The organism is Curtobacterium pusillum (assembly GCF_013359865.1).
Classification (GTDB): Bacteria; Actinomycetota; Actinomycetes; order Actinomycetales; family Microbacteriaceae; genus Curtobacterium; species Curtobacterium pusillum.
This window is the reverse complement of the sequence record NZ_JABMCE010000052.1, coordinates 1-55,997: the sequence shown is the minus strand read 5'-3', so window position 1 is coordinate 55,997 and position 55,997 is coordinate 1. Positions and strand designations below refer to the sequence as shown.

General features: G+C 69.3%; 57 protein-coding genes, 1 tRNA gene and 1 pseudogene (1 of these 59 running past the window's edge). 18 read left to right on the top strand and 41 right to left on the bottom strand.

The window, feature by feature from the left end:
• Positions 1 to 296: the 3' portion of an amino acid ABC transporter ATP-binding protein gene (locus tag HP507_RS03500; protein ID WP_175350463.1), read on the top strand. It extends 478 nt beyond the left edge of the window; the window shows 296 of its 774 coding nt (coding positions 479–774); its start codon lies beyond the left edge, outside the window; it ends in the stop codon at positions 294 to 296.
• 38 nt (positions 297 to 334) lie between these two features.
• A complete protein-coding gene (locus HP507_RS03495) occupies positions 335 to 1,348 on the top strand; it encodes a transporter substrate-binding domain-containing protein (RefSeq protein ID WP_175350462.1) in 1,014 nt (337 codons plus the stop codon).
• A gap of 86 nt (positions 1,349 to 1,434) precedes the next feature.
• On the opposite strand, the gene HP507_RS18300 is transcribed toward HP507_RS03495, so the two are convergent.
• The 11 genes from HP507_RS18300 to HP507_RS18120 form a co-directional block, all read right to left on the bottom strand.
• On the bottom strand, positions 1,435 to 1,701 hold the full coding sequence (locus tag HP507_RS18300) for a hypothetical protein (protein ID WP_333781353.1): 267 nt from the start codon (positions 1,699 to 1,701) through the stop codon (positions 1,435 to 1,437).
• Positions 1,701 to 2,858 (bottom strand): LLM class flavin-dependent oxidoreductase, encoded by a 1,158-nt coding sequence (locus HP507_RS03485; RefSeq protein ID WP_175350461.1) that lies wholly within the window; start codon positions 2,856 to 2,858, stop codon positions 1,701 to 1,703. The genes HP507_RS18300 and HP507_RS03485 overlap by 1 nt, the downstream gene beginning before the upstream one ends.
• Positions 2,855 to 4,477, bottom strand: a complete 1,623-nt coding sequence (locus tag HP507_RS03480; protein ID WP_175350460.1) for an ABC transporter substrate-binding protein — start codon at positions 4,475 to 4,477, stop codon at positions 2,855 to 2,857. Before HP507_RS03480 ends, HP507_RS03485 begins: the two co-directional genes overlap by 4 nt.
• Positions 4,474 to 6,225, bottom strand: a complete 1,752-nt coding sequence (locus tag HP507_RS03475) for a dipeptide ABC transporter ATP-binding protein (protein WP_175350459.1) — start codon at positions 6,223 to 6,225, stop codon at positions 4,474 to 4,476. The genes HP507_RS03480 and HP507_RS03475 overlap by 4 nt, the downstream gene beginning before the upstream one ends.
• Positions 6,222 to 7,112, bottom strand: a complete 891-nt coding sequence (locus tag HP507_RS03470; RefSeq protein ID WP_175350458.1) for an ABC transporter permease — start codon at positions 7,110 to 7,112, stop codon at positions 6,222 to 6,224. Before HP507_RS03470 ends, HP507_RS03475 begins: the two co-directional genes overlap by 4 nt.
• On the bottom strand, positions 7,109 to 8,164 hold the full coding sequence (locus HP507_RS03465; RefSeq protein WP_175350457.1) for an ABC transporter permease: 1,056 nt from the start codon (positions 8,162 to 8,164) through the stop codon (positions 7,109 to 7,111). The genes HP507_RS03470 and HP507_RS03465 overlap by 4 nt, the downstream gene beginning before the upstream one ends.
• On the bottom strand, positions 8,161 to 9,192 hold the full coding sequence (locus HP507_RS03460) for an LLM class flavin-dependent oxidoreductase (protein ID WP_175350456.1): 1,032 nt from the start codon (positions 9,190 to 9,192) through the stop codon (positions 8,161 to 8,163). The genes HP507_RS03465 and HP507_RS03460 overlap by 4 nt, the downstream gene beginning before the upstream one ends.
• Positions 9,189 to 10,559, bottom strand: a complete 1,371-nt coding sequence (locus tag HP507_RS03455) for an NtaA/DmoA family FMN-dependent monooxygenase (protein ID WP_175350455.1) — start codon at positions 10,557 to 10,559, stop codon at positions 9,189 to 9,191. The genes HP507_RS03460 and HP507_RS03455 overlap by 4 nt, the downstream gene beginning before the upstream one ends.
• Positions 10,556 to 11,749 carry an LLM class flavin-dependent oxidoreductase gene (locus HP507_RS03450; protein WP_175350454.1) on the bottom strand — a complete coding sequence of 398 codons (1,194 nt, stop codon included), beginning with the start codon at positions 11,747 to 11,749 and terminating at the stop codon, positions 10,556 to 10,558. The genes HP507_RS03455 and HP507_RS03450 overlap by 4 nt, the downstream gene beginning before the upstream one ends.
• Before the next feature lie 13 nt (positions 11,750 to 11,762).
• On the bottom strand, positions 11,763 to 12,119 hold the full coding sequence (locus tag HP507_RS03445; RefSeq protein WP_175350453.1) for a carboxymuconolactone decarboxylase family protein: 357 nt from the start codon (positions 12,117 to 12,119) through the stop codon (positions 11,763 to 11,765).
• A gap of 351 nt (positions 12,120 to 12,470) precedes the next feature.
• A complete protein-coding gene (locus HP507_RS18120; protein ID WP_217508454.1) occupies positions 12,471 to 13,955 on the bottom strand; it encodes a reverse transcriptase family protein in 1,485 nt (494 codons plus the stop codon).
• Between the two features lie 91 nt (positions 13,956 to 14,046).
• Between HP507_RS18120 and HP507_RS03435 the strand changes: the two genes are divergently transcribed.
• Entirely contained in the window at positions 14,047 to 14,763 is a 717-nt protein-coding gene (locus HP507_RS03435) for an MgtC/SapB family protein (RefSeq protein WP_271207040.1), read from the top strand.
• Positions 14,760 to 15,335 carry a histidine phosphatase family protein gene (locus HP507_RS03430; protein ID WP_175350452.1) on the top strand — a complete coding sequence of 192 codons (576 nt, stop codon included), beginning with the start codon at positions 14,760 to 14,762 and terminating at the stop codon, positions 15,333 to 15,335. Before HP507_RS03435 ends, HP507_RS03430 begins: the two co-directional genes overlap by 4 nt.
• A 192-nt stretch (positions 15,336 to 15,527) precedes the next feature.
• Here HP507_RS03430 and HP507_RS03425 read toward each other — a convergent pair whose 3' ends face one another.
• The gene (locus HP507_RS03425; protein ID WP_175350451.1) at positions 15,528 to 16,337 is read right to left on the bottom strand and encodes a DUF1684 domain-containing protein; all 810 of its coding nucleotides are present in this window, start codon (positions 16,335 to 16,337) and stop codon (positions 15,528 to 15,530) included.
• 91 nt (positions 16,338 to 16,428) lie between these two features.
• Positions 16,429 to 17,457, bottom strand: a complete 1,029-nt coding sequence (locus HP507_RS03420) for an SLAC1 family transporter (protein WP_175350450.1) — start codon at positions 17,455 to 17,457, stop codon at positions 16,429 to 16,431.
• Between the two features lie 93 nt (positions 17,458 to 17,550).
• On the opposite strand from HP507_RS03420, the gene HP507_RS03415 reads away from it, so the two are divergent.
• Positions 17,551 to 18,777 carry a cobalamin-independent methionine synthase II family protein gene (locus tag HP507_RS03415; RefSeq protein WP_175350449.1) on the top strand — a complete coding sequence of 409 codons (1,227 nt, stop codon included), beginning with the start codon at positions 17,551 to 17,553 and terminating at the stop codon, positions 18,775 to 18,777.
• Positions 18,778 to 18,835: 58 nt separating this feature from the next.
• Here the strand turns inward: HP507_RS03415 and HP507_RS03410 are convergent, their stop codons facing one another.
• A complete protein-coding gene (locus HP507_RS03410) occupies positions 18,836 to 19,795 on the bottom strand; it encodes an SDR family NAD(P)-dependent oxidoreductase (protein WP_175350448.1) in 960 nt (319 codons plus the stop codon).
• A gap of 98 nt (positions 19,796 to 19,893) precedes the next feature.
• On the opposite strand from HP507_RS03410, the gene HP507_RS03405 reads away from it, so the two are divergent.
• Positions 19,894 to 20,154 (top strand): hypothetical protein, encoded by a 261-nt coding sequence (locus tag HP507_RS03405; protein WP_175350447.1) that lies wholly within the window; start codon positions 19,894 to 19,896, stop codon positions 20,152 to 20,154.
• A gap of 11 nt (positions 20,155 to 20,165) precedes the next feature.
• Here the strand turns inward: HP507_RS03405 and HP507_RS03400 are convergent, their stop codons facing one another.
• On the bottom strand, positions 20,166 to 20,384 hold the full coding sequence (locus tag HP507_RS03400; RefSeq protein ID WP_175350446.1) for a hypothetical protein: 219 nt from the start codon (positions 20,382 to 20,384) through the stop codon (positions 20,166 to 20,168).
• A 155-nt stretch (positions 20,385 to 20,539) separates the two neighbouring features.
• Here HP507_RS03400 and HP507_RS03395 point away from each other — a divergent pair, with 155 nt between their 5' ends.
• The 3 genes from HP507_RS03395 (at position 20,540) to HP507_RS03385 (ending at position 23,685) form a co-directional block, all read left to right on the top strand.
• Positions 20,540 to 21,766, top strand: coding sequence for an alcohol dehydrogenase catalytic domain-containing protein (locus HP507_RS03395; protein WP_175350445.1), 1,227 nt, complete (start codon positions 20,540 to 20,542; stop codon positions 21,764 to 21,766).
• Positions 21,763 to 22,668, top strand: a complete 906-nt coding sequence (locus HP507_RS03390) for an SDR family oxidoreductase (protein WP_175350444.1) — start codon at positions 21,763 to 21,765, stop codon at positions 22,666 to 22,668. Before HP507_RS03395 ends, HP507_RS03390 begins: the two co-directional genes overlap by 4 nt.
• A gap of 69 nt (positions 22,669 to 22,737) precedes the next feature.
• Positions 22,738 to 23,685, top strand: a complete 948-nt coding sequence (locus HP507_RS03385) for a methyltransferase family protein (RefSeq protein ID WP_175350443.1) — start codon at positions 22,738 to 22,740, stop codon at positions 23,683 to 23,685.
• Here HP507_RS03385 and HP507_RS03380 read toward each other — a convergent pair.
• Positions 23,666 to 24,085: a VOC family protein gene (locus HP507_RS03380; RefSeq protein ID WP_175350442.1), complete on the bottom strand. Its 420-nt coding sequence runs from the start codon at positions 24,083 to 24,085 to the stop codon at positions 23,666 to 23,668. The two genes, HP507_RS03385 and HP507_RS03380, sit on opposite strands and share 20 nt — an antisense overlap.
• A 108-nt stretch (positions 24,086 to 24,193) precedes the next feature.
• Between HP507_RS03380 and HP507_RS03375 the strand changes: the two genes are divergently transcribed.
• Positions 24,194 to 24,877 carry a hypothetical protein gene (locus HP507_RS03375; protein WP_175350441.1) on the top strand — a complete coding sequence of 228 codons (684 nt, stop codon included), beginning with the start codon at positions 24,194 to 24,196 and terminating at the stop codon, positions 24,875 to 24,877.
• A gap of 362 nt (positions 24,878 to 25,239) precedes the next feature.
• Here HP507_RS03375 and HP507_RS18295 read toward each other — a convergent pair whose 3' ends face one another.
• The 4 genes and pseudogenes from HP507_RS18295 to HP507_RS03360 form a co-directional block, all read right to left on the bottom strand.
• On the bottom strand, positions 25,240 to 25,467 hold the full coding sequence (locus HP507_RS18295) for a hypothetical protein (protein WP_271207122.1): 228 nt from the start codon (positions 25,465 to 25,467) through the stop codon (positions 25,240 to 25,242).
• A gap of 181 nt (positions 25,468 to 25,648) precedes the next feature.
• A pseudogene (locus tag HP507_RS18290) lies at positions 25,649 to 26,047 on the bottom strand (GrpB family protein); the annotation flags it as partial.
• 46 nt (positions 26,048 to 26,093) lie between these two features.
• A complete protein-coding gene (locus HP507_RS03365) occupies positions 26,094 to 27,101 on the bottom strand; it encodes a hypothetical protein (RefSeq protein ID WP_175350439.1) in 1,008 nt (335 codons plus the stop codon).
• Positions 27,102 to 27,259: 158 nt separating this feature from the next.
• On the bottom strand, positions 27,260 to 27,610 hold the full coding sequence (locus HP507_RS03360; protein WP_175350438.1) for a hypothetical protein: 351 nt from the start codon (positions 27,608 to 27,610) through the stop codon (positions 27,260 to 27,262).
• 381 nt (positions 27,611 to 27,991) lie between these two features.
• Here HP507_RS03360 and HP507_RS03355 point away from each other — a divergent pair, with 381 nt between their 5' ends.
• The gene (locus HP507_RS03355; protein ID WP_175350437.1) at positions 27,992 to 28,558 is read left to right on the top strand and encodes a DNA N-6-adenine-methyltransferase; all 567 of its coding nucleotides are present in this window, start codon (positions 27,992 to 27,994) and stop codon (positions 28,556 to 28,558) included.
• Positions 28,559 to 28,616: 58 nt separating this feature from the next.
• On the opposite strand, the gene HP507_RS03350 is transcribed toward HP507_RS03355, so the two are convergent.
• A complete protein-coding gene (locus tag HP507_RS03350) occupies positions 28,617 to 29,033 on the bottom strand; it encodes a hypothetical protein (RefSeq protein WP_175350436.1) in 417 nt (138 codons plus the stop codon).
• Entirely contained in the window at positions 29,030 to 29,542 is a 513-nt protein-coding gene (locus HP507_RS03345) for a hypothetical protein (protein ID WP_175350435.1), read from the bottom strand. Before HP507_RS03345 ends, HP507_RS03350 begins: the two co-directional genes overlap by 4 nt.
• 806 nt (positions 29,543 to 30,348) lie before the next feature.
• Here HP507_RS03345 and HP507_RS03340 point away from each other — a divergent pair.
• From HP507_RS03340 to HP507_RS03325, 4 genes are all read left to right on the top strand, one after another.
• On the top strand, positions 30,349 to 31,035 hold the full coding sequence (locus tag HP507_RS03340) for a hypothetical protein (protein ID WP_175350434.1): 687 nt from the start codon (positions 30,349 to 30,351) through the stop codon (positions 31,033 to 31,035).
• Between the two features lie 359 nt (positions 31,036 to 31,394).
• The gene (locus HP507_RS03335; protein ID WP_175350433.1) at positions 31,395 to 32,552 is read left to right on the top strand and encodes a hypothetical protein; all 1,158 of its coding nucleotides are present in this window, start codon (positions 31,395 to 31,397) and stop codon (positions 32,550 to 32,552) included.
• Between the two features lie 11 nt (positions 32,553 to 32,563).
• A complete protein-coding gene (locus tag HP507_RS03330) occupies positions 32,564 to 33,148 on the top strand; it encodes a hypothetical protein (protein WP_175350432.1) in 585 nt (194 codons plus the stop codon).
• On the top strand, positions 33,148 to 33,726 hold the full coding sequence (locus HP507_RS03325) for a hypothetical protein (protein WP_175350431.1): 579 nt from the start codon (positions 33,148 to 33,150) through the stop codon (positions 33,724 to 33,726). Before HP507_RS03330 ends, HP507_RS03325 begins: the two co-directional genes overlap by 1 nt.
• Before the next feature lie 992 nt (positions 33,727 to 34,718).
• Here HP507_RS03325 and HP507_RS03320 read toward each other — a convergent pair.
• From HP507_RS03320 to HP507_RS03275, 10 genes are all read right to left on the bottom strand, one after another.
• Positions 34,719 to 35,339, bottom strand: a complete 621-nt coding sequence (locus HP507_RS03320) for an SDR family oxidoreductase (RefSeq protein WP_175350430.1) — start codon at positions 35,337 to 35,339, stop codon at positions 34,719 to 34,721.
• A 240-nt stretch (positions 35,340 to 35,579) separates the two neighbouring features.
• Positions 35,580 to 35,789 carry a helix-turn-helix domain-containing protein gene (locus HP507_RS03315; protein WP_175350480.1) on the bottom strand — a complete coding sequence of 70 codons (210 nt, stop codon included), beginning with the start codon at positions 35,787 to 35,789 and terminating at the stop codon, positions 35,580 to 35,582.
• Between the two features lie 2 nt (positions 35,790 to 35,791).
• Positions 35,792 to 38,905, bottom strand: coding sequence for a type I restriction endonuclease subunit R (locus tag HP507_RS03310; RefSeq protein ID WP_175350429.1), 3,114 nt, complete (start codon positions 38,903 to 38,905; stop codon positions 35,792 to 35,794).
• Positions 38,902 to 40,122 carry a hypothetical protein gene (locus HP507_RS03305; RefSeq protein ID WP_217508452.1) on the bottom strand — a complete coding sequence of 407 codons (1,221 nt, stop codon included), beginning with the start codon at positions 40,120 to 40,122 and terminating at the stop codon, positions 38,902 to 38,904. Before HP507_RS03305 ends, HP507_RS03310 begins: the two co-directional genes overlap by 4 nt.
• A complete protein-coding gene (locus HP507_RS03300) occupies positions 40,119 to 42,065 on the bottom strand; it encodes a type I restriction-modification system subunit M (protein ID WP_175350428.1) in 1,947 nt (648 codons plus the stop codon). Before HP507_RS03300 ends, HP507_RS03305 begins: the two co-directional genes overlap by 4 nt.
• Before the next feature lie 468 nt (positions 42,066 to 42,533).
• Entirely contained in the window at positions 42,534 to 42,800 is a 267-nt protein-coding gene (locus HP507_RS03295; protein WP_175350427.1) for a hypothetical protein, read from the bottom strand.
• Between the two features lie 39 nt (positions 42,801 to 42,839).
• The gene (locus tag HP507_RS03290) at positions 42,840 to 43,061 is read right to left on the bottom strand and encodes a hypothetical protein (RefSeq protein WP_175350426.1); all 222 of its coding nucleotides are present in this window, start codon (positions 43,059 to 43,061) and stop codon (positions 42,840 to 42,842) included.
• Between the two features lie 42 nt (positions 43,062 to 43,103).
• Entirely contained in the window at positions 43,104 to 43,940 is an 837-nt protein-coding gene (locus tag HP507_RS03285; RefSeq protein WP_175350425.1) for a hypothetical protein, read from the bottom strand.
• Positions 43,941 to 44,082: 142 nt separating this feature from the next.
• A complete protein-coding gene (locus HP507_RS03280) occupies positions 44,083 to 44,790 on the bottom strand; it encodes a DUF4839 domain-containing protein (RefSeq protein ID WP_217508451.1) in 708 nt (235 codons plus the stop codon).
• 1,167 nt (positions 44,791 to 45,957) lie between these two features.
• Positions 45,958 to 46,200 carry a hypothetical protein gene (locus HP507_RS03275; protein WP_175350423.1) on the bottom strand — a complete coding sequence of 81 codons (243 nt, stop codon included), beginning with the start codon at positions 46,198 to 46,200 and terminating at the stop codon, positions 45,958 to 45,960.
• A gap of 285 nt (positions 46,201 to 46,485) precedes the next feature.
• Here HP507_RS03275 and HP507_RS03270 point away from each other — a divergent pair, with 285 nt between their 5' ends.
• Entirely contained in the window at positions 46,486 to 46,785 is a 300-nt protein-coding gene (locus HP507_RS03270; protein ID WP_175350422.1) for a hypothetical protein, read from the top strand.
• Between the two features lie 17 nt (positions 46,786 to 46,802).
• On the opposite strand, the gene HP507_RS03265 is transcribed toward HP507_RS03270, so the two are convergent.
• Positions 46,803 to 47,528, bottom strand: a complete 726-nt coding sequence (locus tag HP507_RS03265) for a hypothetical protein (RefSeq protein ID WP_175350421.1) — start codon at positions 47,526 to 47,528, stop codon at positions 46,803 to 46,805.
• A gap of 225 nt (positions 47,529 to 47,753) precedes the next feature.
• Between HP507_RS03265 and HP507_RS03260 the strand changes: the two genes are divergently transcribed.
• Together HP507_RS03260 and HP507_RS03255 are read left to right on the top strand one after the other, a co-directional pair.
• Positions 47,754 to 47,966 carry a helix-turn-helix transcriptional regulator gene (locus HP507_RS03260; protein WP_217508450.1) on the top strand — a complete coding sequence of 71 codons (213 nt, stop codon included), beginning with the start codon at positions 47,754 to 47,756 and terminating at the stop codon, positions 47,964 to 47,966.
• 68 nt (positions 47,967 to 48,034) lie between these two features.
• Complete coding sequence (locus tag HP507_RS03255) at positions 48,035 to 49,051, top strand: tyrosine-type recombinase/integrase (RefSeq protein ID WP_175350420.1); 1,017 nt, start codon at positions 48,035 to 48,037, stop codon at positions 49,049 to 49,051.
• A 45-nt stretch (positions 49,052 to 49,096) separates the two neighbouring features.
• Here the strand turns inward: HP507_RS03255 and HP507_RS03250 are convergent, their stop codons facing one another.
• The 8 genes from HP507_RS03250 to HP507_RS03215 form a co-directional block, all read right to left on the bottom strand.
• Entirely contained in the window at positions 49,097 to 49,537 is a 441-nt protein-coding gene (locus HP507_RS03250) for a hypothetical protein (RefSeq protein ID WP_175350419.1), read from the bottom strand.
• Positions 49,534 to 50,724, bottom strand: coding sequence for a hypothetical protein (locus HP507_RS03245; RefSeq protein WP_175350418.1), 1,191 nt, complete (start codon positions 50,722 to 50,724; stop codon positions 49,534 to 49,536). Before HP507_RS03245 ends, HP507_RS03250 begins: the two co-directional genes overlap by 4 nt.
• 782 nt (positions 50,725 to 51,506) lie before the next feature.
• Positions 51,507 to 51,579, bottom strand: a tRNA-Val gene (locus HP507_RS03240).
• Positions 51,580 to 51,644: 65 nt separating this feature from the next.
• A complete protein-coding gene (locus tag HP507_RS18285; protein WP_175350417.1) occupies positions 51,645 to 52,565 on the bottom strand; it encodes a DUF2690 domain-containing protein in 921 nt (306 codons plus the stop codon).
• 118 nt (positions 52,566 to 52,683) lie between these two features.
• Positions 52,684 to 52,971, bottom strand: a complete 288-nt coding sequence (locus HP507_RS03230) for a hypothetical protein (protein ID WP_175350416.1) — start codon at positions 52,969 to 52,971, stop codon at positions 52,684 to 52,686.
• Complete coding sequence (locus tag HP507_RS03225) at positions 52,968 to 53,831, bottom strand: toxin glutamine deamidase domain-containing protein (protein WP_175350415.1); 864 nt, start codon at positions 53,829 to 53,831, stop codon at positions 52,968 to 52,970. Before HP507_RS03225 ends, HP507_RS03230 begins: the two co-directional genes overlap by 4 nt.
• Position 53,832: 1 nt before the next feature.
• Positions 53,833 to 55,536: a DnaJ domain-containing protein gene (locus HP507_RS03220; RefSeq protein WP_175350414.1), complete on the bottom strand. Its 1,704-nt coding sequence runs from the start codon at positions 55,534 to 55,536 to the stop codon at positions 53,833 to 53,835.
• A 32-nt stretch (positions 55,537 to 55,568) separates the two neighbouring features.
• A complete protein-coding gene (locus HP507_RS03215; protein WP_175350413.1) occupies positions 55,569 to 55,829 on the bottom strand; it encodes a hypothetical protein in 261 nt (86 codons plus the stop codon).
• Positions 55,830 to 55,997 lie beyond the last annotated feature (168 nt).

Below are 55,997 nucleotides of genomic sequence, written 5' to 3'. Positions count from 1 at the left end.
AGCGTGTCGCGATCGCCCGGGCGCTGGCGCTCGAACCGTCGGTGGTCCTGCTCGACGAACCGACCTCCGCCCTCGACCCGGAGCTCGTCGGCGAGGTGCTCGGTGTGATCCGGGACCTCGCCGAGTCCGGCACGACCCTCGTGATCGTCACGCACGAGGTCGCCTTCGCCCGCGAGGTCGCCGACCACGTCGTCTTCCTCGACTACGGCCGCATCGTCGAGCAGGGGCCGCCCGCGCAGCTCATCGACGACCCGCAGCACCCCCGCACGCGCGACTTCCTGTCCCGCGTCCGCTGACCTCCCCGTTTCCCGCAGCACCCGACCCCAGGAGAACCATGTCCACGAACAGCCCAGCACGCTGGCGGCACGCCGCCGGCGCCCTCGTCCTCGCCACCGGCGTCGTCCTCGCCCTCGCCGGCTGCGCGACCGGAGCGGCCGCCGGCACCGGCTCGTCGGACGGCAGCGTCACGATCGGAGCAGCGTCGAACGGTGCCGCGACGGAGACGAAACTCACCGTCACGGAGGACACGAAGCTCCACGAGGAGCTCCCCGCCGACGTCAAGCAGTCCGGCAAGCTCGTCATCGGCGTCGGCGCACTCCCGTCGGGCTACCCGCCGCTGGCGTTCACCGGCGACGACCAGAAGACCCTCACCGGCTCCGAGCCCGACATCGGCAGGCTCGTCGCCGCCAAGCTCGGCCTCGAGCCGCAGGTGAAGAACGCCACCTGGGACAACCTGTTCGTCGGCATCGACGGCGGCTCGGTCGACGTCGGCCTGTCGAACATCACCGTGACCGAGCAGCGCAAGGAGAAGTACGACTTCGCCTCGTACCGTCAGGACAACCTCGCGCTGCAGGTGAAGAAGGGCAGCTCCCTGAAGTTCGACGGCGACCCGTCGGTGCTCGCGGGCAAGACCATCGCGACCGACTCCGGCACCAACCAGGAGAAGATCCTCCTCGGCTGGAAGTCCGACCTCGAGAAGCAGGGGAAGACGATCACCGTGAAGTACTACCCCGACGCGAACGCGAAGCTCCTCGCGGTGCAGTCCGGCAAGGTCGACGGCTACCTCGGGCCGAACCCGACCATCGCGTACCAGAACAAACAGGACGCCGGCACCGCGAAGGCGACGACCACCGCGGGGACCTACTCCGGCGCGGGCGCCGACCTGCAGGGCCTCATCGCGGCGACGACGAAGAAGGGGAACGGGCTCGCGAAACCGATCCAGGAAGCGATCGACGAGCTCATCGACGACGGCACGTACGCGAAGTGGCTCAAGGCGTACAACCTGTCGAACGAGGCCGTGCAGCAGTCCGAGCTCAACCCGGAGGGCCTCCCGCTCGACGCCGGCTGACGCTGCGCTTCTGCGCGCGGCACCCCCGTGGCTGGCCTGGCCACGGGGGTGTCGTCGCGTGCGGGCAATAGATGCGTGCGCACCCGTCAACACGGCACACGTCGATCAACTGGTGGAGCGTCGCGATACGCGCGCACAGGACGAACGGGAGGCGAATCGCCCGCCCAGTCCGCCTGCGCGGCCCGAGAACGCCTGGGATCGAGGATCGACAGCACGGTGACGCCGGTCTGCAGGCGGATGCGCGAGGTCGAGGCCGCGAGCGCCCCGAGCAGCACGGACGGTGCGGCGGAGAGGAACGGGCCGGCGTCCGGGTCCTCCTGGTACGGGACGATGTCGAGCAGCTGGAACCGCATCAGCGCACCGCGCCGGCCGGCACGGAGCCCGCTCCCACCCCGACGTCGGCCCGCGCAGACCACTCCACAGCGAGCAGCTCGTAGGAGCGCACGCGGGCATCGTGGTCGTGCGTGATCGTGGTGACGAGGAGTTCGTCCGCTCCTGTCACGCGGCGCAACGTCTCGAGTCCGTCCGCGACCTGTGCAGCGTCGCCAACGAACCGGGTGGCGATGCGGTCGGCGACGGCGGCCGTGTCATCGTCCGACAGCGGCGTCGCCCGTGCCTCGTCGGGAGTCGGGTACTCGATCGCCCCGACGCCGGAGCGGATCGAGTGCACCCACTGGCCGTACCCGAGCGCGAGTTCCTCGGCCTCGTCCGCGGTACGGCCCACCACGACGTCCGCCGACACGATGACGTGCGGGGCGTCGAGCACGCCGGGCTGGAACGCGTCGCGGTACGCCTGCACCGATGCCAGGACCGTGCCCGGCGACGTGTGGTAATTCGCACCGTACGGCAGGCCGAGCGCGCCGGCGGCCCGGGCGCTCGCGCCGCCCGTCGAGCCGTGGATCCAGAGCTCGACGGGAGCGGCAGCCGCCGGCGGGGCCTCGACGACCGCGCCGTCGCGCGACCAGTTCCCGGCGAACAGTGCCCGGATCAGGTCGAGTTCGCCCTCGAACCGGTCGACGTCGCCCGGCACCCGGCCGAGCAGCTCGCCCTGCAGGGCGAACCGGCTGCGCGGGGCGACCCGGAAGTCGAACGGGGCCGGGATGAGCAGACCGTCGACCACCTCGTCCGCGCGGAGAGCGAGCGACGGCGGCTTCGGGGTCCCGGGCGCGGGGGCACCCGATCGTCCGAGCCCGAGGTCGATCCGCGGTCCGTACAGCGCGGCGAGTGTGCCGAAAGTCTCGGCGATCTGCAGCCCGCGGACGTTGCCGACCAGGGTCGCCGCGCTGCCGACCCGGATCGTCGAGGTCGCCGCGGCCACCGCCCCGATCACGATGTTCGGCGCGCTGCCGGCGACGCCCGGGTTGAGGTGGTGCTCGGCCAGCCAGTACCGGGCGTACCCGGCGCGTTCCGCCGCGACCGCGAGGTCCACGGTCCGGTGCAGGGCCGCTGCCGCCGATGAACCGGCGCTGACCGGCACGAGGTCGAGGATCGACAGGGGGACGGCGGTCATGCTGCGTCCTTCCACGCGCCGGTGAGCTGGTCGAGGCGGGTGTCCGCACCGAACGCGACGCCGTGCACGTCCTTCGCGGTGGCGATGATGCTGGTGAGCTCGTGCACGGGGACGAAGTCGACCTGCGCGGCGATGCGCTGCTGGATCGACGAGAACGTGGCGGTGCGGTCGGTCGCCGACGACTGCGAGAGCTCCTTCGTGAAGAGGGCGTCGAGCGTGCTGTCCCCGGCGCCGATCGACTGGGCGCCGTCGCTGGAGAACTTCGAGCGGAGGACGTCACCGTCGGCGCGGGAGTTGTTGTCCCACGCGAGGTCCCAGTCGCCGCTCGTGGTGTTGGCGAGGTACTGCGGGACGGTGCCGCTCTCGAGCGTGAGGCCGACGCCGACCTTCTTCAGCTCCTGCTGGATGAGTTCGAGCGAGGTCTGGTTCGGCCCGAAGTTGGTGATCCAGATGAGCTTGAGCTGGAGCGTCTGACCATCCTTCGCGCGGATGCCGTCCGAGCCCTTCTCCCACCCGGCGTCCTGCAGCGCCGAGGCCGCCGCCGTCGGGTCGTACGAGATCGCCGAGGACGTGTTCTTGTATCCGGGCGTGGTCGAACCGAGCACCGAGGTCGCGACCTTGAACAGGTCGTTCAGCGACGTGTCCCGCACGGTCTTCGGGTCGACGGCCTGCGCGATCGCCTTGCGGACGACGAGGTCGGACACGAGCGGGCGCTTCTGGTTGAACGTCAGGCCGAACACCTGCCCGGGGTTGGCACGGCTGACGAGGTCGTACTGCGACTTGAGCGTGTCGACGTCGCTCGGCTGCACGCTGCTGATCGCGTCGAGCTGGCCGGACTGCAGACTGCCCGTTCGGACGCTCGCCTCCGGAACGACCTGGAACGTCACCTTCGACAGGTGCGCCGCCCCGGCGTTCGACCGCGCGGCGGGACCCCAGTCGTAGTCCTTGCGCTTCGTCAGAACGGTGGAGGTGTTCTTCGTGTACGACGACAGCGTGAACGGCCCGGTCCCGATGACCGCCTTGCCGTCGGCCCGGTCGTCGAACGGCGTCTCGGTGGTCTTCGGCGCGACGATGCCGAGCGCGACCGATGCGGTGGCGTTCGGGAACGCGGCGTTCGGGGTCGTGAAGTCGACCTCGACGCTGTCGTCGTCGACGACCTTCGTCTCCTTGTACCCGGAGAAGTACGCCGCGGCCGTGCTCGACGCCCCGGCCTTCGCGATGTCGTCGAAAGTGTCCTTGACAGCGGTGGCATCGAAGGACGATCCGTCGGAGAACGTCACACCGGACCGGAGGTCGAACGTGAACGCTGTCGCGTCGCTGTTCGCCGCGTACTTCGTCGCGAGCCACGGCTTGAGGGATCCGTCCGACGGGTCCTGCCAGAGCAGCGAGTCGACGAGCTGCCGGGTGATGGCGAGCGTGTCGTTGCCGGCACCGGTCCCGCTCGGGTTGAGCGTGATCGGGTCGTTCGCGACGGCGTAGGTCAGCGAGCCGCCGTCGACGGGCTTCGACGAGGACGACGACGCGGTGCTGTCCGACGAGCAGCCGGCCATCACCAGGGCCGCCGCGGTGCCGACCGCGATCGCGGTCACCAGACGGATCGGGGTGCGGTGGATGGTCATGAGGCTCCTTCGGGTGCGGGATCAGAGGCGGGTGCGGGATCGGAGGCGGGAGCGGCCAGGACGGGACCGCGCCGAGATCGCCCGGGGATCGCGTCGAGCAGCGCGCAGGTGTACTCGTGCTGCGGGTCGTGGAGGACGTCGGCGACGCCGCCGTGCTCGACCACGCGGCCGCCTCGGAGGACGGACACCTCGTGCGCGATGCGGCGGACGACGGCGAGGTCGTGCGAGATGAAGAGGTACGAGACGCCGAGCGTCGACTGGAGCGACGCGAGCAAGTCGAGGATCTGCGCTTGCACGGACACGTCGAGCGCCGAGACGGGTTCGTCGAGGACCACGAACGACGGGTCGAGCACGAGCGCCCGGGCGATCGCGACGCGCTGCCGCTGCCCGCCCGACAGTTCCGACGGTCGACGCTCCGCCGCGGAGGCAGGCAGGGCGACGAGGTCGAGCAACTCCGCAACGCGGGCCGCACGCGAACGCCGGGTGCCGATGCCGAACGCCGCGAGCGGGTCGGCGATGATCGAACCGACCGACAGGCGCGGGTGCAGGGCCGCGTACGGGTTCTGCTGTACGACCTGCGCGCGGCGCCGGTAGGCCCGCAACCCAGCACCGCGGGCAGCGGTCACGTCGTCGCCGTCGAAGCGGACCGTGCCGGCGTCGGCGCGTTCGAGACCGAGCACGAGCCGCGCGGTGGTCGACTTCCCGGACCCGGACTCCCCCACAAGGGCGAGGGTGCGACCGCGCGGGACGGTCAGGTCGACGCCGTCGACGGCGGCCACGCGGGCGAAGGACTTCCGCAGCCCCGTCGCGACGACCAGGGGGTCGCTGTCCTCGGACTGGAGGTGGGCCCCCTCGGGCCGGTTCCGGACGGACGCGGAGCCTGCGGAGCGGCCGGCCGGCCGAGCCCGCGGGGACGGCGCGGATCCGACGGACACGGTCACGTCATCGAGACTGGGCGCCGCGGCGATGAGCGCACGGGTGTACGGCTCGCGCGATGCACCGAGCACCTCGGCGGGGGTGCCCTCCTCGACGATCCGTCCCTCGGACATCACGACGATGCGGTCGGCCCGGTCCGCGGCGACCCCGAGGTCGTGCGTGATGAAGAGGACGCTCGTGCCCCGCTCGGCGACGAGCCGGTCCAGGTGGTCGAGGATCGTCCGCTGCATCGTGACGTCGAGGGCGCTCGTCGGTTCGTCCGCGACCAGGAGCTCCGGGTCGCCGATGAGCGCGATGGCGATGAGGACGCGCTGCCGCATCCCGCCGGAGAGCTCGTGCGGGTACTGCTTCGCGCGCAGCTCCGGGCGGTCGATGCCGGCGCGGCGCAACTCCTCCACGGCGCGTTCGTGCGCCTCGGCGCCGGTCGCGATGCCGTGGATCTCGAGCACCTCGGCGACCTGCTTGCCGATCCTCGTGACGGGGTTGAGCGAGACGGTGGGGTCCTGCGGGACGAAGCCGATCCGGACGCCGCGCACCGAGCGCACCTCGGCGTCGGAGGCGGTCACCAGGTCGAGGTCCGCGGAACCGGCGACGGTCCCGGAGAGCCGCACCGTGCCTCCCGTCAGGTCGGCCGCTGCGGGCAGGAGCCGGAGGACCGCGTGCGCCGCCGTCGACTTGCCCGAACCGGACTCGCCGACGATCGCGACGCGTTCGCCGCGACCGACGTCGAGGGAGACGCCGTGCAGTGCCGTGCGCGCGTGCCGGCCGTGGCCGTACGCGACCGTGAGGTCGCGGATGCTGAGGAGGCTCATCGGACGGCCCGCCGTTCGGTGTCGAGGGCCCGGGCGACGCGGTTGCCGGCGAGGACCGTGACCGCGATGACGAGACCCGGGATGGTGGTGAGCCACCACGAGGTCGCGATGAAGTCGCGACCGGTGGCGACCAGGGAGCCCCACTCGGGCTGTGGCGGCTGGGCGCCGTAGCCGAGGAAGCTCAGGCTCGAGACGGCGAGGATCGCGGTGCCGAACTCGAGTGCGGCGAGCACGAGCACCGGACCGGCGGCGTTCGGCAGCACGTGCACGAGCAGGACGCGCCACCAACGGTTGCCGTTCGCGGAGGCGGCTTCGACGTAGGCCGCCGTGCGGACCCGAACGACCTCGGAGCGCATGATCCGAGCGATGGTGGCGATGCTCGCGACGCCGACCGCCACCGCGACGTTCACGGTGCCGAAGCCCAGGACGGTGACGATCGTCAGCGACAGCAACAGGCTCGGGATCGCGAGCAGGACGTCCGCGACACGCATGAGCACGGTGTCGACCGCCCCGCCGACGAACCCGGCGAGGAGCCCGACCACCGAGCCGCCGACGAGGCCGATGAGGATCGCGAGGATCGCGGCCTGCAGGGTCAGCGCGGTGCCGTGGATGACGCGTGCGTAGAGGTCGCGACCGAGCTGGTCGGTGCCGAACCAGTGCGCGGCGTCCGGCGCGGTGAGCTTCACGGCCGGCTCCGCGGCGAGCGGGTCGTGGTGTGTCAGGGCTCCGGGGAGCAGCGCGGCGAGGACGACGAGGGCGAGCCAGAGGACCGCGACCGTGAGTGTCGGCCGGGCGACGAGACCCCGCAGCGCGGTCGCTCCCCCGGGGAGCCGGTCGGTGACGAGCGGCGCGGAACGGCCGATCGCGAGCTGCGTGGTCTCGGTCATGCGGGGGCTCCCTGGGGTGCGGTCGTGGTGCCGGTTCCGCCGCCCGGCGTCGCGCCGCGCGGCCCGTCCGGCGTGCCGTCGCCCGGGGCCGTACCGTCCTGCTCCCGGAGCTTCCGGCGACTCCCCGCCAGGACCACACGCGGGTCGAGGAGCGGGTACACGAGGTCGACGACGAGGTTCGCGACGACGAAGATCGCCGCGGCGACGAGCACGATGCCCTGGACGACGGGGATGTCCTGCCCCTGCACCGCCGTCGCGGTGACGCGGCCGAGGCCCGGGCGGGAGAACACCGTCTCGGTGACGACGGTGCCGGAGAACAGCTGCCCGACGATGAGTCCGGTGACGGTGAGGGCCGGCAACGCGGCGTTCTTCAGCGCGTGCCGGAGCTGCACCCGCCAGCGCCCGGCGCCCTTGGCGTACGCGGTGTCGACGTACGGCTCGCGGAGCGTCGCCACGAGGGACTTCGACAGCAGCTGGGCGATCGTCGCACCGGTGGGCAGCGCCAGGGTGATCGCGGGCAGCACGACCGACGGAGGTCCCTCGCCGCCGAACGCCGGGAACACGTGCAGGCCGAACGAGAACCACTGCACGAGCAGCAGGGCGAACCAGAAGCCCGGGACGGCGACGCCGATCGGGGGCAGCTGCAGGAGGAACTGTCCGAGGGAACGGTTCCGGGTCCAGGTCGCGAGGACCGCGAGTCCCCCGCCGAACACGATGGCCAGCAGCAGGCCGACGACCGCGATCTGCACGGTCGGGCCGACGGCCTCGCCGATCACCTGGGAGACCGGCCGTCCGACGCCGATCGAGTGGCCGAGGTCACCCGTCAGCAGCGAGCCGAGGTGCTGGACGTACTGCACGAGGACGGGCTGGTCGAGGCCGTACTGGTGGCGGAGCGCGTCGAGCTGCGCCTGCGACACGTCGGTGGCGTCCGGGCCGAGCATGATCCGGGCGGGGTCGCTCGGCAGGACGTAGAGGACGAAGAAGGAGATCGTCCACGCAGCCCAGAGCACGAGCACCGCCTGCCCGATGCGCGAGAACACGTACCGGGTCACGCCGTCACCACCTGGCGGGGCGCCGGGCGCGCCGTCCAGCCGAGCGCCGGTGCGACCTTCGACACGACGTCGGCGACGATCTGCTCGTACTCGTCGCCGGCGAACTCGTACGGCAGCTCGATGCGGAACTCGTCGACCTCAGCGAGTGTGGCGTCCTGCACGAGCTGTTCGACGATGTGCTCGGCCGGACCCACGAGGTCCGCCGAGAAGAGGGTGCGACGAGGACCCTGCGGCGCGGTCTGGCGAGCGAGGCGCGACTCGTACCACGACCGGTAGCGGTCGCGCGAGGTGCGGTCGGCCGAGTCCGTCGGGACGACACACCGTCCCCAGGCCACGCGGGGTGCGCGGCCCGACGGCAGCGCCGCACGGTACGCGGCGAGCTGGTTCCGCTGCGCGGTGCCGTAGTCGTCGGTGCCCTCACCCGAGGTGAGGTTGCCGATGAGCAGGTTGAGGCCGGCGCTCCCGGCGAAGGCCGCCGAGCGGAGCGATCCCCCGCCGTACCACACCCGGTCGACGAGGCCCGGGGCGTACGGCTGCAGACGCGGTCGCTGCACGTTGCCCGGGCTCTGGATGAGCGTGTCCTCCTCGCCGAGGAACGACCCGCGCAGGTTGTCCACGAACCGGGTCACGCGGCCGTACCCACGGTCGAACGAGCGCCAGTCGCCGTCGAACACCAGGTCGCCGAGGATGTCCTCGTGCGGCGCGCTCGTCGACAGCCCGACCTGGAGCCGTCCGTGCGACAACACGTCCGCGAGCGAGAAGTCCTCGGCGAGACGGAACGGGCTCTCCCACCCGATCGGCACCACCGCGACGCCGAGCTCGATCGCGGTCGTACGCTGCGACGCCGCGGCCAGGAACACCGCCGCGGAGCCGATCCCGTGCTCGAGGTGGCGGTGCCGGACCCAGGCGCCGTCGACACCGAGACGCTCCGCCGTGGCGAAGAGGTCGAGCGTGGCCTCGAGCCCCTCGACGGGCGCGTCGTCCTCGAAGTTCCCGGGGACCAGGATCGCGAGACTCGAGACCGTCATGCGAGTGCCCCGGTCCGCTGGCGCGAACGGATGGTCCCCGGTAGGCCGAGCGTGTCGCGGAGCGTCGCGCCCTCGGTGTACGACTCCCGGTACACGCCGCGCTCCTGGAGCAGCGGGACGACCGTGTCGACGAACTCGTCGAGACCGTACGGGTTGGTGTGCGGCACGACCACGAAGCCGTCCGTGGCCCGCTCCTGCACGTACCGGTCGATCTCCGAGGCGATGTACGACGGCGTGCCGACGAAGCCGCCGCGCGTGGACACCTCGATGACGAGGTCGCGGATCGAGAGGTGTTCGGCGGCGGCCCGGTCGCGCCACGACTGCACGAGCGCGCGCGGGTCCAGCACGTGCCGGACCCGACCGCGGGTGATGGTGTCCGCGTCGAGGTCGGGCTCGACGTCCGGCAGGGGCCCGTCGACGTCGTACCCGGAAAGGTCGCGGTTCCAGACCTGCTCGAGGAACGCGATCGCCGTGGCGGGGCTGACCTGGGCGCGTTGGATGGCTCGGGCCTTCTCGGCGGCGTCCTCCGGTGTGTCGCCGAGCACGAAGGTCGACGCCGGCAGGATGTGCAGCTCGTCCTTCGACCGGCCGAAGCGCTCGAGTCGTGCCGTGATGTCGTCGTAGTAGGACTTCGCGTCGTGGAACTCGGTGTGCAGAGAGAAGATCACCTCGGCGTGGGCTGCGGCGAGTTCGCGGCCCTCGTCGGAGTCGCCGGCCTGGACGACCACGGGGTGCTCCTGCGGGCTCCGCGGCACTGGGAACGTGCCGGTGACGTCGAACTGCGGGCCGTGGTGGTCGACGTCGCGAATCCGGGAGCGGTCGGCGAAGACCCCGGTCGGGAGGTTCGCCACGACGGCGTCCTGCTCCCACGAGTCCCAGAGCTCGCGGGAGAGCTCGATGAACTCCGCGGCGCGCGTGTACCGCTCCGCGTGGTCGAGGTACCCGCCACGGCGGAAGTTCGCGCCGTGGAACGCGTCCGAACTCGTCACGACGTTCCAGCCCGCGCGGCCGTCGGTGAGGTGGTCGAGCGTGGCGAGCTGCTTCGCGAGCTCGACCGGTTCGTTGAAGGTCGTCTGCAGGGTCCCGACCAGCCCGATGTGCGACGTCACGCCGGCCAGAGCGGCGAGGATCGCGAGCGTGTTCGGACGGCCGACGACGTCGAGGTCGTGGATCCGGCCCTTCTGCTCGCGGAGTCGCAGCCCTTCGGCGAGGAAGAGGTAGTCGAAGAACCCGCGCTCGGCGTTCTTCGCGAAGTGCTCGAACGACGAGAACGCGATCTGGCTCTCGGCGCGGTCGTCGCTCCAGACGGTCGTGTTGTTGACGCCCGGGAAGTGCGCGGCGAGGTGGACCTGACGCTTGCTGCTCATGCTGAGACCCCCAACGAGGACGAGGACGCGTACCGGCTGACCGCCGGGGCGATGCCGAGCCGCGTGCGCAGGTCGGCGGTGGGACGGGAGGCCACGTCGGCACGGAGACCGGCCGTGACGAGCCCGGGGACGAGCTGCCGCGCGATCGCGGTGCTGTCGATCGGGATGCGCAGCGGCCGCAGCCGGACGCCGGCGTAGCCGAGAGCCCGAAGGTCCCCGATCAGCGCCACCAGCTCCGGAACCGTGGTCGCGAGGACGGACGTATCCGATCCGGAACCGACCGAGTACGGCGCTCCGGCAGCGGCGTCGAGCGCGGCGAGCTCGTCGGCGGCCTCGGCCGCCGAGGACCCGATGAGCACCGCGAGGTCCGCGAGGACCGGACGACGGACGTCGGAACCAGCCACCTGCTCGAGATGACGGATTTCATCCAACAGGTCCCGCGCCTCCCGTCCGCCGTAGCCGGGCGTGACCAGCACGACGTCCGCAGCGTCCACGGCGAACGCGGCCGCGTCGGCACGGTGCGCGAGCGAGAAGACCGGCGGGCGCCCCTGCGGCGACCGTGGCACGATCGACGCGCCGTGCGCGGAGACGAACGAGCCCTCGTACTCGGCGTTGTGGATGCGGTCGCGGTCGATGAAGCGGCCGGTCGCGACGTCGCGGATGATCGCGTCGTCGTCCCAGCTGTCCCAGAGGCGGCGCACGACCTCGGCGACCTCGCGGGCCTCGTCGAAGAGGACGGCAGCATCGTCACCGCCGGGGCGACGGCCGAAGAGCGCCGCCTCGCGGACCGTCGGACTCACCTGGGCCCGCCATCCGGCTCGCCCGAGCGAGACGTGGTCGAGGGTCTGGAGGCCCGTGGCGACGTGGAAGGGTTCGGTGTGCGTCACGGAGACGGTCGGCACCAGACCGACGGCGCGCGTCGCGGGGGCGACCGCGTTCGCGACGAGGAGCGCGTCGAGCCGGCCGACGACCGTGCGGGTGTCGAGGTCGCCCGCGGCGTCGACGGGGCCGGCGGTGAAGGAGTCCTCGATGGTGACGGCGTCGACGCCCAGGCGGTCCTGCTCGACGACGACGTCGCGCCAGTGCCGGAGGCTCGTGAGTCGCTGCGCCGCCGGGCCGGCGACGCGCCAGGCGGCGGGGTGCCAGCCGGCGCCCTGCAGGGCGGTGACGAGGGTGATGCGGTCGGGCATGGTGCGCACGCTCCTAGTGGGTGTGTTCCGGGTCGACGGCGCTTGCGCCGAACTTGAAGCCGAGCCGGCCGTGGGCGAACCCGCCGCCGGCGCGGATGGCCGTCGCGACCCAGGCGGCCTCGGCGAGCTCGGCGTCGTTCGCACCGGCCTTCACCGCGCGCTGGCTGTGCCCGTCGATGCAGTAGACGCACTGCGTCGTGATGCCGACGGCGAGGGCGATGAGCTCCCGGTACTTCAGCGGGATCGCTCGTCCCTCGGTCTGGAACACCGACTCGTCGAACTGGACGAAGGCCTTGAGGATGTCCGGGGTCTGCTGCTTGTAGACCTTCGTGAAGGTCTTGTCGTGCTCGCGGTCCAGGTAGTCGGTCATGGCGGCGACGCTAGGGCCGTCCCGGTCCTCGGGCGACGGGTGTTGCGGACCGTGAACCGCGGTTTCGCCGTGTGACGCAGTGCTCCGCGGCTGGTGTCACACGACGTCACGCGAGGGGTGGTTCAGAGGCCGCGGCGCTGCAGGATCGGCACGAGCTCGTCGACGACGGTCTCGAGTCCCCGAGGGAACTCGTCGATCATGAGTTTGAAGCCGTCGGCCGCACGGGAGCGGTACCACTCCTCGATCGTGTCGGCCGCCTGCTCCGGCGTGCCGACGACGATCCGGGCGCCGTACCCGCCGAACCCGCGCAGGACCTCCCGGAGGCTCGTGTTGTGAGCGGACCCACCTCGCTCACCAGACGATCCGGGTGAACTCCTCGCGCAGGCGTCGGGCCCGCCCGGGGTGCACCTGCTCGACCCATCCGATCCGGCCGAGCAGGTGCGCCCGGAAGTCCGGGTGACCGGCGCGGTTCTGCGACGCAGGTCCGTGCTCGGCGGCGTTGTGCAGCAGCGCGTGCAGCCGGTCGACCTCGCGCCGACCGGGCGACGTCCGCTCGTTGACGACCACGCCAGTGACCGTCTGTCGGACCCCGCGGCGCCGCACCCGGGTCTTCCGGGGGTTCAGCCGGTGCCCCTGCTCCGTGACGATCCGGTCGACGCCGCGCAGGAACGCGTCCGTTCGCCGGGCGAGCCGGTGGCCACCGCTGAAGGTGAGGTCGTCGGCGTACCGCGTGTACACCGCGTCGACGGCAGCGGCCCAGCCGGCAAGGCGGGCGTCGAGGTGTCGGAGCGCCGTGTTCGCGAGAGCCGGTGAGGTCGGCGCGCCCTGGGGCAGGTGCGCTGCCGCGAGCATCTGACGGAGGGCAGTACGCTCCTCGGGCGTCCCCCCGTCGGGCATCGCGGTGAGCACGTGCGGCGGGACTCGGTGCGTGCAGATCCCGGTGAGCACGTGCGCGAGCGGCTCCGCGAACCCCGCCGACCGGAAGACGCCGTAGACCGTCGGAGCGGACACGCTCGCGAAGAACGACGTCAGGTCGGCCGAAACGACGACCTGCTGCCCGGTGTGGGCGGCGGCTCCGGTGACGACGCTCCGGCCGGCGACGAACCCGTGGGCCGCGTCGTGCACCGGCAGCGCGGTGAGGAGTTCGTCGAGGATCGTCCGCTGCGTGCGCCGCAGCACGTCCATCGGCTTCTCGAGCAGGCGCGGGGTGCGTCCGGGGCGCCGGACCCACTCGTGCCGGTGGTGATGCAGTGGGCTCGACGGACCCGGCCGGCGGTTCCAGCCTCGGGTGTCCGCGAGCCACAGCAGCCTGCCGACGGTGAGGTCGAGCTCCCGAGCGAGCTCGGGCAGCGTGTCGACAAGCAGCCGGCTCACGGTCTCCGGGCGGGAGCGCACGGCCGTCGCCCGACGCGCGAGGACCCGCACCGGACGTCGCGGTTCCCTCGACCGGTGCAGCTCGGCCAAGCGCGGAGACGAGGTGAGCACCGCCGCGAGCTGTCGCGGTGCGTCGACGGGCGGGCGCGGATGCGCCTCGAGCGCGGCGGCGACGGCCAGCCCGACGTACGCATGCTCGACCCCGACGACGGCGTAGCCCGCGGCGGTCAGCTCGTCGTGCGCCCACTGCTCGGCGGTCAGGAAGGAGTCGGCGAGGGCAACGGCGACGACGTCGAGAGGCGTGGGGTTCCCGGAGGACCTGTCGGTGCTTCCGTGCGGCGTCGCGCGCGGAGCGCGCCTGCCCGCTCGGGGCGTGTCGTCCTGCTGGTACCGCGTGCCCCGGGGTGACCCCGGGGAGGTCGGCGCGTCACGCGCGCCGGCCGCCTCCCCCGGGAACTCCACGCGATCACCATACGGCGATCCGCCGACGGACGGGAGGCGCGGGACGGCCGGCATCGCGCCTCCCGTCCGTCACGGCGTAACGTCGTTCCGCGTGACGATCGAACAACTCACCCAACCGCTCGCCGGGCAGGGGTGGGTGCAGATCGGCGAGGTCCTGCTCGCGTTCGCGCTCGCGTCCCTCATCGGCTTGGAACGGCAGCTCCGGTCGAAGAGCGCGGGCATCCGCACGCAGGCGATCGTCGGCACCGCCTCCGCGCTGATGCTCCTCGTCAGCAAGTACGGTTTCGGCGACGTCCTCGTGCCCGACCACGTGGTGCTCGACCCCTCCCGTGTCGCGGCGCAGATCGTCTCCGGGGTCGGGTTCCTCGGCGCGGGGCTCATCCTCACCCGGCGCGGCGCGGTCCGCGGCCTGACCACCGCCGCCGCGGTCTGGGAGACGGCGGCGATCGGCATGGCCGCGGGCGCCGGACTCTGGCTCCTCGCGCTCGTCGTGACCGCGCTGCACTTCGTCGTCGTGTTCGGGTACACGGCGATCGTGCGCGCACTGTCGGCCTCCGCCGAGCAGACGATGACGCTCGACGTGGTGTACGACGCCGGACGTGGCGTGCTCCCCGACGTGCTCGCGCTCGTCACCGCCGGGGGCTGGCGGGTCGCCCGGCTCGTCCGGCAGGACACCGACCGCACGGACGCGACCGCGGTGCGGATCGACATCGCCGGGCGGGCCGAGGGCGCCGCACTCCTCGCCCGGATCGGCGAGGTCGAGGGCGTGCGGATCGTCGACCCCTCGGCGGCGGACGAACTGGAGTGACCGTGGTCTCGTTCTTCCTGACCCACGCCGAGGTCGTCGTGGAGCCCGCCCGTCCGATCGAGTCGTGGGGTCTCTCCGACGCCGGCCGGTCCCGCGCCGCCCGAGCGGTCGACGTCGCCCGGCACCCGGAAGTCCGGCGGATCGTGTCGAGCGAGGAGCGGAAGGCCGTCGAGACCGCTGCGGTCCTGGGCACGGCGACGGGCATCGTCCCGACGACGCATGGGGCACTCGGGGAGATCGACCGGAGCGCCACCGGCTACCTGCCGTTCGAGGAGTTCGAGGGCGTCGTCGACGCGTTCTTCTCCGCGCCGGAGGAGTCCGTGCGCGGATGGGAGCGGGCCGTGGACGCCCAGGCACGGATCGTCGAGGCGGTCCGGCGGCTCACGGCGGACGACGATGCCGGCGACGTGACGATCGTGTCGCACGGCGCCGTCGGGGCGCTCCTGCTCGCGGACCTGCGCGGCGTGCCGATCTCCCGCGCGCTCGACCAGCCCGGGATGGGCAGCGTGTTCGCGTTCGATCCGCGCACCTGGCGTGCGACGAGCGACTGGAGGCGGGTCCCGGCGCGTTGACCCCGGGCGATGTCGTCCGCCGGAGCTCGGTGCGTGGGCACCGTCCGACACAGCACGCGTCGATCGACTCGTGTTTCGTCCCACGATGCCCACGCATCCGATGCGGGCGCATGCGTCGACACAGCACCCGTCGATCGTCACGTGTGGTGTCGACGGATGCGCAGGCATGCGCCGCCCGCGCCCGCGCCCGCGTCAGGCCGGCAGCTGCTCCCCCGCCTCGACCGCGACGTCGAGCCGGTTCTCCGCCGGCGGCAACGGGCACGTCGCGTGCGCGGTGTACGCGCACGGCAGGTTCGTCGCCCGGTTGAAGTCGATCGTCGTCACCCCGGAGGCGTCCGGCGCCGGGACGTCCAGACTCCGGTTGGCCGCGGAGGTCGTCACCCCGCTCGTCCGGTCGGTGAACAGCACGTGCAGCCCGTCGCCGTGCCCGTTGAACGCGAGGAGCGACCGCGGCCCGTCGAGGTCGAACGTCAGCACGCCCGGCGCCTCGTACACGTGCTGCAAGCCGTCGACCACCGAGCCGACCGTGACCTCGCGCGGCGTCTCGAACGGCTCGAAGTGCGCCTCGACCACGAACGCCGGGTCGGGGGCGTACGACGGCGTCCCCGCGTAGGAAACCCGGGTCGGGCTCGAGGGGCGCCGCGGCCGGATGACGTCGCTGCCACCACGTCGGGCGACCTCGACCACGACGGTCTCGTCACCGTCCCGCCACACGACCGCGGTGCTCGAGCGCTCGGGCAGCGGACCGAACCGGTGGGTCGCGGTGACCCGCACGCCGTCGACCTCGACCGCCTCGGCGCCGTCGAGCACCACCACGGGTCCGTCTTCCGACGTCGACCACGCTCCGGGCGCGTCGTCGAACCGCTCCGATGTCGCGGTCAACCAACGGATGCTCGTGATGGCGAGGAAGCCGTGCTCGTCGGCCCGGGCACGCTCGTGGGCGTCGTGCCAGGCCGCCCATCCGGCCTGGAAGTCGGGCGCGGTGGACGTCGTCGTGCTCATGGGACGACGGTACGTCGTCCGGCGGCGGAGTCGCGACGCGAGCCGTCTCGGGGCGTCACGCGGCGCTCGCAGGCACGCGCCGGAGCGCCGGTCAGACCACGCGCGTCGCCCCGGTGACCGGGCCGGGCTCCGCGTCCTCGTCGTCCGCAGCGTGCAGGACGTCCTCCGCCTGCCGGAGCAGATGGTGCGCCGCGAGCCCGATCGACCTCGCCCCGACGACCCCGACGAGCGCCGAGAGCAGCGCGAGGACGGCCGCTGTCGGGATCCACGCCGACGGCACGTCGAGGACCCGCAGCCACTCGATCGCCGCCGTCGCGACCGCGGCCGCCGGGAACGTGAACGACCAGAACCCGAGCGAGAACGACAGCCGGACGTACCGCGGCAGCAGCGCGACCTGCACGAGGAACAGCAGCGCTCCGAGGCCCGCGATCGCCTGCACGGGCAGGGTGACCGCGCCGTCGGTGAGCGCGAACAGCGACACCGTGGCGACCGCCGGCGGAGCGACGAGGATCGCCATCGTCGGCACCAGCGGCCCCGGCAGGGTCGGCCGGAAGCACAGCCGGATGAGCAGCAGGCCGGTCATCACGCCCCAGAAGAACACCCCGACGCCGAAGCACGCCCACGAGAGCCAGGTCGCGCCGACCTCGTGCGTCGCGACCGAACCGACCAGTGCCGCGGCGACCGTGGGCAGCAGGTAGCCGCCGTGCACGGACTCGAGCACGAGTCGGCCCTCGAACCACGTGGTGAGGAGCCAGGCGGCGAAACCGGCGGCCACCGCCACCGCCAGCAGCACCAGCACCTCGCCACCGACCGGCCAGGAGCGGGCCAGGTCGACCCCGAGCAGCATGGCCGTCGCCGGCACCAGCGCGGCGAGCGGCCCCTGCGCGGGGTGCCGGAGCTGGTCGACGAGCCGTTCCCGCGCCCGCACGCGGACACCCCGGACGGTGTGCGCGCCCAGCAGCCACACCCAGGCGATCGCCGCGATCGCCCAGAAGACCTGCGGGAGGAAGGCCGGCAGGTGCAGCGCGGGGGCCGCGTACGACCAGGTCTCGGCGAACCCGGCGAGCCCGAACGGCACGGCGAGGGTGTTGAGCGGGATGCGTGAAGTGGGTCGTGGCATGGCCTCTCCATTCTCCCGGTCGGGGCGGGGGCAGCGCGTCGTGCGACGTAACCGGCACCGGGTCCCGCGTCCGCAGGTGACAGATTGGGCACCATGTCCTTCGAGAACACCGACCACGTCCAGGCCACGACGGCCGGTTCGCTCCCCCGCACCCCCGAGCTCATCGCCGCGAACGCCGCCCGCCCGGTGGCCGCGGACGGTTTCACGCTCGAGACCACCGACGAGGTCCGGGCACTCACGAGCAAGGCCGTCGACGACGTCGTCGCACGCCAGGTCGCGCTCGGCATCACGCAGCCGGGCGACGGCGAGTTCGGCAAGGCCATGTCGAACGCGGTCGACTACGGCGCCTGGTGGGGCTACTCGTTCCAGCGCGTCAGCGGCCTCAGCCTGACCGAGGAGAACATCTTCACGCAGGAGCCGGTCCGCTCGACCCCGGGCGACGTCAAGCTGACGAGCTTCCCGGACCGCCGGGACTGGACGATCTTCCGCGACGCCTACACCGACCCGGAGTCGGGCATCGGCACGGGCAAGAACGCCACGGCCTTCCCGACCACGACCGGTCCGATCGTCTACACCGGGCAGGAGGCCGCCGCGACCGATGCCGCGAACCTGAAGCACGCGGTCGAGGCCTCCGGTGCCGAGAACGGCTTCATCACGGCGCTCTCCCCCGGCTCCGCCGCCCGCATCGCGAACGAGTACTACGCGACCGACGAGGAGCACATCTGGGCGTGGGCGGACGCGCTCCGCGAGGAGTACCGGACCATCCTCGACGCGGGTCTCGTGCTGCAGATCGACGACCCGTCGATCGCCGAGAACTGGGACCAGATCAACCCCGAGCCGAGCGTCGAGGACTACCGCGCCTTCACCCGGATCCGCGTCGAGGCGCTCAACCACGCGCTGAAGGGCCTCGACACGAGCCGCGTGCGCTTCCACCTCTGCTGGGGCTCCTGGCACGGTCCGCACACGACCGACATCGAGCTGCGTCACATCGTCGACCTCATGCTCGACATCGACGCCGGCGCGTACTCGTTCGAGGCCGCGAACGCCCGCCACGAGCACGAGTGGACGGTCTGGCAGGACGTCGCGCTGCCCGACGGCAAGGTCATCGTCCCGGGCGTCGTCGGCCACGCCACGAACGTCGTCGAGCACCCCGACCTCGTCGCGCAGCGCATCGAGCGGTTCGCCTCGGTCGTCGGCCGTGAGCGCGTGATCGCCGGCACCGACTGCGGCCTCGGCGGGCGCATCCACCCGCACATCGCGGCCGCGAAGCTCGAGTCCCTCGGCGAGGGCGCTCGCCGCGCGAGCGCGAAGCTGTTCTAGGAGTCTCCGACGGACGGACTGGAGGCGCGGGTCGGGCCCGCCCCGTGCCTCCAGTCCGTCAGCGGCGTGCGCGCAGGGCGACCCCGGCGACGGCGGTGACCGCCCCGATCACGAGGAGGGGGCGCGTGACGCGCCGTCGCGTCGCGACCCAGCCGCCGTCCGTCGCGTAGCCGGCGTCGGCCGGAGCGTAGAGGTTCCCGTCGGTCGGAGCACCCTTGCCCCGCAGCGCGAACGTCTGGACCATCGGCTTCGTGATCGCGTGGAACAGGCCGGGGAACACGTACTGCAGCGGCACGAGCGACGCCTGGACGCGGCCGACGAACCGGTAGCGCTTCGGGTGCACGGCCGCCCGCACGACCGCGCGGCCCGCGCGCTGGACCGACACCGTCGGCGGGAGCGGGTGCGAGTTCTTGCCGGTGTAGTTGGCACCGTTCCGGTAGATCGGCGTGTCGATCGTCGAGGGCAGCAGGGCGGTGAACCGGATGCCGGTGCCCGCGAACTCGTCGCCGAGGACGTCGATCAGACCGAGCGCCGCGTGCTTGCTCGTCACGTACGCGGACTGGTACGGCGCCGAGAGCAGCGACTGGATGCTCCCGACGAGCACGTAGGTGCCCTCCCCTCGCTGCTTCCAGTGCGGGAGCAGGGCGGTGATGGCGTGCAGGTGTCCGTAGAGGTTCGTGTCGACGATGCGCTTGAAGGCCTTCGTCGGGGTCTGCTCGAACAGGCCGTAGGCGAACAGCCCGGCGTTGCCGACGAAGACGTCGATCCGGCCGAACCGGGTCGTGGTGGTGGCGACGAGGTCCCGGACGGCGTGCTCGTCGGCGACGTCCGTCGGGATCGCGATCGCCTCGGCGCCGAGCTCTCGACACTCGGCGGCGGCTGCCTCGAGGCCGTCGTGGCTCCTGGCGGCCAGGACGAGCGTCGCGCCGCGCCGGGCGAACTCGTGCGCAGCGGCCCTCCCGATGCCGCTCGATGCTCCCGTGACGACGACGATCTTCCCGCGGAACCGATGTGCCATGGAGTCGGTGCTACCCGACGACGGCTCGGCCCCCGCTCAGACCGCCGTACCCCGGGCGCCCCTGTCGCGCCGTGCACCGCCCGTGGCAGCATGGGCGCATGCGCAAGGACGACCTGACCGTCGACGAAGCGACCGTCATCGCCCAGCACGCCCGCGACGGCGTGCTCGAACTCGACGACCCCGAGGTCCGGAAGGTCGTCGAGCAGGCGAACCGTGTGCTCGTCCGCGCGCAGATGTGGGGCGAGGAGCGCAGTCCGAGGCTCCGTCGGCGCCGCCGGTTCATCGCGATCGGCGCGCTCCTCCTGGTGCTCGTCTGGGTCGCGGGACTGCTCGTGCCGCTCGCCGTCCGGTTCGGCTGACGCGCCGGAGGTCAGGGGCGGCCGCGGCCGGTCCGCGCGACGAGCCACAGGTAGGTGCTGTGCCCGATGAGCGCGAGACCGAAGAACACCGCGGCGACGGCGTAGACCCGGTCGAGCTTGCCCTGTCCGATCGCGAGCATCACGATGCAGAACACGACGGCCACGGCCAGCACGCCGACCTGCACCGTCGACCAGATCCGTCGGAAGCGCGGCATGCCCGTCTCGTTCACGCCTCCATTGTGCCGGATGCGGTCGGTGGTTCCGGAGCTCCTCGATGTGTTCGGACTTCCGCTCCGGCTCCTCGGGGCTGCTCGCATCTGGGCGACGACCCAGTCGAACCGGCGTTGCGTGGTCGCCGAACCGACAGCGACGGAACGAGGAGCACATGCGCGCAGTGGTGTGGCACGGGATCGGTGACATCCGGCTCGACGACGTACCGGAACCGGCGATCCAGGACCCGGAGGACGCCATCGTGCGGATCACGCGGAGCGCGATCTGCGGGACGGACCTGCACTTCGTCCGCGGCACGATGGCCCCGATGGAGGAGGGCACGATCCTCGGGCACGAAGCCGTGGGGGTCGTCACCGAGATCGGTGATGCCGTGCGCGGGTTCAGCCCCGGCGACCGGGTCCTCATCAACTCGACGGTGTCCTGCGGCGCCTGCCGGTACTGCCGGATGGGCAAGACCGCACAGTGCGACCGCGCGAACACCAACGGGCCGCAGGCCGGCACGGCGTTCTTCGGCGGTCCCGCGTCCACCGGGCCGATCGACGGGCTGCAGGCCGAGTACGCCCGAGTGCCGTGGGCGCGGAACACGATGCACCCGCTGCCCGACAACGTCTCCGACGAGCAGGCGATCCTGCTCTCCGACATCTTCCCGACCGGCTGGTTCGGCGCCGAGCTCGCCGGGGTCACCCGCGGTGACGTCGTGGTCGTCTTCGGCGCGGGCATCGTCGGCCAGTTCGCCGCGGCCTCCGCGTACAAGCAGGGCGCCGGCCGGGTGATCGTCGTCGACGGCGACGAGACCCGGCTCGCCGCCGCACTCGCGCAGCACTGCGAGGTCGTCGACTACAACGCGGAGGACCCGGTCGAGGCGATCATGTCCCTGACGGACGGCATCGGCGCGGACTGCGTCATCGACGCCGTGGGCGTCGACGCCGAGCGACCGAAGCGCGGCCCCGCGGCGGTCGACGCCGAGCAGGCCGCGGCGTTCGACGATGAGGTCGCCACGGTCGCCCCCGACGCCTCGGCCGACGGGTTCGGCGACGCCCACCAGTGGAAGCCCGGCGACGGCCCCTCGCAGGTGTCGCAGTGGGCGGTCGCCGCCGTCGCGAAGTACGGCCGCATCGGCATCATCGGCGTGTACGGGCCGACCGCCGAGCGGTACCCCATCGGCGCGGCCATGCTCAAGAACCTGACGATACGGATGGGGAACTGCGACCACCACTCCGTCACCCCGCCCCTCATCGACATGGTCGCCGCCGGGCAGTTCGACCCGACGGCGCTCATCACGGAACACGAACCCATCGGATCGGCGATCGACGCCTACGAGGCGTTCGACCGTCGCGAACCCGGCTGGGTGAAGGTCGAACTGGAGCCGAGCACCCGATGAACGCGCCCCGCGACCAGTACGAGCCCGGCGACCCGCGCACCCGCTACCCCGACGTCGAGCCGGAGCCGCAGACGCAGGCCGAGCCGGGCCTCCAGTCCGACATGCGGCCCGTGCCCGATCTCGGCGAGTCGACCTACCGGGGCACCGGCCGGCTCGCCGGCCGGAAGGCGCTCATCACCGGTGCCGACTCCGGCATCGGCGGGGCCGTCGCGATCGCGTTCGCGCGCGAGGGCGCCGACATCGCACTCGCTTACCTGCCGGAGGAGCAGCCGGACGCCGACCACGTCATCGAGCAGATCCGCGCCGCCGGCCGGACGGCCGTGCCGATCCCCGGCGACCTCCGTGACCGCGCCCACGCCCACACACTCGTCGAGCAGGCCGTCGACGGGCTCGGAGGAATCGACGCCCTCGTCAGCGGCGCCGGGAAGCAGCGCTGGCAACCCGAGGTCACCGACCTCAGCGACGAGCAGTTCGAGGCGACGTTCGACGTCAACGTGTTCGCGCTGTTCCGGCTCGTGAAGGCCGCACTCCCCCACCTGCAGCCGGGCTCGACGATCACCACCACGGCATCGATGGAGGCGTACCAGCCCGCACCCGACCGGCTCGACTACGCGGCGTCGAAGGGCGCGGTCAACAACCTCTCCAAGGGGCTCGCGCAGGCACTCGTCGAACGCGGCATCCGCGTGAACGTCGTCGCGCCGGGACCGACGTGGACCGTCCTGCAGCCCAGCGGCGGCGTCGACCCGGAGTCCCTTCCGGAGTTCGGGTCGAGCGAGTCCCCGATGGGCCGCGCGGCGCAACCCGCGGAACTCGCGCCGGCGTACGTGTTCCTGGCGTCGCACGAGTCGAGCTACGTCGCGGGCGAGACGCTCAACGTGAACGGTGGCATGGTCACGCCCTGACGGTCTGGTTTGGTCTGGTCCCGTCTGGTCCGGTCCGTGGTGGCGCCGCGGCGCTGCTAGCGTGCACCCATGTCCTGGGGCCGGTGGTACTTCGCGGTCCAGGCCGTCGCCGGGGCCGCCTGGTGGGCCGCGGTGTTCACCGTCCCCGCGGTCCGGACGGCCACCCTCGGATCCGTCCAGCCCATCCTCGTCGCGCTGGCCGACGTCCCCCTCTTCGTCGTCGCGTCGGCGCTCGCCGCCGCCGGCGTGCGCGCGGCCGCGGTCGTCGCCACCGTCTGGACGGCCGTCGTGATGGCCGCTCTCGCGGTCTGGGCGACCGTCACGACCGAGGCCGGCGTCGGCGTCCTCGTCATGATCGGCGCGACCGTCGGGTCCGTGCTCGCGCTCGCCCTGGTGCTGCTCGGGCGGATCCCGACCGAGTGGGTGACGTCCGGGCCGCTCCGCTTCCGCACGGCCGACCCCGACGCCGGACGACGACGGCACGTGCTCGGCACCACCCTGCAGATCGTCGTGTTCTGGGGACTGTTCCTCGGGGTGTTCCCGCTGGCGATCGCGTTCGCCGAACACCGCTGGCAGCTGCACCCGCCGCTCCCGGGGCCGGTCACCGTCGTGTCCGTCGTCACCGGAGTGGTCGTCCTCGTCGCCGCGAGCGTGCTCGGCATCCTCTCCGCCGCCGCGATGTCGACCCAGGGCGCCGGCACGCCCCTGCCGTCGGCGATGCCGAACCGGCTCGTCGTCGCCGGCCCGTACCGCTCGGTGCGCAACCCGATGGCCCTCGCCGGGATCGCGCAGGGCGTCGCCGTCGGCCTCCTGCTGACGTCCTGGACGGTCGTCGTCTACGCGCTCGCCGGCTCGATCGTGTGGAACTGCATCGTGCGTCCGCTCGAGGAGGACGACCTCGAGCACCGCTTCGGCGACGACTTCCGCCGCTACGCCGCGCAGGTCCGCTGCTGGGTGCCACGGTGGCCGATCCCGGCGAGCGCCCCGGCGGACGCGATCAGCCCGCCGCGCCGCTGATGTTGACGAGCCAGGTCACACCGAAGCGGTCGGTGAGCATGCCGAAGGTGTCGCCCCACGGTGCCTTCGTGAGCGGCTCGATGACCGTCTTCGCACCCTCGGACAGACCGTTCCAGTAGCGGGTGAGGGCTTCCTCGTCGTCCCCGCTGAGCGACACCGAGATGTTGCTGACGTCCGGACCCTCCGTGCCGGTCGGGGCGTCCGAGGCCATGAGCAGGAGGCCGTTCTCGCCCTCGAGCTGCCCGTGCATGACCTTGTCGGCGTCCGCGGGGTCCTGCGCCATGCCGGCCTCACCGAACGTGCTGATGGTGAGCTCGCCGCGGAACACGTCGTGGTAGAAGCCGAGCGCGTCACGGGCCTGGTCGCGGAGGCCGATGTACGGGTTGAGTCGGACGGTCATGATGGACTCCTCGCGGTGGTGCACGGGCGTCGTCGTCCGTGTCGCGCCCATCGTCTCAGAGCACGGGGCTCCGTGGAAGAGCACGACGCGTCCGTGCAGGATGGGCTGATGGGACCCGATGACGCGTTCGACGAGCACCTCACCGCCCGGATGCCGTGGACCGAGGTCGTGGGCGTGCTCGAGCGGCTCGGCTGGACGCCGTGCGGAACCGGTGACTGGGCGTACGCGCTCCGATCGCCCTCGGGCGCGCTGGCGGCGCGGATCAGTCCGTTCGACCCCGCCGGCGCGTACTCGGCGGCGCTCTACCGCGAGGCCGCTCACACCAGGCAGGTGCCCGCGCTCGTCGACCGCCGTGTGCTCGACGGCGGTGCCGACCTCACCGTGATGGAGTACCTCGCCCCGGTGCCCGAGGACGAGGGCATCGCCTTCCAGCGGTCCATCACCCGCCGGGAGCCGGAGGTCGCGACGCTCGCCGCGCACATCGCCGACGTGCACGCCCGCGGGGCCCATGAGCAGCCGTGGTGGGGGCCGCTCGACGACAACCCGGCGAACGTCATGCGGGGTGCGGACGGCCGGCTCGTCGTCGCCGACCTGTTCTACGCCGACGGGCCCGCCCTGTTCCGGGCTGTGCGCGACGACCCGTACCGGATCGTCCGCGACTACCCGGAGCACCTCCGCCGACACATGACGGAGCTGCCGCTGGCGAGCTCGGGCGGGTGGGCGGACGGGGACGCGGAGCGGATGCGAGCGGGGCTCGCGGCGGCGGACGCCCGGCTGCGCGGCCGGGGGTGAGGGGCGGTGCTCGCGATGTGGCTTCGGAGCGTCCGCGACGGAACTCCTCGGTCGTGCCGCTCGTACCATCGACGCGTACCACAACCATTCGCGAAAGCGTGTGGTTGTGGTACGACGAGTCCGGCTGGACCACCATCGCCGCACCCTTCGCCCAGGGAGCCCTGCCTCCGGCCGACGCGATACGCGTCGAGCCCACGTTCGCTCGCGGCGCGGCCATCACCTTTTCATCCTGTCGGCGGATGTGCCGCAGAACGGAGGGGGCGATGGTAGGGGTGTGCGGGGAATCCGGTCGTCCGCGACCGCGGCCGTGGGGGCCGTGGTCGCGACGACCCGGCGCTTGAGCCAGCCACGTCGCCGACCCGTCAGCGACGGGTGCGCAGGCCTTCGGCGCGGACGAAGTCCCGGATGCGACGTGCCCCGACGAGCAGCACCTTCGGGAGCACGGCCTCGTCGAACACGTGGCGACGCCGGCGGCGGTTCGACGCGCCGTTCCGCAGGTTGTACCGGACGAATCGCCACGAGAGCCGCTCGTCGACGCCGAGCCCTCCGGCCCGGTCGCCGCGGCGGAGCATGCGCCGGACGTACCGCACCAGCGTTCGTGCCGTGGAGATCTCGAGGACGATGATCCCGGTCGCCCGTTCGAGTCACGCGGGCAGCAGTGTCGAGTAGTTCCCGTCCAGCACCCAACGGTCGCCGTCCACGGCCGCCGAGCGCAGTCGTTCGAACTCGGCGTCCGGGCGCAGCACCGTCGGCGATCTCCCCGATCCGTTCCTTCAGCGCCGCGTAGCGGGCTCGTGCGTCCGCGTGGTGGAGCAACCGGTCGCGGACGAGCCGCTGGTTGCAGGTGTTCCACGCATCATGCGCGAACACGTGCACGATGTGCGTCCGCACCCCGTCCCGGCTGCGCACGTATACGCCGTGGTTCTTCGGTCCGGACCGGTGCTGCCGGTAGCCGAGCGCTTCGAGGGCAGGGCCGAGGGTGAACGGGTCCACTCCGGGAGCAGCCCGTGCGGCGACGTCGATGATCGGCTTCGCAACGAGTCCCGGGACGGCGGTGCTGCCGATGTGCTCGACCTCGGTGACCCTGCCCTCGCACGCAGCGACGAGCCGAGCGGCTTCGCGCCCGTACGCGCTCGGCCAGGCAGCGTCGGGGTCCTCGAGGTGCACCATCACGAGCACGATAACCCCAGCAGCGGCGGGACTCCGTAGGGCGACCTCAGACCGCGGACGCGTCGGGACCCGATCCTCGGTCCCCCGCATGCACGTGCCGGTCGACGTACCTGCGGGCGCGGCGGATCCTGCGCAGCGTCAACGGGAACACGAGTGCCAGCACGACGACGATCGCGGCCAGGAAGACCTCCGGCAGCAGACCCAGGTCACCCCGTACCACGTAGGACAGGCACTGGAAGACGATCGCGACGTAGAGCAGACCGGTGAAGCCGAGCTGGAACTGCAGGACGAGCGGCAGGATCTGGGCGTACCGCACCGCACCCCGCGCATCGGTGCCGTCCAACGGCAGGTCCTTGCCCCGGAGCACGACCTTCGCGAACCGGCGCAGGCGCCCGATGTCCCGTCCGCCGGCATCCCGGAGCGCACGGCTGAACGGGAGCGCGACGAACAGGGTGGCCATCGCGGTCGCGGTGAACGTCAGCTGCCCCGCGAGGAGCACCGTTTGGGTGAGCGCTTCGACGCGGCCTCCGCCCAGCGCCGTGAGCAGAGCCGCGCCGATCGTCGCGACGGCGGCCGCGATCACGAAGGTGACGCCGATCACGACCAGCTTCCGCCGGACGACGCTGCCGTCCGGGACCGACGGGCCGAGGTCCTCCGGGATCGGGCGCTCCGTGCGGCGGAACAACGCGCCGAGGGGCCGCGCGACGGCGAGGAGCACCGCGGCGCCGAGCACGAGCACCACCGGCACCCACAGGGGTGCTCGGGCGGACAGCGTCGCGAGGACGATGAAGACCGCCGCCACGACCTCGACCGCGATCACCGCCGCGAACCACCACCCCAGGTACCGACGACTCTCGGGCGATGACCGGTGGTCCCAGTACCCCGCGAAGGCGCCGATCACGGCCGGGCCCATGACGATGAACGGCGTGGTGGCGGCGGTCGCGACGAGCAACCAGCGCGACGCGTCCTGGAGCTCGAAGCCCACCACGAGCCCGACGCCCAACGACAGTGCCGTCGCCGTGATGATCATCAGCAGGTAGATCAGTACTCGCACGGGGCCCCCTCGGATGCGTCGTCGCGCCCCATGGTGGCCCGCACCCCGTCGTGCCCGTCCGATCCGTGCGGTTCCCCGCAACGCCGACGGCGACGGCGACGGCGATGCCGACGGCGACGGCCACGGCCACGGCCACGGCCACGGCCACGTTAGGAGGGTCAGCGCCCGATCGCGCGCAACTCCAGCGCGACGTCGTTCACCGCCGCCACCAACCGGTCCCCGTCGTCCACGTCCCGTGGACCGGGCGCCCCGGCATCCCGCGCCTTGCCGTCGGGCCACGGAGCCCGGAACGGCCGGCCGACCGCGCGGAGGTCGTCTCGGGTCCACCCGTTCCGCACCAGCTGCGCTGCCGTGTCGGCTCGCTCGCGAACCTGCTCGGCCGACGGTTCGCCGACCAGGTCGAGGAAGCGGCTCAGCTCCGTGCACGCGGCGATGTAGCGCTCGAGCTGGTCGCGTCGGTCGTCGTCGTCGTACCGCCCGCCCCGCATGACCCGCCGCAACCATCGCACCGGACCATGGTGACACCGAGCGAGTCCGGCGTCTGCGAGTCCGGTATCCGGTGGGCCCTGCCGGGATCGAACCGACGACATCCACGGTGTAAATGTCCTTGTCCCTGGGCGCAGCCGGACCGGTAGGCAAGTAACCGCAAGCATCGCAGCTGTTTGAAGTCCGGTTCTTTGCGGTTGGTTGCCACCGCGTCCGCGTCTTCACCAACACCACACCGACACGCAGAAGCACCACCGCACACACCAGGACTCGCGGCGCCGGCGCCGAAGGCGGCGAAGGCCCGCGCGACGAATTGGCCGCGCCAGGAGCTCGACGATACCCGATTTGATCTGGGCTTTCCTTCATTGGAGCTCCCGCGGCGTCGGCTCATGCATAGGGCGTGCATGACCAACGCAAACACCTACATCATCAAGGCCAGCAGCGCTCAGACGTCGAACGGCCAGACCACACCTTCTCGTCAAGGCCGCGGTTTCACGCACGAGTCGGGCCCGCACAACCCGAACATCGAGTGGTACACCCCGGCCGCCGTCTTCAACGCTCTGGGCGTCGAGTTCGACCTCGACCCCTGCTCCCCCGGTTCCGCGCTCTCGAACGTCCCGGCCGTGAGCTGCTTCACCATCGACGATGACGGGCTGACCTCCCCGTGGCACGGCATGTGCTGGGTGAACCCGCCGTACGACGACACGGACACATGGCTCGAAAAGCTGGCCGCACACGGCGATGGCATCGCACTCGTCTTCGCACGCACGGACACCAAGTGGGCGCACAAGGCGATGGCGTCGGCCGACATCGTCTGCTTCACCGCTGGCCGCATCAAGTTCATCAACGGCCAGACGGGCCGGCCGCAGGGGTCGCCTGGCGCAGGGTCGATGTTCCTGGCATGGGGAGAGCGAGCCGCGAGAGTGCTCCGCCAGGCTGACCTCGGGCTCTGCTTCTCCGTTCTGAGCTGACCACCGGCTGACCCAGAGGCCCTCGATGCTGCTTCGCATCGAGGGCCTCTTCGCGCGCTCACATCACGTCGAGGATGCCAGCGCGCTCCAGGATCAGGAGCATCTGCACGACGTTCGGCCCCACCCGCTCCACCGAACCCGTCGGTAACGGCGCACCCTGCAGCTGCCGGACGGTGAGGTAGAGCGCCGGCTTGCCGACCCACCGCTCCGGGAGGTCGGATTCGAACCGCTCGCCCTTCGGCGCTGTGCAGATGGCCAACTCCTCTCCCGTCATCGACGCGGTGCCACGACGTCGATGCACGCGCTCCCAGTGTTGCAGTTCGGCGTGCTGTGCCCTCTGGGCTACGGCAACCATCAGCTCGACGCTATTCGAGGCACCCGGCAGCAGGTGAACCAGCGCAGCTCGCGGATCATCGAACAGCAACCAGTCTCCGCTGATATGGACGAGGGAGTGGGCTGACGGCTCGGCGGTCACGACGGCGGCCGACGCCGTCCCGCACGAATGTCGGCAAGGTAGTCGAGCGGTTGTTGCAGCGACCACAGCGCATCGAGCAGGTGGCCATCTTCCGGCATTGCCCAGCCGAGGAGAGCGGTGGCCTCAGCGGGTGAGAAGATCTCGCCTGCCCGGACCACCGCGGTCCAATCAGCGCGGATGTAAACGCGGCCGACCTCGTCGGGCGCATCCCGCTTGGCAACTCGCGCGTACTCGCTAGCCCCTTCCGGCGGGGTGACGAGCTCGACTACCAGCCCGACGCCGGGACCCAGCGTGAGGACCTGCGCGCGAACGCGGACCTCCGCGTCTTCGTCAGGCCCGCTGCGGTACTCGATGAGCATCGGCTCGCCGGCGGTCGGCGACGAAGAATGCGCATCGACGGTCGAACGCAGGCGCTCCCAGGAAATGGCTCGCCACGTATCGCTGCCCGTTTGCAGCACGGAGAGAGACCCTGCTGCGAGGTGCTGCTTGGCCTCGGGGTAGCGGCTCATGCGAGGTCCACGGCTGTCGCAGTGATCGTGCGTCGCGCCCCAGTCGGTCCCGATCTGTTCACGAGAGATATATTCGCGGACTGCACGACATGCGTGCGTACGGACGTTCCGACGACGGCATCGGGACTGGTGCTGATCATCCGCACACGGTGTGTTCGCAGGCCGGAGGTCCGAATGCGCGGCGGGGGCTGAGTTCATCACGCCTGCGTCTATGCGGCGAACTGCGGCGTCGACGCGACTCTCTCGAGGGTCGGCGCGAGCTGGCCAGCATCGAGCAAGCGGTGGCTTGCCAGTGCTCGACGAATGAACGGGAGCGTCAAGTCACCGCAGATCGCCGGTAGCACGGCGATCGGGAGAGGTAGAAGGCCCCTTGACTTGAAGACTTATGTATAGAGGATACATAGAAGAAGAAGAAGAAGTAGATCGGCCCTAGATCCCCACACCTATATATCCCCCAAAAGGTCTATAGCTGTACCTCCCCGCAACGGGCATGCACGGAAGCCACGCGAGGTATCCCCAGGTCAGACCAACTTTTCGCCTACTTTCAGGGCTCATTACGGGCAAGCAGCATCCGCTGGGAACGACGGTCCGGGCACCCTGGATGCCCGTCAGAAGCCCCCGCTGACATGGTCTACCAGCCCCCTTCCTCGCTGACGACTGCGACTGGGACGCACCGGCCTCGCCGTCGTTGGATCAGACCGAAAACACAGGTCGGCTCAGTCCGTCTTGGTCACTCCGAGATTTTCGCCGCATAGGAGTGTGTGGACAGCAAACAGCCTGTCCGTCCACCGCGAGGAAGCGAACACATGTCCCCCACCAACCAGAGCGCCACCAACGGCGCCATGTCACTCCGAGAGCTCGCTGCGGCGGCTGACGTCACCATCGGCACCGTGTACGCATGGAGCGCCAAGGGCATGCTTCCCGAGTCCGCGTTCAAGGTCGATGGAAAGTATTGGATCCCTCGCGCCGACGCGGACGTGCTCATCGCAGAGCGGCGTGCGGACAAGCAGCGGTTCTTCGGTCAGAACACGGAACCGTTCCCGCCGGACGTTGAAACGGTCGGGCTCGAGTGGCTCGCTGCCCAGCTCAACGTCTCAACACGCCGGGTGTGGGCACTCAGTGCAGAGGGCGCGTTGCCTGCATCCGCGCGTCGGATCGGGCGATCCATGCAGATCCCCATCGAGGATGCGCGCGCGTTCGTCGAAGAGCGGCGCAGCCGCAGGCGGCGCCCCTTCCCACGGCACCGGCAGGCGTCTCGGGCGACCGTGGGCCTTGGCTGGCTCGCCGACGAGATCGGCTGCCCTCGACAGTCGCTGTACTACATCATCAACGTCGTCCCGCTTCCGGACTCGACGTACTACGTCGGGAACGAGATGCGAATTCCGCGCCCGGACGGCGAGAACTGGGTCGCCGACTTCTCCGCGTCGCTCGAAGCCGACAACGCGAACGGGCGACGCCTCGGTGCAGCGCTGAATCGATCGCGAGCCGTGTGACGGTGGTGGGTCGGCCGACCAGCATCAGCCGACCCACCACCTGGTGGGATCGCTTGGGTCAGATCACCTCGTCGCGATACGCGGGCTGCGAATAGGCGAGTCCCTCCCAGCGGACTTGGAGTGGCCAGCCTCCGCCACTCGTGACGATTCCATGGCACCCGCCAGGCACGAACGTCCGACTCGTCCCACCATGGTCCTTGCTCGCAGCCACAACGGTTCCGGCAGTGATCTTCATAGCTGTACCTATCCTCACGGCGGCCGAACATCGGCAGCATGACGCCTATGCGCGGACAGCCGAGGCTTTCAGCGGTCCGTGGCAGGAACCTCGTCGGGCGTGATCGCCAGGATCGCATAACGGGGTGTGGTTCTTCGTTGGTGCTGGCGGCGGCATTCAAGGCCCCATCTTCCTCCGCGCATATCAGGGGCGGAACACGGCGACCCGCCCCGATTTCGAACAGGACCTGATGAGCAACACGAACGATGACTGGTGGAGTGGAGCTCGGCAGCGGATGGACATCCTTGACCTGGGCCAATGGTCCACTTGGCCCGTTGACGTCACCCCCGCACTCGTCGCCCTCGAACACGCCGGGCTCCCGGCCACCGTCGAGACATTCGACACGGTCCGTCTCGCCGACGGTCGCCGCGCCCGCGTGGCACCGGCAGCATCCCTCCGCCGTCAACCCGGAGTCGATCCCAACGAGCCGGAACTGCTGCTCGTACCCATGTCCTCATACGTCGCCCCACGAACGATGGTCGAAATCGCCCGCGCCTCGCCGAACGTGCTGCTCGTCAACGGCTCACAGGTGTGGGAGGACGGCCGACAGATCGCCGGGGCGTGCCCGTTTCAGATGCGCGGCGTCGACCGGTACGCGGTGTTCGCTGTCGCGCGCACCCTTCCCGTGGCGAGCGGCCGCATCGACCAACTCGCGGCCCGCACCGGGATGAGCGTCGGACGGGTCGGTGACGCGCTCACCATCCTCGGCGACGCAGTCCGGCACGTCGACATCGGATGGGAAGCGGTGGACATGTTCGCCCTCGCCGACTGGGCGATGACCTACAACGGACCCGGCGGCATCGCCACAAGCTGGCACCACCCCGGCACCGTCGAAGAGCAAGCACGCCTCCTCATCGACGCCGGAGCACTCGTCTCCGGCGCATGGGCAGCAATGACCCCGTTCCCGGGATTGCCGTATCTCGGACGGGACGGCGACGTCGAGTCAGGACGAACCCGGGTCGCGTTCACTCGCACCATGCCCGACATGGCTGCGCTCGGGTTCACACCCGCCGTCCCACCGAAAGACGGACCGGCGCGGCCGAAGTTCACCGTCGCCGTCCCCGAAGACAACACCATCTTCGCCACCGCGAACTTCCCCGCCGGCGGCATCACTGACGAGACCATCACCGCCGCCACCCTCCTGCACGGCTACCACGAAGCCGACCTCGCCAACCAAGTCCGCGGCCGTATCCACTTTCAGGCCGACGTCTACTACGACCTAATTCACCAGCTCCCGGACTGAAGGGACTCGACATGACTTCAACGCAGGAACGCAAGCTTCGGCAACGCCGACTCGACGCCCTCCGTGGCATTGCCACCGTCCCCCTCGGCGAGTTCCCAATCACGCAACCCGACCAAACGCCGGAACTCGCCGAAGTCGCCGACCGCATACGGCAGATCCGGTCGCAGTCCACCCCGATCCAGCGCCCCTTCAATGGCATCCGCACCGGCTTCCGCATACTCCCAGTCGCACGATTGACCGGCAGCCCCGCCACTGGCTGGACGATGGACGACTACAACCTCGAACGGCGCAACGGCCACCCGTTAGGTGCGCTCTTCTTCCGCGCCGACGACGGCCGCACCGGCCGCGTCGCCGTGCGGTGGAACCACGACGACGAACAACTCGAAGCGGCGGCGCTCCATGACACCGAATCGTGCCTCGCCGACACCTTCACCGACACCGAACGTGGCGACCTTCAACACGACACTCGCGGCCGCGTCGGTGCGCTCCTCGCTGCCAACCCCGAAGTCGGGTCCTTAGACGCCACCACGGAAGCAGAACACGGCTTCCTCGACGCCGCCGGCCTCAGTGGCGACACGTCGAGGGCTGATCGCTGATGACACTCGAGCTGCTCAGCACTGGCCTTGCGCCCGTCGGCGCGCTCGAACTCCTCACGGACGTCGAGCCGGATCGGCCGGAGCAGCTCTGGTACCGCGACCACGAAACCGGTCTTGGAGGCTCCGAGCTTCTCCGCTCGTACAGGGAGGCGGAAGACGTCATCCGGAGCCGCACGGACCGGAACCCGTGGGCGACCATCACCCGCGACGTCGGCCTCGACGACGACCCCGACTGGCTCCGCTTCAACATCGAGGTCCTCGGCACCGACGACCGCATGTACATCTGCGGGGACGTGCAAGTCTCCGGCTCCACCTGGAGGTGGACCAGCTGGCCACAACCCGTCCGGCTCGGACCGCACACACCAGCCGCGGTCGGCCCAGCATGGTTTCAAGCCGAGGTGTGGGAGCAGCAGGTGCAGACCGTGAGCGACGCCATTGCACAGCTCCGCCCCGCGCTCAACGCGGCCCGGTACATCCACGACCAGGCGCCTGGTTACAGGTGGCTGCCGAGGATCCGTGACCGGTCACGACTGGAGCACCTGCGGACGCCAATAACGCCGCATGCAATGTACGACTGATGGGTCCCCGGTACGAGACGACATCGCTCCTACGGCGTGGGCGCGGCGGATCCGGCACGAACAGACCGTCCTCTCCAGCCTGCCCCGCTCCGACCGCCCGACCGACATCACCGCCGCACTCGCCGCACTCACCAAGGCGGGGCCCGAGCCGGTCATCTAGTCGTGGAACAAGGTCCGCTTCGGGGAGGACGGCCGACGCGCCTGCATCCCTCCGGCGTGGCGGGGGAAGATGCCGATCCCCTCCGCCGATACTCCGGAGATGCTGCTTGTCGCCCCGTCGTTGCGGAGTCCGTCACGCTCGAGTAGATGCGACAGGTCCTCCGGACGACCCCGAACGTGGTCACCCTCGACGGGACCCAAGGCCGGATAGGGATGGACGCCGCATTACCGGCCCCGGCCTTGACCCGGAACTGCACGGAAACCGGAATGGACTCCTCGCCGTCGTACGGCACGTCGCCATCTACGGCAGTACACCGTGAGTATCACCGACAGCACCGGGCTCACCGTCGGGCAGGTTGGCGACGCCCTCCGAATACTCCACGGTCACGTGCACCACGGCATGCTCGGGTAAGAAGCGAGCGATCGGGTTTAGATGGTCGATTTTGCTATCGCCATGTAGCCGGAGCCCGGTAGCATCACCGTCGGATGAACCCGCGGCGACTGCCTCGACGACCAAGCCGCGACCTTCATCGCCAACGCCCTCGCCACCGTCCCGGGCCAATCCGCCGTCGCTGGAACTAGAACCGGGGCGCGACGGAGAGCGAGGTTCTTGCGGTTTGACAGTTGCATGACCGTTCCGAGTTCAAATTGTTCGAGTACCCCCTGGCCAGACGCCCAGGCGCCCCAGGTGGCGCCTTGACCTCGACCAGCCCGGCCGGGAGACGCCGCTCCGGAGGCTGGCGCAGCCGCCCTTCGGATTTTACAACAGTAAATTATACATTACGGATAGCCGGCGCCCCTGACGCCGACTCACTTGAGTGAGCTGTCCCAAGTCAGCCCGCGGTCGGGATCCCTCGGATCGGGTACGGCTTGGCCCCGATTTGGTGCCGGCCACGCGGGACCACCAGGTCGATTGGTCCGCTGCACGCCACAGTCACGACTTCACGCTCGTCGCCTGCTGCGGCGAGCGTTCCGCGAAGTAGGTCGTCGAAGAAGTAGCGCTCGGGGCCGGCCAGGTCGATTTCATGATCAGACGGTTCCGTTTCAAGCGCAACGGTCTCGAGGAGGCTCACAACCTCGGCGAGGTCGACCGGCTGGATGAGTGAGCGCTCCGCGATCACGCGTCCGTCGACGGTGTGCTGGTCTGCCAGCACCGAGACCCAGGAGTGGAACTGGGTCGTGCGGACGATCGTCGCGGGTACCGTTGCTGACTTCAGCACCCGCTCCTGGGCGACCTTGCCGCGCCAGTACCCGTTGTCCGGTCCGTCCTCCTCGCCGACCCCCACGATCGACAGCAGGACATGATGCCGGACCCCTGCCCGATCTCCGGCTTGCACCAGGTTCCGGGTCGTGGTCTCGAAGAAGTGGGTCGCCTCGTCGTCGAAGCGCGCGATGTTGAGCGTGTTCACGATCGTGTCGACGCCGACCAGCGCGGCGTCCAGCCCGTCGCCCATCGCATTCGAGAGCACATGCCGTCAAGTGAGTGGCCGTTAGCTCAGATCGGTGCTCGGTTCGACAACCCCGTGGGAACGGTGCTCAATCACTTGACGTCGTCAACCCGATGCCCCTGGTCGTCGGCGGCTGCCTCAAGACGCGGCAAGACCTGGCTTTCCCATCCCCTCCGAGCTGTCAGGGATGCCGTCCCAATCAACACTACGAATGCCCACAGCGTCGCGCTCGAAGCGGCGCCACGGTCAACCATCGTTCCGGAGTTCGAGTTTCAAACCGAGCGCCTGCGCCACCTTGGCGATGGTCGCAGTTGTCACGTCGTTGTTCGCCTCGATGCGCGCGACTGTCGGGCGCGACACCCCAGACTTCTCACCTAGCTCCGCCTGCGACCAGCCCTGCTTCTTCCGTGCTTCGCGGATGACGTCGCCGAACCCGTGCTGCTCCGCTTCGCCCATGCTCACGCGCCTTCCATGCCGGAACCCGCGCTCCCGCCGGGCAGGTGTTGGGCATGTAGCGCGTCCGCCGCGATATCGGCGATCTGCCCGACGAATGCCGGATCCGTCATGTACGACTGGATCTCCTTCGACTCGTTCACCGTCTTGAGCACCGCGAGCCCGACGGCACCACTGAAGCCCTCGGACGCCTTGAGTTGGGCGACGGTGTTGTTCTTCGCCATCGCCACGGCCTCCTCATTGGCGTCTAGGAAACCCCAGAAGGTCGTTATGAAACCCGAGACGCTTTCGGGACTGACGTCCACCCCCTTGGCCTTGAACATCTCGTTGACTTTGTCGATGGCCTCGTCGAGAGGACCGCGCTTCGGCGCGGCGCTGCCGCCGTATTCTCCGTCGAAGATGGGCAGTTTGATGCCGTCCCCGCTGCCTTCAATGATCGAGTGGTCTTCCCCGATCGCGGACGGGACGAGCTTGACGCCCGATAGCTGCACGCCCTCGAGGAAGCTGTCATCGCAGTCATCGCCGTCGGCGTGAAGATTCCGGCCCAGCAGGGTCGCGAGAATGGCTCGGCGGTGCAGCTCCGGATCCTGATAGTCGACGATCTGGCTGAGGAACTGCCATGCGTTGCGGTACCCGAGCACGTTGACGCGGAAGGTCTCGAGTTCTTCCCTCCGCTTCTTGTCCTTCGATAACACGGCCTGCCGCCACTGGCCGTTCCACCGGCTCTTGATCGGCGACAGCGCCTTGGCGATAGCCTCGCCACCGGCGTCGTGGAGGAAAGCATCGGCGACCGCGTCCATCTCCTCGTGCGTGTAGAGCCCGGCCGTATCGAGCCGTTCGCCGACCGTGATCAGTGCATTCGGGTCGACGTCACCGTCGACGTGCGCGTCCGAGTAGTACAGCTTGAAGTCCGCCTGGACGCTCGCGGGCGTATTGCGGAAGTCGACGACCATCGGTGCGGTCTTGCCCGGGTAGATGCGATTCAGCCGGGAAAGTGTCTGCACGGTGGCGACGCCGGAGAGCTTCTTGTCGACGTACATTGCCATCAAGCGCGGCTCGTCGAAGCCCGTCTGGAACTTGTTCGCGACGATGAGGACGCGGTAGACGCCCTCTTCCCGGAAGACCCTGCCCACGTCGCTGACGCCGTTGACCGAGACCTCGGTGACGCTCTCGCCGTCCTCGTCGGTGAGCGAGCCCGAGAACGCCGCGAGCGTGCGGAGGTCATAGCCCTTCTCGGCAATGTAGGCGTTCATCTTCCGCGACCAGCTCAGCGCCTCCATGCGCGAGCTGGTCACGACCATGGCGCGCGCTTGGCCGCCGAGAAGCGGCTGCACATTGCGCCGGAAATGCTCGACCACGACTCGCACCTTCTGAGCAATGGCAGTCGGGTGGAGCCTCGCGTAGCGAACGATGCTCGAGACCGCCTCGCCGGTGTTGACCTGGATCTCACTCTCCGACTCCTCGCCGTCCAGGGTGCTCTTCACCCGGAGAAACATGTCATAGGTCGAGTAGTTGGTGAGCACGTCGAGGATGAAGCCCTCTTCGATCGCCTGCGCCATCGTGTACGTGTCGAAGGCTTCCCAGCGCTCTCCGACCTGGGTGCCGAACAGGCGTAGCGTCTTCCCCTTCGGCGTAGCGGTCAGCGCGACGAAGGTGATGTTGGCCGACGCCGCGATGGCGGAGTCCTTGGCGGCTAGTAGGTCATCAGCGCTGATCTCCTCGGCGGGGTCGACCTCGACGTCGACGAGGAGCTCCTTGAGCTGCTTCGCAGCGGACCCCGACTGCGAGGAATGCGCCTCGTCGGCGATGACGGCCCAGCGCCTGCCGCGCAGCTCCTCGGTGTCCTCGATGAGCTTCATGACCTCGGGGAAGGTCTGCAGGGTGCAGGTGATGATGTGGTCGCCCTCGACGAGCGCCTTCCTCAGCTGCGGGGACTTCGCCCCGGACTTCTCGCCCACGGCCACAACGAGCCCCTTGCTCGACTGCACCAGGTTCATATCGTCGCGGATGTTCTCGTCCAGCACGGTGCGGTCAGTGACGACGATGACCGAGTCGAACGTCGACTTCGAATCGGGGCTCATGTGCCGGATCAGGCGATGGCTGAGCCACGCGATGGTCTTGGTCTTGCCGGAGCCGGCCGAGTGCCAAATCAGGTAGCGCTTGCCCGGCCCGATCGCCTCGATGTCGGCGACGACGCGTTCGACGGCCCGCAGCTGGTGGAAGCGCGGAAAGACCAGGCGACCTTCGTCCTTTTTCCCGGACTTGCCCGGCTCGAAGAGCGCGAAGTCCTTGAGGATGCGCATGAAGGTCGGGCGCGCGAGTATCTCGCGCCAGAGATAGTTCGTCGACGACCCGGTCGCCGACGGCGGGTTGCCCTCGTGGCCGTCGTCGCCCTGGTTGAAAGGCAAGAAGACGGTGTCCCCGCCCTGCAGCTTGGTCGTCATATAGACGAGGTCGTTGGACACCGCGAAGTGGACAAGCGCCCGGCCCGGGGCAAGAAGGGGCCGGCTACTGCTGGGCTTGCGGTCCTCCTTGTACTGCCGGATCGCGTGGTTGACGGTCTGCGTGTTGTCGGTCTTGAGCTCGAGGGTGACGACAGGCAGGCCGTTTGCGAGGAGCACGACGTCGATGCTCTCGTTCGTCCTTGTGTCGAAGCGCACCTGGCGCAGGATCCGCAGCCGGACCGTGTCCGCCGCCTCCACGACCTCGGTCAGGTTCGGATTTGCCGGCGGGAAGGTCATCATCGGGCCGAACTTCGCTGTCGGGCGGCCGATTTGGGCATAGGAGAAGCCCTTGCGCAGCACGCCGAGGAGGCCGCCGACCGGGTGCCCGGTCGTCGGGTCCATCCGCGTAGCTTTGGCGAGCTCCTTGGTGATGTGCTCGAGGAGCTTCCGCTCGGCCTTCGTTCTTCCCTCGCCGACCAGGTCGCCGGGCACTGCCTTCTCGTATTCGTCTGGGTATTGAGCAGCCAGCCAGTACAGCGCGTCGGCAGGCACCATCGCCAGTCCGACGTCCCAACCGGTCGGCTTCCCGTCGTGCTCATACAGCCAACCGCGCTCGGCAAGCTCTGCGCAGAGGTTCTCCTCGAACTCGAGCTCCATCAGCTGCGCATGGCTCATGCGACTTCCTTCCGTCCGGTCACGACATCGAGCAGGAGCGTAGATGAGTGCTCCACGAGCAGTTTGCGGAGGCTGGCGATCTTCGCCAGCATCCCATCGATGCGGACGGTGACCTGGTCAAGATCGTCCGCAATGCGCTTCTGCTCATCCATGGGAGGCAGCGGCAAGGGCATCATGTCGAGAGCGATCTTCGTGACGCGCTGAGCGTTCGGGCGGACCCCTGTGCCGATTGCCCCGAAGTAGTCGACATATCGGGGGCTACGGAGCAGGTGGTGCACATAGCGCGGGTGGAACCGCGGCGAAATCCAGAACGCCTTGTAGTCGGGGCTGATGTAGCCAGTCAGCGATGACACCCCGAGGCCCCCGTGATTCAGCCACATCATGTTGGCGGCGAGCTGCTCAGGCCTTACGACCCGGTACTTCGACACGTCCAAAGACGCCTGCTGGCCGTCCGTCCGCGTGTTCACCTCGACGCCTCGGTATTCCGAGATCGAGAGGAGCGGACCCGGCGGCGGGTCATCGCCGTTCCGCTCGATGCTCTCCGTGAAGTCGTAACCGAACTTTGTGCGCTCCCAGTGCTCGGGTATCCCAGACAACGGAGACTGTGCGTCCGCGCCTCGGCGCGGGTCGTCTTCGGAGAGGCCGAAGAGGGCAGCAGTGTCGATCGCTCGCGCTCGCAGCGCATCGGTCAGCTGATCGAGCTTCGCGACCATGGCATCGACCTCGTCGAGCAAGGCAGCGAGCCGTCGCTGGACGTCCAGCGGCGGAAGAGGGACCCGGATGCGCGACATCCGAGTGAAGTTCGTCGACCACAGGTCGTCGACAATGCCTGTGCCCCAGCGGAAGAACTCGTCTTGGAACGCGATGCTGCGGAACAGGTGGTGGCCGTACTCCGGGAGCAGGAGCTCTGGCCTCGGAGTCATGACGGAATAGACGACCGAGACGCTTCCATCCTGCCGCGCCAGCCCGGACGCGCCACGCCTGTCTGATCTGGAGTTGATGACCAGGTCCCCAGCCCGGACGAGCTTCCGATCGCCTTCGGTCTGGGACTTGGCAACGCCGGCGAGTTGGGGTGTCACGCCCAACTTCCCGACTGACAGAGGCGGATAGTCGGTCTCGCCCACCTTCTCGTTCCGCTCGACGACGACGGAGCCGACCGGAGCCATGACGGAGGCAGGGCTCTCGAGCAGCGACTGGTGGACCGTCTGAACAGTCACTGATCGCTCACCAGCTTGAACATGTCGGCGAGCTCACCCATGAGACCCTGCACTTCGGAGTCGATTTCCTCAAGGGGCCGCGGTGCCCGCGGCGTGTAGAAAATCCTCGTGAACGGTATCTCGTTGCCGTGCTTCGCCTTGCTCTCGTCCCACTGGGCGTCCGGGGAGAACGGCAGGACCTCGCGCGCCATGTGCTCGGTCAAGTCCTCGCTGAGCGGCACGCGCTCCGTGATCTTCCACCCGCTCGAGGTGACTGCGGTGCCCTTCCGGTCGACGGCAGGCGGTGCTGAGTCGTCGGGCACCGCTAGCGCCCTCATCGCGGCGTCTACCAGACCAAGCGGCGCCTTCAGCCCAGCCGCCTTTGCCGCCTGTGGGAAGGCCTTGGCCAGCCCGTTCCAGCTCGTGCCGTCGAGCGATTTGAGCACGTCCACGTGCCCTTCCATGAAGTCCTTCCGCTCACGCAGAGTCTCGACGACCTCGTTGCTGAATCGCACGGCCAGGCGGGCTTGCTTGTAGACGGGGACGTCCCGGAACCTGAAGTCGTCCGGCGTCATCACTCGGGATATCTCCGGGTCCGCGCGCTCGAAGGCCTTGTACGCCTCAAGAACCGGATCCCGGTCCGTCGTGCTCATCTCCCGGCGCTTCTCGCCCATGGGCCTGCGCAGCAGAGTCCACTGGCCCGATCCGTCGAGCAACTGAATCTTGCCCACGCGCTCCGGGTCCTTATTCGTGTCGAGGATCCACACGTAGGTCGGGATTCCGGTCCCGTAGAACATGCTGGGCGGCAGAGCGATGATCGCGTCGATGAGGTCCTCGTCGAGGAGCCACTCGCGGATGGCCGTCGGTCCCTTGTCCCCGTTGAACAGCGGAGCCGCGTTCGAGACGACGGCTGCGCGACCGCCCTGGCCGTTCTTTCCGGCTGGGCTGAGCTTCGAGGCGCAATGAGCCAGGAACAGCATCTGCCCGTCGCTAATGCTCGGGAGGCCATGGCTGAACCGTGAGCCGGGCGTCCTCGCCTGCTCCCGTACCGACTTCTCCTCGACCTCCCAGTCGATGCCGAACGGAGGGTTCGAGAGCACGTAGTCGAATGATTGCCCCTCGTAGAGATCCTCGACGAGGGTGTTTCCCTGCCTAATCGCGTCGGGGCGGCCGCCCTGAATCAGCAGGTCCGCCTTGCCCAGCGCGAACGCGGACGGCATGAGCTCCTGACCGTAGAGCGTCACGTCAATCGTCTCGTTCATCCGCCGCAGCGCATTCTGCGCGATCAGCAGCATGCCCCCGGAGCCGGCCGTCGGGTCGTAGATCGAGCGCGCCGTGCTCTCCCCGGCGAGGGTGTCATCGTCGTTCGCGATCAGGACGTCGACCATAAGCTTGATGGCGTCGCGCGGGGTGTAGAAGTTGCCCGCCGCTTTGCCCTTCTTGTTGAAGGCTCGGTACATAACGTCCTCGAAGACGTCGCCCATGCCCGTGTCGCTGAGGTCCTTCGGTCCCAGCGGCAGCGTTGAGAAGTGCTTGACGACGGCATGCAGACGGTTGGCGTCGGCGAGGACCTTCGCGCGTCGGTTGAAGTCGAACGACACCCAGATGTCGGCGATGTTGTTCGAGAACCCGTCGACGTAGCTCTTGAGGGACTTGTCCACGTTGTCGTCTACCGACGCGATCGTGGCCAGGTTGAGCGGCGACACGTTGTAGAAGCCCAGGCCGAACCGGTCCTTGACCGCTATGTCGATGAGGTGCTGGGGCATGCCGGCGAAGCTGTCGACGTACTTGACGACGTCGTCCTTGCTGTCGGCCAGCATGCACTCGAGTCGACGAAGTACCGTAAACGGCAGGATGTAATCGCCGTAGTCCTCCTCGTCGACAATGTTGCGCAGGTACTTGTCGGCCGTCTCCCAGACGATCCGCGCCGTGGTCTTCCTGGATGCCTCTGCCGACTCGGCCATGCGTTCTCGTTCCCGCTCGTCGCGCTGATCGCGCTCGTCCCCTGTATCAAGGACTTTACACGACCGTTGTATCAGCAACGTGACATCTTGGCCCGTGTCCGGGGCCGGCGGGTTCCTTGCAAGCAGCGGCCTTCCGTGCTGCCGAGACCGAGCACCGGCGCTGAGCGAGCGAGCAGGAAGGCCTCCTCCTCCGCTAACAGGTGGGCGCCGCGGGGTAGGCCGGTCCCCGCGGCGCCCCGCGCCGGCGCCCGGGCCACGGTGGACTGCGGCGGCCAGCAGCGATATCGGCCCAGAAGTCCTCCGCGACGTGAGCTTCATGAAGCGAGCTGTGAAGGGAGCCCTCCGCGCACACCCATGCGACCGCATCGAGCGCCTGCTCCGGGGTGAGGACAGCGCCCGCTTGGATGCGGGCCACCCAGCCCTGACGGATCAGGATCTGGCGCAGACTGTCGGATGCCCCGGCCGGCTTCACCCGCTGGTACCGACTCCCGCGCGCACCACACTCGACATACGTGACGCTAAGAGTCGCAGGCGGCCCTGGCGTCGGATGGCGGCGAGGACGGTCGCTCCGGCAACACAGCCGACGGCGACGAAGAACAGCGCTGCCCATGCCACGTCGGAGACAGTGAACCGGACGATGAGCGACGCGACGAGCGCAACCGGTGCAGCCATCATCAGGATGACGACGGTGCCGGCGAGCGGGTCCGCACGGACCTTCGACACGAACCTGCGCATGCCGCCCCTATGCGCGGACCGGTCGCGTCGGCGCATCGGTCAGCGACCCCGGGTGAACCGCTTGCAGCTCTCGACGGTGAGCGAAGCGACCAGCAGCGCGGCGGAGACAGCGAAGGTACCGGAAGCGACCGGCCATCCGGCGGTGAGCAGTAGCGCGAATCCGGCGACGAGCTCAACCAAGTAGCCGAGGGCGAGGACGGTCGCGGTGACACCGGCCGGGGACGGGGTGCCGGTGATGCGGGCGACGGTGTTGCTGCTCATGTCGGAGGGTATGCGCGGATGCGACTGCAAGTTCGTGTGCGCTCATCGTGTCGGTGCGGTCGCGGCGTCCATGTCCTTCAGCCACTTGTCGGTGGGAGCCCACCCGCCGGTGCGGCTCATCACGAACCGCAGGAGCACGTCGCGGCGGGCGGACGGATTCCACTTCGACCGTTGCCACTCGGGCAGTTCCCGGAGGTCGGAGATGAACACCTTCGCGCTGTTGTCGAGAAGCGCGTAGGCGGACCGCCACTCTTCAGCCACTCGCTGGGGCGCCCAACGGAGCGCGTACTCCGCGCCGACGTCGTTCTTCGACTCCATGCGGCTACGAATGAACGCTTCGACGACAGGCTTCCTCGACATCGGCTTCGCAGCGCGGACCCCGGCGTCGTCGATGGCAGCTTGAATGAGCTGCTGCGCCCGCGCTAACCGTTCACGCCGTTCTCGGTCATGTTTCTCGTCGGAGTCTTCCTTCCATCCCTCGAGTTCGGCTGTCAGCTCTTGGGACCAGTCCACCGCTGCCCACCACGCGTAGGAGACTCCCGCGCCGATGAACCGGAGGTCCATCCCCTCGAGATCGCCGTCGTGACTGGCGGCGTTGTTCCGTATGCCGACGGGTACCCCTTCGGCGTCGCCGAGGAACTCCGCCAGGTCGAACGTCCGCTCCCCAAGGGTGACGAACGCCGCGCCGACGTGCGCTGCGATGTCGAGCGCATCGTCGAGGGTGACCTCGGGAGCTGCGAATAGGACGTCGGTGTCCTTCACGACCATCGCCAGTAGCAGCCGAAGGTTCCGTCCCGCCGCTTCTAACGGAGCGCGCTCGAGCATCGCGCGGAGCTCAGCGGGGGTGACGGTCGAGGAATCGTCGTCATCGTCGGTCATGGGTCGACCGTAGCGGGTGTAGCGGCTTACCCGTCACGCGCGGTGCGACCACCCTCTTCAGCCGCGTCGGTGAGGTGCGGCGCTCGGTCGTCACACTCGCAACGCGCCGGCCCGGATCGTCCGGCTAGGGCGCGCATGACATCTACCGGAACACGGTCTCAACCGGCTTCAGATGGAAGAGACATTGGTCGGGGTTGTAGTCCTGGACCTCGGCGGTGATTGCGAGGTTTGTTCCAACGCCGATGCTGCCGGGCGTCTCACCCTTGTAGTGCATGTCGTAGGTCGTGTTCACGTCGTTGAACTGGAACGCCGGGCCCTGAGCGGACGTCTCGCTGAAGTCGCCCGCGCCGAGCAGGATGTCGAACCGGGTCGTCGCCCCGTCGTGCGGAGCGATCGCGCCGACAGAACCGTCGAACTGGATGGCTCGCCCTCGGTTCTCGCCAGCGAAGGCGGCGATTGACGCGTCGCAGGTGTTCGTGAGTTGCAGCAACGCCGCGAACTGGGGCGAGTTCTCGGCCGTGATGACCGCCGTGGGGTTTGTGGTCGGGTTGGGCGTTGCGATATCTGACGGGCTCGCGGCGGCGGTTACGGGCTTCGAGCTCGGCGCTGCAGAGTTGGCCGGCGCCTTCGCCTCCGCCGGTGCGTCCTCGTCACTGCCGAAGACCCCGGTGGCGCCGAGCACGATCACGGCGATGAGCACTGCGGCCCCCGCTCCGGCGGCGATAAGCGCGCGACGACCGATCTGCTTTTTCGGCCGCCGGAACTCCAGCTGCGACTGCAGCCGCCCCTGAGTCATCGAGACCAGTTCCCACCCGTCTTGCTCCCACCTCGTCCGGGTCCTGGTCTCCATCCCGCGAACGGACTTCACGGTCCGTGTCTCGTACGTCGGCTGTTCCTCGGTCATCTCGGCCCTCCCTATCCCCGCCGACAGTCCGCCGAGCTTCCCTCAGCGTAAAGCCGGATGCGTGGTTCACCGGCCTCCACCATGCCGGCGTTAGTGTTGGCCGCGACGCCGCGGCCCTCCTACTGCGCGAGGGGGCACCCTCAACACCGTTGGGCGTGCAGTACAAGAAGGGCGTCCTCTCGCCAGCACGAGCATGGGATCTTGCCCGCTTGTGGATTGACTCAGACGGCCGACTTCTCGTGTAGAAGACCGAGCACCACTGGGTCAACCGGTGGACACCGTTCCCATCGCAGCGCACGCGGGGGTGGCTGGAGCCTGTAGTCGGCGTGTGGGCCATCGGTTACAGCGTCTCGAGCTTCGGCGATCCGATGCCGGTTCGGGAAGACGGCTGGGACGGCGAGGGACCGCACGCCCTTGAGGAGGACGTCGCGAAGAACCTCCGACTCATCCTTAAGGGAAAGCGCGCCAGCTCCTCGCCGGAATGACGCCTAGGTCGGCCGCTGTCTCATCCACCCGTGAGTCGATGCTTGCCACGACCTCCGGGCGTTGGTGGTCGCCGTGTCCCCCGGCCCCGCGGTCGCGGTGTCCCGTCCGTGAACTTCCCGGGACGCGAAGCGGCCCGCGGTCCGGCGGTAGCCGCGAGCGGCGCGGCGAGATTCCGGGCGGCGGATTCCCGGGACAGGAGGAAAGGGATCAAGGAGGGAAGGACGGGTGAGACGTGGGACATCTGGAAAGTGAGAACAACCACCTGAACTGACCTTCCACGACGACACCGTGACCTGACCTTCGAAGCAGGGTGAAGCGGGACAAGCCAACGTCCGCCCGCGACTTTGTCACGGGCGAGCGGACGCGACGTTCACGGACCGGCAGCCGGGCGGGTCAGCGGGTCGGACTCTGTCCGGGTCCGCTGGCGCGTCCCCGGCGTTGCCGGTGCGTGTTCGAAGTGGCCGCGTGGCATTGGCTTGTCCCGCTGTCCGCTTCGCTCCCAGCGGGCGTTCCCTGTGTGGGGGTCGGGTCGAGTGCGTGGTGTCCGCTCGACCGTGATGGTTGCAGAAGGCTCATCGCCTTCTACGCTGACCCTGGTGAAGCCGTCGCTGTGCTTTCGTGATGTGGTCAAGGCAAACGTCCCGCCAGGTTCGTAGCCTCGTTAAGGAACGAGGACGGGCGGAGCTTCCCGACTGAGTTCGAGCAGAACGGCGTCCGCTTCACCGACCGGGTCGCCTGCCTGCCGAGCGTGTCGATCTTCGCGCGGTCTTCGCTCCCGTTCGACCGTTTTACCGGACCGTTCGACGGCGACTCCCGCCACGCGAACTGATCGCACACAGCATCGACGGTGGCGTTGACGATGGTGAACATCGTCTTCGTCTCCTTCGCGGCCTGCCCGTCGGAGTACGCCGTCGGAGTCGAGCTACGGGGCCTCGCAGAATCGCATCACCGCGAGCCACGAAGTTAGGTTTCTTCAACTGACCTCGCCAGGCGCAGTGGTTCCGCTGTCTCCGACATGGGTGACGCGTCGAGCGGCAGTTCGCTGCTGTTCTGGGCGAAATTGGCGAGCTCGCGCTGGCTCGGGCACGGCGTTTCGGAGCCCAATTCGCGCGGCTCGGAGGAGCAGGTCGAGGAACTCCGCGCATAGGGACGAGGATGGATATCGCATCTCGACTTCGCGCACGTTGGGTGCTGCTCCAGACCTCACGTGAACTCGAACGACTCGTTCTTCTCGCCGCACAGGATCCGGAGTCAGACGAGACCGCGTTCGAGGTCATCCGACGCACCCGACGGCGGGTGCGCACGGCCGAAGTTTGTGACAGCGCGGAGGCCGCGAACATCACGCGGGAGGAGCTCATCAAAGCACTCAAAGCCCTGCACGCCGGAACGCATATCGGCGTGCTCTCCCACGAGCTCATCCGACGCACCCTAACGGAGCTGCCCAATGAGCCCTGACGCCGGGATTGGCGGCACTACGCCTGCCCGAGTGCCCTCAGCGACGTGTCGACCTCTCGGCGACCAACGTTCACCACTTCTGCCAGCTTCTCGGCCGCAGATCTGACCGGAAGCCAACGAGCGATCCGACCCGCCGGAACACGGCCGAAGGGCACCGCGACCTTCGCCTGATCGAGAGCAGCAGCGAGCAGCCTCCGCGCCTCCTCTACCCGCCCGCGAAGGTCCATGACGTCCAACCATTCTGTTGACGTGAGGGCCTCGCGCTGTTGGGCGACGCGAACTCGCATCGCCAGGTCGAGAAGCTGCTCCGCCGCAGCCTGGAGCCGGTGCGCGGTCGCCGCCATGTCGTCGACAACGCTGAGCGCACTCGCCTCGTCCAGCAGCGTCCCCGAGGCAGCCGAGATCTCTGCCAACACGTTGTCCGCTGTGACCACACCGGTCGGCCCGATACTGAATCGCTCGACGCCCACAGCGTCGAGGACCACAGTTGCATCCTCGTTCCAGGCAGACACCACGTACACCCGAACCGCTCGCATCCCAGCTCGCTCGATGACCGGCAGGACCTGGTCGGCGGTCGCTCCGCGCGGCCGAAGCAACGCTGCAGAAACAACGAGGTCGTCTTCGAGGATGACGAGCTGAGCGGTGTTCGTGACCGTCTCGAGCTTCGTCGCATCGACGCCGCTCTGGGCGAGATGGCTCCGGATGGTCGCGGCTGCCTTCGTCTTCGTCATGATCGTTGCCACGCTGAAAGGGTGCCAGATGTGCAAGGGGCGGGCGTTCCAACCTCGATCTCGCGTGCAATCGTGACGGACCGGGATGTCGACGACCATCCCGACTTCCCGCCTGACCGGGGGGAACCTGCGTTCCGGGTGCCGATCGCACGAGTCACGCATAGGCCTCCCATGACCGAAACCCAGACCCGCTGCATGACGTGCGGCGCTCCGATTGTGTCCGCGCATATCGAACCCATGACCGACGCCGGTGTGAACCACCACCTCGAGCCCATGCTCACGATGGACGAACTCAGCCGTTACACGCAGACCTCGAAGAGCACGCTCTACTCGCTGCGAAGCCAGGGACGCGGACCCAAGGGTGTTCGCATCGGTCGGGCGCTCCGATTCCGGAAGTCTGACGTCGACGCATGGCTCCACATGCTGAGCGACGAGTCGCGGGCAGCCTGATGAGCGTGAAGAAAGCGGACAACGGACGTTGGCGAGCCCGTGTCTACCACCGTGGCAAGCAGGTCTCGATGGCGACGTTCGACCGGAAGAAGGACGCCGACGCTTGGGAGCTCGGACAGAAGACGAGTCTCGCGTCCGGAACCTGGTCCGACCCGCGGAACGCCGAGATGACGCTCGCCGAGCTCATCAAGGAATTCCTGACCGAGCGGCGCGGACTTGTGTCGCAGCAGACCTACGACACCGACGAGAGCAATCTCCGCCTCCATGTTGCAGACCAGCTGAAGCGACTTCCCATCGGCTCCATCGACGGTCGCCTGCTGCGGAGGTACGTCGCCAATCTCGTGCGCACCAAGCGACACAGCACCGCGAAGCGGATTCGGGAGTCGCTCGGTGGGGTCTTCGCGTACGCGGTGAGGGAGGCGTACATCTCGCACAACCCAGTCCTGGATGCGCCGCTCGGTCGCGGGGACGGAACGGAAGCGAACACCGTCCGACCCTTCACCGAGTCGGAGTTCAGGTCGATGCTCGTGGCTCAGCGAGCCCTGAACCCGAACTACGCAGACATCGTCGAGTTTCTTCGGGAGACCGGTTTGCGCTGGGGAGAGATGAAGGCGCTCCGTGTCCGCAACATCGTCACGAACCCTTTCCCCGCCATCATGGTCGAGCGTTCGAAGAGCGACGGATACCCCGAGAAGCAGACGAAAGGACGCCGCAGCCGGAAGGTCCCCCTCATGGGCAGCGCAGAGGAGATCGCGATGCGCCACGCTGATGGCAAGTCGCCCGACGCGTTCCTGTTCCGGTCGACCGGCGGCTCTGAACTGAGCGGACCGAACTTTACCCGCGACCTTCGCTGGAAGACCACGGCAGGGGACCATCGGGTCCACGACCTCCGCCACACCGCGGCAACGGCGTGGATGAGCGACGGAATCAACGTCAAGACCATCTCAGTGTGGCTCGGTCACAGCACGACACAGCAGACCGTCAACCGCTACTCCCACTGGATGAACGACGACGGAGACATGGCCGCCATCGCGCGGATGATGCGAGCTCGGCGCGAGCGTTCGGAGGAGCGAGACCCGTCGTGAGGCGGAGGGAGCACAGTCGAACGGGCGTGGCCTGGCAGCTCCGTCTCAGCCATCCTCACCGAGCGCCAAGGAGAACTCCTCGCTCGAGAGTGTCTGCACGCCGAGGTCACCAGCCAGCGTCACCACGGCGCGGTCGTTCGACACCACCACCCACTCCGCACCGAACAGGCCCAGCTCGGCCTCGGCCAGCGCGTCAAGCGCGCACGCGAGCAACAACGGGTCGGCATTTCCAAGATTTGCGTAGAGGTCGATGAGGGTCGTGTCGTCAGCTGGAACACGTTGGAGGACAGCAGCGAGGTGCTGGATGACGCCCTCGTTGGTCACGTATTCGAGCGCGCGCAGCGAATCGACGTCCGGAAGGAATCGTGCTTCGTGGAGCACCTCGGACGGTAGCCGACACTGCTCGTGCACGAACGCCGAGGCGCGCTGCTCCGGGGTCAGCCGCGTCAACACGTTGTTGTCGAGGAGGTAGAACGTCCCCATCATCCGAGTGCCTCCCGGAAGTCCCGGATCTCTCGCGGTCGGATCTTGTTCGCGCAGACCGCTCGGCAGAACTCACCTTCGGTGATCTTGCCGGCATCCAGCGCGCCGAGCATTCGAACGGACAGCTCTCGGCCGTTGTACGTCCGGACCCCGTTCACCGGTTTCGGCTGGCGGCCCTGCGACTTCGGCCGGTTGGCGAACTCGACGCGAAGTTCCTCGAGGTGTTGCTGAGCCCCGGAACGACTGATGAGCCCGAGTCGCTGGAGGCGCACGACCACCGCGCTCGGAGTCACTTTGAACGAGTCGGCGGTACTCCTGATCTCCCCGAGATCATCGGACGAAACCGTTCTCATCTGCGCCACCGGCATCAGGATCTCGCCAACGATGTCGTACTCGCGGCCCGGGTTCGACGCGAGGTTCCGGCCGTCGTATGTGACCGGCGCGAAGATGCCGCGAGCGACCAAGACCGTGAGGAGGGTCAGCGTGAAGAGCTGACGCCCCTCCGGCTCTTCATCGTCGCCGTGGCTCCCCCGCGAGAGGAAGATGTACGGGACCTTCCTGTCCTTGATGGTCAGACCACTGAACTTGACCTCGATGAGCTGCGGCATGAAGCCGCGGACGCTGCGCGAGACGAGGATCTGGTGCGCCTCCAGCGTCTCGATGAGAAACGATAGGGCGGCACCCTTCGATCGAGCCGAGCGGAGTAGGGCCACATCCAAATCGAGAGCCGTGAGCAGCACTGCCACGTCCTCCTCGATCGTCGCCCGAGGCCTCCGAATGACTCCAACGATCTTGTTCTCGGCGAGCGACTCGTCGTGAGTGCGCAGCATCATCTGCTTCCGCACAAGATCCTTCACGATGAGCTCGACGTCGCTGAGCTCGATGGTCGCACGCGAGTTGACGGCGAAGGTGTCCTTGCTCAGCCCTTGCAGCAGCTTCTGCGTCTTCGTTTCGACCTGCACTCGAACCAGCTCGCGCGGTGCGAAGCAAAGCGCCCACGGCACCTGTGCGGTGCGCGCCAGATCGACGAGATCAGAGAAGCCGATCGTTGACCGTTCGAGGGCGTGGCGATACGGAACACGTGCACTCACGACAGAGTTCTCGAACAGCTCGACGAAGACGACGCGGTCCATCATCACGCGGCTCCCTTGCAGAGTGACCGCGATCGTCCCTGGCTGGTCGGGGCTCACGGCATCACCTCGTGGTGGCTCAACGATCTCGACCCAGTGGCTGCCGCGCTCCCCATCCGACCGACGATCCCTCATGTCGGCCTTCGAAGCGACCCCGAGTTCGGGTGTCGAGCAAGTCAGCTCGCCGACCGGAGGTCATCAAGAAGGCGACGCGTACAAATGCGCCTTGCCCCAATCCTGCACCAGACCTCCGGCGCGCAGCGCTCGAGAGCCTTTAGGCTCCGAGGATGGGTGTTCTCACGGTGACGATTCGTCCTGGTCGCACGGAGATTCAAAACATGCTGTTCGAAGGCAACGGACGCGGCTACACCATCCTCGGAGACATGTTCAACGCTTCACGGCGGGGTCAGGTTGACTACTCCCCCAGCTCCCGGTCATGGTCGGTCTCGAGGCCGCACACGAATGCGGTCATCCTCGGACTCGCCGCACGATACGGCCGACTGAAGGTCGTCCAATACGGCGGTGTCGAGAAGTGCGTGGAAGCGTGCTGGAAGACCGGACTTCCCGAGAACGCGTGGCTCTGCGAGTGCGCATGTGCTGGACGTAATCACGGCTCGGGGCAGCCGTTCAAAGTCACAGTGGGCGGTAGTGGACCTGGCGGACAACTCTCGGTGCAGGCCCGTGCGCCCCACGAGTTCTACGTCGGCTGATCAAGAGTCCAGTCGGCGGAAGAGTTGCAAGAAGATGAAATCGGCTCAGTCGTAGGCTGGCCTTGGCGTCAGCGCACGGACCTGCCGAGTTGCTGATACGCAGCTTGAGCCGCAGCCATTACCGGCGTCGAGTGGGCTCTGGCGGGCTCGAACCGCCGACCACTTCGGTGTAAGCGAAGTGCTCTACCAACTGAGCTAAGAGCCCTCAAAGCTGATCCTACTTGGCGATGAGCTTGCGTCGTGACGACGAGCGACTTGACTCGCAGTCCGTCAGAGACAGAGCGGATCTCCGACGTCGATCGTCGCACCGTCGATCGTGATGGCGCCGTCCGCACAAAGCCGCGTTTCCGCCGACGGCCGTACGATGAGTGTCGTGTACGCACTCTGCGCGTCAGCCTCCGTCGTCGTCTGCCGGTCGCCCGCTTTTGGCGCGATCTGGCGGTAGATGCTCGTCGTGACGGTGTTTCCGCTGCTCCGGTCGTCGTACCTGGTGATTCTCGACCACGCGGCGTGGCAAGCCGCGGAGTAGATGATCTGCAACTGGATGTCGTGGCTCCGCGCCTCGCTCGCGACGACCTTCGCGTCGTCGACACAGGCAGTGTCCGCGGGATCGGTCCCGTTCGCCACGGTGATCTTCGATCCGTTCGTCGTACTCGTGGTGCTCGTGGACGGTGCCACGGCCGCGCCAGCCGCGTTCGTTGAACCACCGACGGCGACGTTCGTCACCACGCCGGATGCCGCCGCGCCGATCACGAACGCCGCGACCGTCAGTAGAACTGTCGTTCGGCGCCGGACGAGCGCACGGCCCGTCACGACGACCGGCTCGACCGGGGCCTCCCGCCCCAGCGACGGCCGCTCCTTGGGGACCCGACTGCCGAGGGTCGCGTCGAGGGCGTCCCGTCGCTGGATCCACGCGCGGACGTCCCCGCCGAAGGACTCGACGATCGCGGCCACCGTGCGAGCGCTCGGCAGACGGCGCCCGGCGAAGGCCTCGGACAGGACGGTCTTCGACACCCCCGTCGAGTGCGCGAGCGCCGACAGCGTCGGACTGCCCGCGCGGATCCGCAGTTCACGGAAGTCCGCAGCGAACCGCTCTCCGCTGTCGGCAGGAGCGTCGTCATCCAGCGGGGCGCCAGCACCGGGGTAGCGGTCCGCCGGGAGTTCCGGGGGGTTCGGTTCGTTCGTCGTCACAGCCAGTCCTCGGGGTCGGGTCCACGCGCATCGCCTCGCGGTCCTCGGGGAAGAGTCGAGTGGAGTTCACGATACCTGCGCAGGACCGCTCGGCACAGGACGAGATCTCCGCCGGTCGTCATCGCCGGAAACCGGCACGTTCGAGCGCTCCGTCGGGCACCTGCGATCGGCGTCCGGCCCGGAACAGCTCGAGCGCTCGGTCGTCGGACACGCCGGGTTCGGTGTACTGGAGCATCCCGCCGTCGGCGCTCAGCAGGAACGAACTCCCGCCCCGCGCCACGATCCAGCCGCGGACGAGTCCCGGCCCGGGGACGGTGTCGCCCCGCACCTCGAGTCCGCCGGACGCCCCGCCCACGTCGCGGATCACCCGGAGGAGCACCTCGAGCAGTTCGTCGTCGGTCATCATGCGGCACGGACTCCTTCGAAGAACGACGCATCCCACTGGTACGGCTCGTGCGGGAGCATCGGCGGCCAGGGCGAGCACTCGCCGGTCTGTCCGTCCACGTACCAGACGGTGTGCCCGTCCCAGTAGGCGTTGAACCAGTGCCCGCCGACCTTCCCCGTCGCAGTCTCCCAGTCCGCGCCGACGATGGCGTGCGAGCCCGCCGGCATGTGTCGGAGGACGTCCGGGATCGAGTGCACGGACTGCTGGGACTGCGCGACCCCGGTGAACCGTTCCATCTCGTCGGCACCCACCGCCACGATGCTCCCCGACGCGATCGGGGCGGGTCTGCCGCTCAGCGCGAACGCCACCGCCTGGGCGCACAGTCCGCAGTTGTTGCCGTACGGGTCCTGGCCGATGACGGGCGACGTGCGATCCCGTCCCGGGTTGATCGCCGCGACGAACCGGCCCGGGTCGAGCAGGCCGGTCGCGGGGTCCCTCGCGGTGGCGACGAGCGCCTGCAGCCGCGCGATGTCGAGGACCTCGGACGACCGGTCCCGTGCGCCGGCGCCGCCGTCCTCGTGCACGGTGACGCCCGGACCGACGACGGAACCCCGAGCGGTCGCCCGTGCTCCCCCGGCACCGTTGCGCGCAACGAACGCGCCGCCCTGGGCCGCGGCCTGTTCCAGCAGGAGCGCGGCGCGCGTCACGGACTCGGCGGCGTCGCGCAGGAGCGACGGGAGTCCCCCGGCCCCTGCGACGGACGCGGTCTGCCGCGACGCCTGGTGCAGTGCGCGGGAGCGGCGGTGCAGCTCGGCACCGACGCCGACCGCCTCGCGATCGATCCGTCGGAGGGTGTCGCAGACGTCCTCCAGCCCGCTCACGTCACTCGCCGCCCTCACCCTCGACCGGGCGCAGGGTGTCGTCGCTGTACAGCACCAGACCGTCCACCACCGGACCGGGAGTGACGTCCCACCCGCCGTCCACGGTCGACCCTGAGCCCACGTCGATGAGCACGTTCGCCGCGGTGGTCTGGGCGTAGAGGTGTCCGTCGTAGAGCGCCTGGACCGACAGGTCGAGTGACCCCGCCTGGTCGGCGGGCATCGACCAGAGGACCTTGCCGCTCACCGGGTCGTACACCTCGGCCGGCTGGTCGTCCGAGGCCGGGCTGTACACCGCACCGGTCGCCCGGTCGATGACGACCCCGCTGGAGTACTGGTCGTCGTGCCACTGCACGCGCGCCCCCGTGTCGGTCCGCACGACCACGTCGTCGGACCAGCCGGCGGAGAGCTCCACGTAGCGGTCGGTCATGTCGTCGTCGCTCACCGAGACGTCGGAGCACGCGTCGAGCCCGAGTGCCGCCGCGTCGTACGCCCACATCCGTTGCCCGTCGACGAGCGCGTAGCCCGTCACGCTCCGGCACTCGTCGCCGTCGGAGTCCGCGGCTGCGGTGACGTCGGTGACGACGACGCCCTCCGCGGTGTGGTGCGGGCGGCCCGGCGCCGACCACACCGACCCCGCCGTCGAGGCGTCGTACGCCGTGAGCGTGTCGGCGGCCGCGTCGTCCTCGTCCTCCTTGCCGAGCACGACCACGCCGGTGTCCGACCCGAGCAGGTCGTAGGACGGCCCGTCGTACGAGGTGCCCTGCGAGGTCGTCAGCGGGACGACGCCGGTCACCGTCGAACCGTCGGTGCCGTAGAAGACGAGTTCCTGCGCCACGGTGGCCGGCGTGAGGTCGACCGCAGGCGTCGACACGGTGACGAGTGCGACGGGCAGCTGGCCGTCAGCCCCCTCCGCGCTCGCCGTGCCGCTCAGCTCGGCCGTGGCGTCGCCGTCGGCCAACGCGCTGACGTCGGGTGCGAACTGGACGCCGGCCGGCAGGAGCACGACACCCTCCGACGTCACGAGCTGCCCGTTCGCGTACGACGGGCTGAGACCGTCGAGGGTGATCGGCGTCGGCGTCGGCGTCGCGGTCGGTTCCGACTCGGTGCTCTCGGCACCGGCGGCCTGGTCGTCGTCCTGCTGGGAGGTGTCGGCGACGGCGCGGCCGGCGTCGACGGTGGAGCCGCGGTGCGCTCCCGACGCACCGATGACGATGATGACGGTGAGGACGACTACGAGTCCACCGCCCACGACGGCAGCGAGCGTCGGGTTCGCGCGCAACCACGCCGTGGCGCGTCCGACGGGGTCGTCGGACGGGCTGGTCGGAGCCCCGGCGCTCGGACCGGGACCGACCTCCCACGGGCGCTCGCCGTCGCTCGGGCCGGCGTCCGCCCCCGGTGACGGTGTCGGCGAGGGCGTCGGCGACGGCGCGGGCGTCGGCGAGGGCGCGGGCTGCGGAGCGGGCTCCGGCGACGCGGGCGTCGGCAGCGTCGCGTCGTACTCTGCGCGCAGCTCGGGGTCGCTGAGCACCCGGTCGGCCTCGCCGATGGCGCGGATCCTCAGGTCTGCCTCGTGGCGCTTCTCGACGTCCGGGTGACCCTGCCGCTGCGACCACTTCCGTCGTTCGGCCCGCACGGCGGCGGCGATGGTCTCGCGGTCGGCGTCCCGGTCGATCCCGATCAGGGAGTAGAGCGTCTCGGGGTCCATAGTGCGGTCCTGTCCTCGGGGTTCGAGCCGGTTCAGAGCGAGGTCGCGAAGCGGTTGGCCGCCTGTGACGCCTGCTGCAGGGCGGCGATGGCGGCGTCGACCTGCTGCGCCGCGGCCTGGAGCGTCTGGACCATCTCCTTGTCGACGCCCTGGGCGGTGCCGCCGATGGTCGCCTCGACCTGGCCGACGGCCTTCGAGAACTTCGACTTGAAGCCGGCGAGGCCCGCTGCCGTCGTCTTGGCGTCGTTGCCGATCGAGGTGAGCTGCTGCTTGACGTTCGAGAGCTGGGACATGGTGGTGCCTCCGGTTCGTGTTCGGTGTGGTTCAGTGCAGGGCGGCGAGGACCGCGGCCGTGGCGCCGACGGCGACCGCGGCCCCGCCGCCCGCGACGGCGAGGACGACACGCCGACGCCGACGGGCCGCGTTCGCGGCAGCGAGTGCTGCGGTCCGAGCGGCCTCGG

Bases quoted from the DNA above. Each gene is read 5' to 3' on its own strand.
- HP507_RS03260 (WP_217508450.1), top strand. From the start codon at position 47,754: ATGACCGACGCCGGTGTGAACCACCACCTCGAGCCCATGCTCACGATG.
- HP507_RS03460 (WP_175350456.1), bottom strand. From the start codon at position 9,192: ATGACGGTCTCGAGTCTCGCGATCCTGGTCCCCGGGAACTTCGAGGAC.
- HP507_RS03450 (WP_175350454.1), bottom strand. From the start codon at position 11,749: ATGCCCGACCGCATCACCCTCGTCACCGCCCTGCAGGGCGCCGGCTGG.
- HP507_RS03285 (WP_175350425.1), bottom strand. From the start codon at position 43,940: ATGACCGACGATGACGACGATTCCTCGACCGTCACCCCCGCTGAGCTC.
- HP507_RS03425 (WP_175350451.1), bottom strand. From the start codon at position 16,337: ATGAGCACGACGACGTCCACCGCGCCCGACTTCCAGGCCGGATGGGCG.
- HP507_RS03315 (WP_175350480.1), bottom strand. From the start codon at position 35,789: ATGGGCGAAGCGGAGCAGCACGGGTTCGGCGACGTCATCCGCGAAGCA.
- HP507_RS03310 (WP_175350429.1), bottom strand. From the start codon at position 38,905: ATGAGCCATGCGCAGCTGATGGAGCTCGAGTTCGAGGAGAACCTCTGC.
- HP507_RS03280 (WP_217508451.1), bottom strand. From the start codon at position 44,790: ATGGAGACCAGGACCCGGACGAGGTGGGAGCAAGACGGGTGGGAACTG.
- HP507_RS03395 (WP_175350445.1), top strand. From the start codon at position 20,540: ATGCGCGCAGTGGTGTGGCACGGGATCGGTGACATCCGGCTCGACGAC.
- HP507_RS03485 (WP_175350461.1), bottom strand. From the start codon at position 2,858: ATGACCGCCGTCCCCCTGTCGATCCTCGACCTCGTGCCGGTCAGCGCC.
- HP507_RS03405 (WP_175350447.1), top strand. From the start codon at position 19,894: ATGCGCAAGGACGACCTGACCGTCGACGAAGCGACCGTCATCGCCCAG.
- HP507_RS03220 (WP_175350414.1), bottom strand. From the start codon at position 55,536: ATGGACCCCGAGACGCTCTACTCCCTGATCGGGATCGACCGGGACGCC.
- HP507_RS18300 (WP_333781353.1), bottom strand. From the start codon at position 1,701: ATGCGGTTCCAGCTGCTCGACATCGTCCCGTACCAGGAGGACCCGGAC.
- HP507_RS03380 (WP_175350442.1), bottom strand. From the start codon at position 24,085: ATGACCGTCCGACTCAACCCGTACATCGGCCTCCGCGACCAGGCCCGT.
- HP507_RS03445 (WP_175350453.1), bottom strand. From the start codon at position 12,119: ATGACCGACTACCTGGACCGCGAGCACGACAAGACCTTCACGAAGGTC.
- HP507_RS03320 (WP_175350430.1), bottom strand. From the start codon at position 35,339: ATGGGCGACGGGCTGGACGCCGCGCTGGTCGGCGTCGACACGATCGTG.
- HP507_RS03410 (WP_175350448.1), bottom strand. From the start codon at position 19,795: ATGGCACATCGGTTCCGCGGGAAGATCGTCGTCGTCACGGGAGCATCG.
- HP507_RS03290 (WP_175350426.1), bottom strand. From the start codon at position 43,061: ATGAGCAGCAACACCGTCGCCCGCATCACCGGCACCCCGTCCCCGGCC.
- HP507_RS03475 (WP_175350459.1), bottom strand. From the start codon at position 6,225: ATGAGCCTCCTCAGCATCCGCGACCTCACGGTCGCGTACGGCCACGGC.
- HP507_RS03385 (WP_175350443.1), top strand. From the start codon at position 22,738: ATGTCCTGGGGCCGGTGGTACTTCGCGGTCCAGGCCGTCGCCGGGGCC.
- HP507_RS03355 (WP_175350437.1), top strand. From the start codon at position 27,992: ATGACCAACGCAAACACCTACATCATCAAGGCCAGCAGCGCTCAGACG.
- HP507_RS03325 (WP_175350431.1), top strand. From the start codon at position 33,148: ATGACACTCGAGCTGCTCAGCACTGGCCTTGCGCCCGTCGGCGCGCTC.
- HP507_RS03495 (WP_175350462.1), top strand. From the start codon at position 335: ATGTCCACGAACAGCCCAGCACGCTGGCGGCACGCCGCCGGCGCCCTC.
- HP507_RS03330 (WP_175350432.1), top strand. From the start codon at position 32,564: ATGACTTCAACGCAGGAACGCAAGCTTCGGCAACGCCGACTCGACGCC.
- HP507_RS03250 (WP_175350419.1), bottom strand. From the start codon at position 49,537: ATGATGGGGACGTTCTACCTCCTCGACAACAACGTGTTGACGCGGCTG.
- HP507_RS03390 (WP_175350444.1), top strand. From the start codon at position 21,763: ATGAACGCGCCCCGCGACCAGTACGAGCCCGGCGACCCGCGCACCCGC.
- HP507_RS03470 (WP_175350458.1), bottom strand. From the start codon at position 7,112: ATGACCGAGACCACGCAGCTCGCGATCGGCCGTTCCGCGCCGCTCGTC.
- HP507_RS03300 (WP_175350428.1), bottom strand. From the start codon at position 42,065: ATGGCCGAGTCGGCAGAGGCATCCAGGAAGACCACGGCGCGGATCGTC.
- HP507_RS03255 (WP_175350420.1), top strand. From the start codon at position 48,035: ATGGCGACGTTCGACCGGAAGAAGGACGCCGACGCTTGGGAGCTCGGA.
- HP507_RS03230 (WP_175350416.1), bottom strand. From the start codon at position 52,971: ATGATGACCGACGACGAACTGCTCGAGGTGCTCCTCCGGGTGATCCGC.
- HP507_RS03480 (WP_175350460.1), bottom strand. From the start codon at position 4,477: ATGACCATCCACCGCACCCCGATCCGTCTGGTGACCGCGATCGCGGTC.
- HP507_RS03415 (WP_175350449.1), top strand. From the start codon at position 17,551: ATGTCCTTCGAGAACACCGACCACGTCCAGGCCACGACGGCCGGTTCG.
- HP507_RS03345 (WP_175350435.1), bottom strand. From the start codon at position 29,542: ATGAGCCGCTACCCCGAGGCCAAGCAGCACCTCGCAGCAGGGTCTCTC.
- HP507_RS03455 (WP_175350455.1), bottom strand. From the start codon at position 10,559: ATGAGCAGCAAGCGTCAGGTCCACCTCGCCGCGCACTTCCCGGGCGTC.
- HP507_RS03420 (WP_175350450.1), bottom strand. From the start codon at position 17,457: ATGCCACGACCCACTTCACGCATCCCGCTCAACACCCTCGCCGTGCCG.
- HP507_RS03270 (WP_175350422.1), top strand. From the start codon at position 46,486: ATGGATATCGCATCTCGACTTCGCGCACGTTGGGTGCTGCTCCAGACC.
- HP507_RS03340 (WP_175350434.1), top strand. From the start codon at position 30,349: ATGTCCCCCACCAACCAGAGCGCCACCAACGGCGCCATGTCACTCCGA.
- HP507_RS03375 (WP_175350441.1), top strand. From the start codon at position 24,194: ATGGGACCCGATGACGCGTTCGACGAGCACCTCACCGCCCGGATGCCG.
- HP507_RS03215 (WP_175350413.1), bottom strand. From the start codon at position 55,829: ATGTCCCAGCTCTCGAACGTCAAGCAGCAGCTCACCTCGATCGGCAAC.
- HP507_RS03295 (WP_175350427.1), bottom strand. From the start codon at position 42,800: ATGCGCAGGTTCGTGTCGAAGGTCCGTGCGGACCCGCTCGCCGGCACC.
- HP507_RS03275 (WP_175350423.1), bottom strand. From the start codon at position 46,200: ATGTTCACCATCGTCAACGCCACCGTCGATGCTGTGTGCGATCAGTTC.